Below are 56,694 nucleotides of genomic sequence, written 5' to 3'. Positions count from 1 at the left end.
AAGGCGTTATGCCCAGCCGGAATTGTCGATCAATTGCTTGATGCGCGGCAGGTCATATTCGGCGTCAAGGCGCGCGGCCTCTGCGGCGGCGATATCGGCGGGTTCGCCGTCCATCGGGTAGGCCGCCGCTTTGCGCCATTCGGCGAGGTAGAGATCGGCATCTTTAGCGCCGATTTTCATCGCACAGCGATCAATCGCCTGTTCAAACCGTTCCGGCAGTTGCACCTTGGAGCCGGAACGCCCCTTGCCAACAATGACCTGCGCCGGAATATCCCGCCAATATACGATCGTTACGTCTGGCATGCTGCGATTCCCCTTAATGCTTGGTTTCTTTTAGCGCCTAGCCCTTGCGCGCAGTGACGTTTTTCGACGTCAAAAGCGCTGTCAGCGACCTGTTGTTGTGGTGCCTGTGACATAGCAGGGGACGGCCTGCGGTGCGATGGGGGGAAAGTGTCATTCTTCTCATGTTCATTATGAGCAGAGGTGGGTTTGAATGCGGGCTTGCGCGGGGGGGGCGGCGGAGGTAGCATTGGGGTAACCATGAATGGAGGGCGCACCATGACGCCCGAGCGTCCCCGGGAGGAGGACGCGATCCCTGAGTCTGATGCGGTCAATGATCCGCTGGCTTTGGTCGAACCGTTTGCCTCCCGCCCGTCCGGGTCTGGGCAGCTTTATGCTGCGTTGGATTTGGGCACAAACAGTTGCCGGATGCTGATTGCCCGACCGCGTGGCAGCCAGTTTCAGGTGGTGGACAGTTTTTCCAAGACTGTCCAGCTTGGCGCAGGGCTTGAAGCCAGCGGCAGGCTTTCGCGTGGGTCTATGACGCGGACCATTCAAGCGCTGCGGATTTGCCAGAAAAAGCTGGAAAAACACCGGGTCAAGCGGATGCGGTTGGTCGCGACCGAGGCGTGCCGACAGGCGAAGAACGCGCGCGATTTCATCCGGCAGGTGCGGCGCGAAACGGGGTTGCAGCTGGAGATCATCAGCACCGAAGAAGAGGCGCGGCTGGCGGTGATTTCCTGCGCGCCGTTGGTCAGTGACAAATCGGATCAGTTGCTGGTGGTGGATATTGGCGGCGGATCGACGGAATTGGTGTGGATCGACATGACAGGGGTAGAGCCTGCCGACCGTCCGCGCGCGATTATGCGGCTGCATGCGGGGTTCAAACCCGTGGGCCTGGGCCAAGCGCGGGTGGTGGACTGGATTTCGGTGCCGCTGGGGGTGGCGACGTTGAAAGACCAGTTTGCGGATGTCGAGGATGACGCCGCGCGCTTTGCCCTGATGAGCTGGTTTTTTGAGGAAAACCTGTCGACCTTTTCGCCCTATAATAATGTGAACGCGCGCGAGGGATTTCAGATTATTGGCACCAGTGGCACGGTCACTACGGTGGCTGCGTCGTTTTTGGGGCTGAAACGCTATGACCGCGCCAAGGTGGACGGGTTGCGCATGTCGTCGGATCAGATAGATACGGTTATCCGCGAATATCTGGCCTTGGGACCAGAAGGGCGGCGGACGGACCCGCGGATCGGGCGTGACAGGCACAGTCTTATCATGTCGGGCGCGGCGATTTTGCAGGCGTTGATGCGGGTTTGGCCAACGGACCGCTTGTCAGTGGCCGATCGGGGCCTGCGCGAAGGATTGCTTTATGCCCAGATGAGCGCGGATGGCGTGCTGACGGATGGGCCATATGAATAACGGTGTGGAAAAATGACCGAGAAAAAGACATCAGGCCGGGGCCAGCGCGAATTGCGCGTTCGGGTGAAATCGGCCAAGGGGCGGAAGTTGAGTTCGACCTTGTGGTTGGAGCGGCAGTTGAACGACCCTTATGTGATCCGGGCCAAGAAAGAGGGCTTTCGCGGGCGTGCGGCCTATAAGATTGCCGAGTTGGATGAGAAATACGGGTTTTTGGTGCCTGGAGCGCGGGTTGTCGACCTTGGCTGTGCGCCCGGTGGTTGGTGTCAGATTGCTGTTGAGCGGGTGAATGCGTTGGGGCAAAATCCCAAAAAGCCGGTTGGCACGGTGCTGGGCGTGGATTTGCAAGCGATTGAGCCGATTTCGGGCGCGCAGATCCATCAGCTGGATTTCCTGTCGGAAGAGGCGGATGCCCTGGTCAAGGGCTGGTTGGGCGGAAATGCCGATGTGGTAATGTCGGATATGGCGGCGGCGTCATCGGGGCATAAGGGCACGGACCACTTGCGGATCATCGCGCTGGTCGAGGCGGCGTTGGAATTTGCCTTTGACGTGTTGGATGAAGGCGGGACGTTCGTGGCCAAGGTTTTGGCTGGCGGGGCCGAGCTGGACATGCTGAACGAGTTGAAGAAGAATTTTAAGAAGGTGGCGAATGTGAAACCCAACGCCAGCCGCGCCGACAGTTCCGAGAAATTTGTCGTGGCGATGGGATTTCGGGGACGCGAGGCGCGTTTGGCCGAAAAGCGTGCGCTGAGAGATGATGAGTGAGTTTAGCGCCAGACTGAAATGACAAAAGGCACCCTAGGGTGCCTTTTTTAATGCCGTATCAGTGGTTTATCAGCCACGCCAGGTGCGGACAGGGCCGCAATCCATATGAACAAAGTTGGAACGGCTGTAGCTGCCCACGCCACCCGAAGCACAGGCGGACGCTGCTTTGGACATCTGGCCAATGGACCGCGATTTCAACCGCAGATCAGCGGCTTGACCGCGCATATGCAGCGAATTTTTGGCCACGCCGCGCGATTTGCCGCGCAACATGGCGTTGGTTTGTGGGCTGCGATAGCCCGACAGCATCATGTAAGGTTCCGACACATCCATAAGACGGTGCGACGCTGCCATGATATCCACGGTCCGCGCATCGATGTTGGTTGACGTACCCGTCCGCCAGTCGCGCATGAAATGGTTGATCTCTTTCAGGGCGTCTTTGATATAATCGCCATCAACCCAATAAATCGTGTCAATGCTTTCGCCAGTACGGCCCGAGTACATGCGGATGCGGCGAATGTCGCCTGCGCCACGAAGAAACCCAAACGCGTTGCTATACGTTGGTGTTGCAATCAAAGCCGTTGCTGCAAATGCACCAAGGAGCCCACGTCGCGAGATCGTCATTGTCGTATCGGTCATTATAAGCGCCTGTCCCGTCGCTGGTATTCTACCACCTTGTGGCGGTCTTTACTGCTACTTTCCCCAAGTGCCCTTGTCTTATGGCACAGGACGAATCGCAACCCAAGTGAAGATTTGCCGCAGGTGACAGGATCAACCTCAATAGGCAAAAATTTGCTTAAAAGGGATCGAGGTCGTTAAAACTGTGGCAAAATAATGCCATGTGGCGGGAATGCGACAGTTTTTCCCCTTGCTACGGGGATGTGAGTGGACAGCCACATCATATTGGTGACTCTGGATGGAATTACGCTGCTGCTTGGGGTTAACATGTTCAAATCATTCCCGCGAAAGCCTTTTTCAGGCAATCGTTTTTGTTTTCAAACCGGGCCATTGGTGTTGTCCGCCGTTCTGTGCGGGGCTGCGATGTCGCCCGCGTTGGCAGAAACCAAGATCTCTTTTTCGATATCGAAAGAGGTAAGCGCCTTTGGTCAGTCGATTGCTGCTGCGGCATCTGACGACGAAGCGATGGCAGGATTTTACCGCGACACCGGCTATGCGCCGATCTGGACGGGCGAGGGACAAGAGGCCCGACGCTCGGCGCTTTTGTCGGCGCTTGCGGGGGCGCGGTCGCATGGTTTGCCAACAAATCGCTATGATCCGACCGCGTTGATTGCGGCGTCAAAAGCGGCGCGAACCGAAGGCGACCGTGGGCGGCTGGATGTGATGATGACCCGCGCGCTGCTGGATTATGCGCATGATGTGCAAACCGGCGCGTTGACCCCGGGCAAGGTTATTCCGCTGATCAAACGCGAGGTGCCGTTGCGCGACCGCCGCGCGAATCTTGATGCCTTTGTGGGGGGGGAGCCGATAGCGTTTTTAAAGACCTTGCCACCCCGCACCCATGCCTATGCCCAGATGATGCGTGCAAAGTTTGAGCTGGAACAGGATGTCGCGGCAGGGGGATGGGGGCCAAAGATTGCGGCGACATCGTTAAAGCCGGGGGCAACGGGGCCAGCGCTTATTCAACTGCGCGACCGTTTAGTGGCGCTGCGTTATTTGCCGCGCTCGGTCACGGCCAGCTATGACGGCACCATCCAAAAGGCGGTTCAGGCGTTTCAGACCGATATGGGGCTGGAAGCGGACGGCGTTGCGGGGGCCAGTACAATCGAGCAGCTGAATATCGGGCCGCAAAAGCGGTTGGAAGCGGTTGTCGTGGCGATGGAACGCGAACGCTGGATGAATATAGAACGCGGGCCGCGCCATATCTGGGTGAACCTGACTGATTTCACGGCCAAGATCGTGGACCATGGCCGTGTCACCTTTAGCACGCGGTCGGTGATTGGCGCCTTGGGTGCCGACCGTCAGACGCCCGAGTTTTCGGACGAAATGGAGTATATGGCGATTAACCCGACGTGGAACATTCCCCGGTCGATCACCACCAAAGAATATTTGCCCATGATGCAGCGCAATCCGAATGCCGCAGGGCATTTGAAGATTATCGACAGCCGGGGCCGGGTTGTGCCGCGCAGTGCGATCAATTTTGCCGCCTACACCGCGCGCACCTTTCCCTTTGCGATGAAGCAGCCGCCATCAGATGCCAACGCCTTGGGGTTGGTAAAGTTTATGTTCCCCAATCCCTACAATATCTATTTGCACGACACCCCGTCCAAATCACTATTCGCGCGTGAGGTTCGGGCGTTCAGCCACGGCTGTATCCGTCTTGGCGACCCCTTTGACTTTGCCTATGCGCTGCTGGCGGCGCAATCGGATGACCCGGTGGGGCTGTTTACATCGCACCTGAACACGGGGCGTGAGACGAATGTAAAACTGGATGTGCCGCTGCCTGTGCATCTGGTGTATTTCACGGCATATCCTGCCGCCACAGGGCGGATCGAGTATCGCCGTGATATATACGACCGTGACGCTGCGATTTTCCGCGCGTTGACCGAGGCTGGGGTGGTGCTGGCGCAGGATCAAGGCTAAATCCTTACAGAACGGGGGCGGTTTGCCCAAGTAAGGAGGCCGGATCATGGGCTATACAATCGCAGAGATATCAGTTGCTCTTGGCGCGCAGGCGGCAGGGGATTTGACTGTGGTGATTGAAGCCGCGTCCGAGCCCGCATCGGCGGGGCCGGCGGATTTGGCGCTGGCGATGGACCCGAAATATGCGGATGGAATTGCCCAAGGGGCGGCGGTCGCAGCACTTTTGTGGCAAGGGGCGGATTGGCAGGCGCTGGGATTGAAAGCGGCAATCTTTGCCCCGCGCGGACGGTTGGCGATGGCGGGGCTGTCGAGGATTCTTGACGCGGGGCCGGTGATTGCGGCTGGTGTGCATGCGATGGCGGTGGTCGACGCGTCGGCGGTGATTGGGGCGGGGGCCGCGGTGGCACCCTTTGTGGTGATTGGTGCAGGTGTGGTGATAGGCCCGAATGCGCGGATTGCGAGCCATGTTTCCATCGCTGAGGGCGCGCGGATTGGGGCGGATGCGTTGATCTGCCAAGGGGCGCGGATTGGGGCGCGCGTGGTGATTGGCGACAGGTTCATCTGCCAACCCGGTGCTGTCATCGGCGCGGATGGGTTTTCCTTTGTGACGCCTGAAAAATCGGGGGTCGAGGAGATCCGCGAAACGCTGGGTCAAAGGGATGGGTTTGCCGCGCAAAGCTGGACCAGAATACATTCACTAGGCGCTGTAACCATCGGGAATGATGTAGAAATTGGTGCGAATGCTTGTATTGATCGGGGCACCATTCGGGATACATCTATCGGCGATGGGACCAAGTTGGATAACCTTGTGCATATCGGGCATAATGTGCAGATCGGCAATGATTGCTTGCTGTGCGGACAGGTCGGGATTGCAGGATCCAGCCGGATTGGCAACCGTGTGGTTTTGGCGGGGCAATGCGGGGTGAATGACAATATTTTCGTGGGCGACGATGTGATCGCAGGCGGCGGCACCAAGATTTTCACCAATGCTCCGGCGGGTCGGGTTTTGCTCGGCTATCCTGCGGTGAAGATGGAGACGCATCTGGAAATGCAAAAATCCTTGCGCAGATTGCCGCGGATGATGAAAAATCTGTCACAAACCCCAGATAAAGGATGATCATGCGGTTGGACGAAAAGGTGGGTCATGACGACATCGGTTGAGGATAAAGTGCTCGCGATTTTGGCCGAGCAGGCGGGGCTGGATGTGGCCGATGTGACATTGGACAGCACGCTGGACAGCCTTGGGGTGGATAGCCTTGGGGTGGTTGAGGCGATTTTCGCGATTGAAGAGACGTTTGATATATCGGTCCCGTTCAACGCCAATGCGCCGCAAGAGGGCGGGTTTGATTTGACATCTGTGGGCAGCATTGCGGCAGCGGTGCAGGGGCTGATTGACAGCCAAGCTGCATGAAGCGGGTTGTTATCACGGGCGCTGGCACGGTCAATGCGCTGGCGCAGGATGTGGCGGGGACGTTGGCCGCGTTTCAAGAGGGGCGCTGTGGGATCACGGCGTTGGATATTCCCGATATTGACCGCCTGTCGATCAAAATTGGAGGGCAAGTTCATGGCTGGGACCCCGAGGCGCATTTCAACCGCCAGCAGATTGTTTTGTTTGATAAATTTACCCAGTTTACGCTTGTTGCCGCGCGGCAGGCGATTGCGCAATCGGGGCTGAATTTTGACGGGCGTTTGGGCAATGAGGCAGGCGTCGTGCTGGGCACGGCGGGCGGCGGCGTGAACACCTGGGATGAGAATTACCGTGCGGTTTATGCGGACGGCAAGAACCGCGTGCATCCGTTTGTGGTGCCAAAGCTGATGAACAATGCGGCCGCTAGCCATGTGTCGATGGAGTTTAACCTGCGGGGGCCAAGCTTTACGGTGGCCACGGCTTGCGCCAGTTCCAACCATGCGATGGGGCAAGCCTTTCACATGATCCGGTCAGGGATGAGCCGCGCAATGGTGACGGGCGGGTCGGAATCGATGCTGTGTTTTGGCGGGATCAAAGCTTGGGAAGGCCTGCGCGTGATGTCCAGGGATGCGTGCCGTCCGTTTAGCCTGACCCGCAACGGCATGGTGCAGGGTGAAGGGGCTGCGGTGTTTGTGTTTGAGGAGTTGGAGCATGCCCGCAAACGCAAAGCCGAGATTTTGGCGGAAGTTGTGGGTTTTGCCATGACGTCGGATGCCGCCGATATTGTGATGCCATCACGGCAAGGGGCGGCGCGGGCGATTGCGGGGGCGTTGAAAGATGCGCGTTTGAACGTATCTGACGTGGGTTATATCAACGCGCATGGCACGGGCACGGCGGCGAATGACAAGACCGAATGCGCGGCGGTGGCCGATGTGTTTGGGCCGCAAGCCGATCATGTGATGATATCGTCGACAAAGGCGATGCACGGGCATTTGATTGGCGGGACGGGCGCGGTGGAGTTGCTGGCCTGCATCATGGCGCTGCGTGACGGGATCATCGCGCCGACCATTGGCTATCAAGAGCCGGACCCCGAATGTGCGCTGGATGTGGTGCCAAATGTCGCACGTGAGGCGCGGGTCGAGGCGGCGATTTCCAACGCTTTTGCCTTTGGCGGGTTGAACGCGGTGTTGGCGCTGCGGCGGATGTAAGGCGGCGGGCGTGATATGGGGCCGGGGGCGTTGCCCCCTTGACCTTGGGGCCAATTCCCCTCAGGCTATTTGGGTCAAAGAGAATTTGGTAGATATGAAAACGCCGCGCTGGGGTAAAGCGCGGCGTTTTGGGTTTTGGAGCCTTGGCATAAAGTGTTTCGTCTCGAACTTGAAACACAGCGTATCGCATAACGCGTTGAAATTTTGATTTCAGGCAGCGGTCTGCAATTCAGGTTTAAGGCAAATCGCTTTAGTTGCCGTTGGCTGCGTTTACAGCGTCATAGCCGGCCGTGAAGCCCTTGAGTGACAAGGTCAATTCGACCCTTTTTTCGGGGGCAATCAGTGGCACGATCGAGAGCTTTGCCTCATTTCCTTTTTTGAAACCGTCAAGTTCGGCCTGGGTAAAGCCGACGCGGGCAACGCAGCCCATTGGTTCGCACCACGAAAAGGGGTATTTGCGGGCTTTGCTACCATCAACGGTCATTGTAAGTTCTGCCGTCAGCAGGGTTTCAAGAGGGACAATGATCGTGGCGCCGGTAACGGCTTGGCCGCCAGCTGGCAAGCCGAACAATGAGATCGTGGCCACTGGGTTTTCATCACCGTCTTTCAGCAGTTGAAAAAGCTCGCAAGGGTCTGCGCCATCTTCGGTTCTGAAGCAGCGTTGTTCCCATTTGTCAAAGGAGGCTGCGGTATATAATGAGCCGACACCATCGGCGGCGGCTGCTTCGGTTCCCATTGATAGAGCGTTTGGTACGGGGGAGTCTGGCGCGGGGGCATCTGCAGCGGGGGCGTCTGTGGCCGCATCTGCCGCCGGTGCCGTGGTTGTATCTTGTGCAAAAGCCGTTGTGCCAAGCAAAAGGCAGAGGGTGGTTGCGAGAAGCTGTGCGGATTTGGTCACGGGCATTTGGTTCGGTCCTTCGTTGTTTGGGCGGGATTTAACATGATCGGCGCGGGAAGTCAGGTCCCAAAAGCACAGTTCCGCTGGACGGAGAGGCGGATTGTCGCGCATGGCCGACAAGATTGAAACAGGGACCAAAAACCGCAATCGGTGGAAAAAGGAGATATGATGTGTCATTGAAAAGAGTTGGGTCTTTTACAAAGGTAAGGGCCGGCGAACCGGCCCTATTTTTGAATTTTTTTGCTCCCTGTCGGACTGGCCGACGTTATGAAAATGGACGCTAAGGCCTAAATCCTTGGGCGTCAACAGGAAATCGTATGCGCAACGGGGCGCGCGTTAGATAAAAAATCCTTTCTTTTCAATGGGGCGGCTGGATTTGAGTGAGGTAGGGTGAAAAATCGGGCTGAGGCGGGGCGAATAGCAAGAACGACTCTGGCACTGAACGGGTAACCTTGTATTTTATCTAGTATGAGCACCGGTTGCAGGGCTTGCAATTATAGGTTGAAAAGGGCGTTTCGGTATGGGTGAAGATCGTATTTTTGTAGGCGGCGGTGGCGAAGGGTACAGCGCGCCGCAAGATTTGTTGCTGGGTTATGGCAACCGGCACGGGTTGATTGCGGGGGCGACGGGGACGGGCAAAACCGTAACCTTGCAGATTTTGGCCGAAGGGTTTTCGGCGGCAGGCGTGCCGGTGTTCATGTCGGACGTCAAAGGCGATTTGTCGGGCATCGCCTTGCCGGGATCTGAAAGCCACAAGCTGCATGCGGCGTTTATGAAGCGGTCGGCGACCATTGGGATGGATTTGAAATACGGGTCTTATCCGGTGACCTTTTGGGATCTTTATGGCAAGCAAGGCCACCCTGTGCGCACGACCGTGGCCGAGATGGGGCCTTTGTTGTTGTCACGCCTGTTAGAGCTGACGGAGCCGCAAGAAGGCGTGATGAACGTGGCGTTCCGCATTGCCGATGACGAAGGCCTGCCGATGTATGATCTGAAAGATCTGCGCGCGATGCTGACGTTTATTGCCGAGAATGCGACGACGATCAGCACGACTTATGGGTTGGTATCGGGCAGTTCGATCGGGGCCATTCAGCGCCGTTTGCTGGTGCTGGAAAATCAAGGCGGTGAGAACCTGTTTGGCGAGCCTGCGTTGGAATTGGCCGATATGATGCGGGTGGACCCTGACGGGCGCGGGCGGATCAATATTTTGGCGGCCGATCAGTTGATGGGCGCGCCGCGGCTTTATTCGACGTTCTTGTTGTGGCTGTTGTCAGAGTTGTTTGAGGAGTTGCCGGAAGTGGGCAACCCAGACAAGCCCAAGCTGGTGTTTTTCTTTGACGAGGCGCATTTGCTGTTTGATGGCGCACCCAAAGCGTTGGTGGATAAGGTGGAGCAGGTTGTGCGCCTGATCCGGTCCAAAGGTGTGGGGATTTATTTCATCACGCAAAAGCCTGCCGACGTGCCGGATGATGTTTTGGCGCAGTTGGGCAACCGCGTGCAGCATGCGCTGCGGGTGTTCACGCCGCGCGACCAAAAGGATTTGCGGCTGGCCGCCCAGACCTACCGTGAAAACCCGCGTTTTTCGACCGAAGACGCGATCAAAGAAGTGGGCACGGGTGAGGCTGTGACCTCATTTTTGGAAGATAAGGGGATCCCGGGGGTAGTGGAGCGGACCTTGGTGCGCCCGCCAAGCAGCCAGTTGGGGCCGATTGATATCGGCACGCGGGCGATGTTAATGGCGGGATCGCCGTTTGCGGGCAAGTACGAGACGCTGCTGGACCGCGATTCGGCCTTTGAGCGTTTGGCCGTGCGGGCCGAAGCAGCGGCGAAAGAGGCGGCAGACGCAGAGGCCGCCGAAGCCAAAGCCAAGCTGGACGCCAAAGAGTTCCAGATCGACGCGCGCGAGTTCAATTCGGCGCGGCGCTATGACGGGGGCAAGGCGGCACCACGGCCTGCGGCGCGCAAAAGCGGCGGGGGGGATTCTGTGGGCGAGGCCTTTGCCAAGTCATTTGCGCGGCAATTGGGCAGCAAGAGCGGGCAGGCGATTATTCGCGGGGTTTTGGGATCGTTGTTCAAAAGCCGGTGAACCGTTGTTTCGGGCCCGCCCTATCGGGCCGAGTCCGAAATCACTCCCATTCAATCGTGCCGGGGGGTTTTGATGTGATGTCGTAAGTTACGCGGTTAATCCCTTGAACTTCATTGATAATCCGCGTTGCGGTTTCACCAAGGAAGTCATGGGTGAAGGGGTAATAATCGGCGGTCATGCCGTCAACGGAAGTGACCGCACGCAAGGCGCAGGCGAAATCATAGGTGCGCCCATCGCCCATCACGCCGACGGTACGGACGGGCAGAATGGCGACGAAGGCTTGCCAAATCTCATCATACAGCCCGTGTTTGCGGATTTGGTCGATATAAACGGCATCGGCCTTTTTCAGGATTTCCAGCTTTTCGCGGGTAATCTCGCCGGGGCAACGGATCGCCAGACCGGGGCCGGGAAAGGGGTGGCGACCGATAAAGCTGGCGGGCAGGCCCAATTCGCGGCCCAAAACGCGGACCTCATCCTTGAACAATTCGCGCAGGGGTTCGACCAGTTTCAACCCCATCTTTTCGGGCAAGCCGCCGACATTGTGGTGGGATTTGATCGTGACGGACGGGCCGCCGGAGAAGGAGACGGATTCGATCACATCGGGGTAAAGCGTGCCTTGGGCCAGAAATTCCGCGCCCTCAATGCCGTTGGCGTATTTCTGGAATACGTCGATGAACAGACCGCCGATGATTTTGCGCTTGGTTTCGGGGTCGGACACGCCTTCGAGCTTGCCCAAGAACAGCTCGGATTCGTCGGCGTGGATCAGGTTCAGGTTATAATTGTCGCGGAACATGGCGACGACTTCGGCAGCCTCGTTCTGACGCAAGAGCCCGTGATCGACGAAAACGCAGGTGAGCTGATCGCCGATTGCCTCGTGCAGCAGCATCGCGGTGACGGAGCTGTCAACGCCGCCCGAAAGGCCGCAGATGACGCGCTTGTCGCCGACTTGGGCGCGGATAGCGGCGATGGCCTGGTCGCGGTAGGCCTCCATCGTCCAGTCGCCGGTAAAGCCTGCGAGGCGGACAAAGTTTTCATAGAGCTTTGCGCCGTTCGGGGTGTGGTGCACCTCGGGGTGAAACTGCACGGCGTAGAAATTGCGCGACACATCGGCGGTGATGGCGAAGGGGGCGTTGGGCGAGGTGCCGTAGACCGCAAAACCGGGGGCAAGGCGCGACACATGATCGCCGTGCGACATCCAGACCTGTTCGCGGTCGGTTTCGAACCAGCCGTTTAGGATGGAGAGTTTTTCGGCTGTGGGCGTCACAAAGGCGCGGCCAAATTCGGCGGTGCCGTGGCCGCGTTCTACATGACCGCCCAAGCAATGCATCATGACCTGTTGGCCGTAGCAGATGCCAAGGACCGGGACGCCGAGGGTGAACACGGTGGTTGGTGGCATTGGCGCGCCATCGGCAAAAACCGAGGCAGGCCCACCCGACAGGATCACAGCTTTTGGCGCGAAATCGGCCAAGAAAGCATCGGTCACCTTATTGAAGGGGTGGATTTCGCAATAGACGTTCAGTTCGCGCAGGCGGCGCGCGATAAGCTGCGTGACCTGAGAGCCGAAGTCGATGATGAGGAGGCGTTCATGATGTGTCATGTGCGGGGAATAAGCAAGGATCGGTCGATAAGCAAGGGGGTTTGGTGGGGTCTTTGTGCGCCAGTGCGGGGCTTTTGGGCCAATGGCGGTGTGAGTATTTTTGCAAAGATGAAAACGCGGTTGGCGCGCGACGCTTGGGTGCGGGTGATGAATGTCGGTTTTGAGTGGGATGTGACGGAAATGGGGAGTGGAGGTAGGGCGTTTGGCGGCATAAGAGGCGGCAAATGGGCCGCGGTGTTGCGGGCAAGCATGGAGATGTTGCGATGAATGAAGTTGCAGGGCGCAGAGCGCGGGGCGGTGGCGGGTCGGCGCGGCGGGCAGAGCGGACGGCTGTTAGCTTTGACGTAGCGAAGTACATTCAGCGCAACATTCCGAATTTCGAGATTTTGAACGAGGAAGCGCTGCAAATCATCGAGTACAATGCGGAAACCGTGTTGGAAGAGATTGGCGTGAATTTCGTCGACAATCCGGCGGCGTTGGACCGTTGGCGCGCGGCGGGGGCCGATGTGCGGGGCGAGCGGGTGCATATTCCGCGCGGATTGGCGCGCAAGCTGTGTTCCACCGCGCCCAGCATGTTTACCCAGCATGCCCGCAATTCGGACCGCAATGTCGAGATTGGCGGGCGCAATCTGGTATTGGCGCCGGTTTATGGCCCTCCCTTTGTGCGCGACCGTGAAGGCGGGCGGCGTTATGCCACGATGGTGGATTTCGAGAAATTCGTGAAGCTGGGCTATATGTCGAAATGGTTGCACCATTCGGGCGGCACGGTCTGCGAGCCGACCGATATTCCGGTGAACAAGCGGCATTTGGACATGTTGCGCGCGCATATGGTGTTGTCGGACAAGCCCTATATGGGGTCGGTGACGGAGCCGGAGCGTGCGGCAGATTCGGTCGAGATGTCGAAGCTGTTGTTCGGGGCCGATTTTGTCGATCAAAACGTGGTGATGACCAGCCTGATCAACATCAACAGCCCGCTGACGTTCGATTCGACCATGATGGGCGCGTTGGAAGTTTATGCGCAGGCAGGGCAGGCGGCGATTATTTCGCCCTTTATCGTAGGCGGCGCGATGGCACCTGTGACGGTGGCAGGCACCTTGACACAAGTTTTGGCCGAGGTTTTGGCCGGTGTTGCCTATAGCCAGCTGGTGCGCGCCGGTGCGCCGGTAATTTTTGGGGCGTTTGTGACCTCGATCGACATGAACTCGGGGGCGCCGACGTTCGGGACGCCGGAGGCTGCGCATATCACCTATGGTGCGGGGCAATTGGCGCGGCGGTTGAACCTGCCGTATCGGTCGGGTGGGTCGTTCTGCGGCTCAAAACTGCCGGATGCGCAGGCGGCCTATGAAACCGCGAACAGCCTGAATATGGCGCTGCTGTCTGGCGTGAACTTTATGCTGCATTCTTGTGGTTGGTTGGAAGGTGGCCTTGTGTCGTCTTTCGAGAAGTTCGTGATGGATGCGGACCAGTTGGGCACGCTGCATCACTTGGCGCAAGGTGTGATGATGGACGACAACGGGCAGGCGATGGATGCGCTGCGCGAGGTTGGACCAGGCGGGCATTTCCTGGGCTGCGAGCATACGCAAAAGAACTTTAAATCGGCGTTCTGGCGGTCGGAACTGTTTGATTATAAACCGTTTGAGACGTGGTACGAGGAAGGTGCACGCGACACCGAAACGCTGGCGGCCAACCGTGTGGCCAAGATGATTGGCGATTATCAGGCACCTGCGCTGGATGAAGGTATCCGTGATGCGATTGATGACTATGTCGCGCGGAAAAAGGCGTCTATGCCGGATGCGTTTATCTAAGCCTGTTATGAGTGACATAGAAAAAGGCCCTTCCCGTGCGGAGGGGCCTTTTTGCGTTTTGGAGCGGCTGCGACCTGTTCAGGCGCTGGTCGGGCCACGCAGGAGGCGCGCCTCGGCCAGCATCCGATAAGCAGGTCGACATGGCGGTTCAGCGAATAGCCCGCGTCGCCTGCGCGGCGGATTTCTTCGGTGCGTTCTTCGGCATCGAACAGTTTTTTCAACGCGGATTCGGGGCTGGGGGGCGTTGCTGTGTCGATCAGGCGGCGCAAATCGCGGTCACGGCGATAGTCGGTCAGGCCGTGGCGGGCCGCACGGATCAGCAGGCGTGGGCGGCGAAGATTGGCGAGTAGGGTGCTGATATCTGACATTTTGTTCTCCGATAAATGACTGACGGGATGTTGCATTGATACAACCTAGCGTTGCGTCACTTTCGGATTCAGCGCGCGCTGCTTTCGTATTTGTTTATGATTTGGAAACAATTATCGGTGAAAGCGAAGATATTAACGGACATGTAACCAATGCTATCCAGAGTTGAAAATGTCCAAGTTTGGACCAAAAGCTCGGTAGGGGCGGCACAGGACATCGATATGCGATCAAACCTGAGTTCGGATTTCTCGCTGCCTGCATGGCTGCCGGATGCGGTACGCCTGTATCTTGATCATACGGAACAAGGGGTTTCCTTGCGGCAATTGGCAAAGCGTGAAGGCTGCCATGCGTCAACCGTTATGCGTCAGGTGCGCCGCTATGAAAGCCGCCGCGATGATCCTTTGGTGGATGAGGCGCTGTCAGCGCTTGGGCGGGTGCAGGAAACGATGCCATGCAACCCAAGCCGGAAGGATGCCCAGACCATGACCGCCCCAGTAAGATCTGTGAATGTCGCGATTGATGAGGCCACTTTGATGCGCGAAGGGCGCAGGGTTTTGCGGCGTTTGGCCGAGGCGGATACGGTGCTGGCGATTGCCCCTGATATGGAAAAGGCCGCCGTGCTGCGCAGTTTTGCCGATGGGCGGACCTTGCGCTTGGCGGTGATTGATCGAACCGTCGCGCAGGCATTCGCGTTGCAAGACTGGATTAACTGCCCAAAACCGGGGCGGGTTTCGACTTATGTGATCACCGGCGCAGGGCGGGCGGCGCTGAAACGGATGGGCGGGGACGAGGTGGCGGGGCTGGCAGAGGCACCAGCGGGCTTTGCGGGCGCCGAGCGGGCATGGGCCGAGGGCGACGAGGCCGAGGAGCGCCGTGTGCGTTATAACGCGACTGAAAGCCCTGTGCAGGTGTTGGCACGGCGGCGCGACCGTGATGGCAAGCCGTTTTTGTCGACCGAATTGGTGGCGGCGGCGGAGCAATTGCGGATGGATTTTGAACTGGCGCAGATGGGCCCGCGCGTGACCCAGAATTGGGAGCGGTTCTTGACGGGCAGTGACCGCAGTTTTGGGTCCGGCGATGCAAAGGGCGGCGCGCTCGATGCGCGCGACCGGGTGTCGCTGGCGTTGCGAGATTTGGGGCCGGGCTTGGGCGACATGGTGCTGCGCTGCTGTTGTTTTCTGGAGGGGCTGGAGGTTGCCGAAAAGCGGATGGGCTGGTCGGCGCGCTCGGGCAAGATTGTGCTGCGCATCGCCCTGCAACGCCTGCGCCTGCATTATGAAGCGGCTTACGGCAAGCATGGGCCGCTGATTGGTTAGGTTTTACGGGCTTGGGCCATTTTCGTCAGTTTTCTGATCTTTAGAGAACATTAACCAATGTTGGATAGCGATAAGGGGCGGCGATGAACCAAGTCAGGGGTAATCGCGGCGGCAGAGGGATCATATATCCTCACTGTTGAAAAATTGTTTTAAATGTTCTTGTTTTATTCTGTAACTTGTGAGAACAAGGCGAGAACAAATACCGTGATTGCCGCGCGTCTGCGGCTGTGAAATAAAGAGGCAGTGATATGGCGACGGCAAACCTTTTGGATCTGAACGGGAAACGCGAGATGGATAAGGCAAAGGCGCTGGAAAGCGCATTGGCACAGATTGAACGGCAATTCGGCAAAGGCTCGATCATGAAGCTGGGGTCCGAAAACGCCGTTATGGATGTGGAGGCGACATCGACGGGGTCGCTTGGCCTTGACATTGCGCTGGGAATCGGCGGCTTGCCGCAAGGCCGGATTATCGAGATTTACGGGCCGGAAAGTTCGGGCAAGACTACGTTGACGCTGCATGTGGTGGCCGAAATGCAGAAAAAAGGCGGGGTTTGCGCCTTTGTGGATGCCGAACACGCACTGGACCCGCAATATGCCAAAAAGCTGGGCGTGAATTTGGATGAGCTGTTGATTAGCCAGCCTGATACCGGCGAGCAGGCGTTGGAGATTGTCGACACGCTGGTCCGGTCTGGCGCTGTCAGCATTATCGTGGTCGATTCGGTTGCGGCTTTGGTGCCAAAGTCTGAAATCGAAGGCGATATGGGCGATATGCAGATGGGCAGCCAGGCCCGTTTGATGAGCCAGGCGATGCGCAAATTGACCGCGTCCATCGGGCGCAGCAACTGCATGGTGGTGTTCATCAACCAGATCCGCATGAAAATCGGCGTGATGTTCGGCAGCCCTGAAACCACCACGGGCGGCAATGCGCTAAAGTTCTATGCGTCGGTGCGTTTGGACATTCGCCGCATTGGTGCGATCAAGGATCGGGATGAAGTTGTCGGCAACTCGACCCGCGTGAAGGTTGTAAAAAACAAAGTGGCGCCACCCTTCAAGCAGGTGGAATTCGATATCATGTACGGCGAAGGCATTTCCAAAACCGGCGAATTGGTCGATTTGGGGGTGAAAACCGGCGTCGTTGAAAAGTCGGGTTCTTGGTATTCCTACGGCGATGAACGGATCGGGCAGGGGCGTGAAAATGCCAAAACTTTCCTGAAATCCAACCCCGGTATCGCGCAAGAGATTGAGGACAAGATCCGGTCTTCGCACGGCTTGGATTTCCACATGGAAGACGGCGTGGCCAGCAGCGACGCCTTGCTGGACGACTGATCCTATCGCTGAAAACGAACGAAGGCCGGGGGCATCAAACCCCCGGCCTTTTGCATGTCGGATCACAGCGTTATGGACAGTCTTGCCGCGCCCCGTTAAACGAAAGACGAAAACGCTATTCCTGTGATTAGGGGCCGCCTTATGCCATCGCTCAACGATATCCGCTCGACCTTTCTTGACTACTTCGACCGCAATGGCCACCGCGTCGTCGACAGCAGCCCTTTGGTGCCGCGCAACGACCCGACATTGATGTTCGCCAACTCGGGAATGGTGCAGTTCAAGAACTGTTTTACAGGGGTCGAGCAGCGCGATTATGTGCGCGCGACATCGGCGCAAAAATGCGTGCGGGCGGGCGGCAAGCACAATGATCTGGACAACGTGGGTTATACCGCGCGGCACCACACGTTCTTTGAAATGCTGGGCAATTTTAGCTTTGGCGACTATTTCAAATCGGATGCGATCCCCTTTGCGTGGGAGCTGTTGACCCGCGATTTCGACATTCCCAAGGACAAGCTGTTGGTCACGGTATACCACAATGATGACGAGGCGGCGAACCTGTGGAAAAAGGTTGCGGGACTGCCCGATGACCGGATCATCCGCATCGCCACCGACGACAACTTTTGGCGCATGGGGCCGACGGGGCCTTGCGGGCCATGCACGGAAATTTTCTTTGACCATGGCGATAAAATCTGGGGCGGCCCTCCTGGGTCTGCCGATCAGGATGGCGACCGGTTTATCGAAATCTGGAACCTCGTCTTTATGCAAAATGAACAGCATGCCGATGGTTCGATGACGCCTTTGCCCAAGCAAAGCATCGATACGGGCATGGGGCTGGAACGGATTGGCGCGTTGTTGCAAGGCAAGCACGACAACTACGACACCGACCTGATGCGCAGCTTGATTGAGGCGTCGGCCCATGCGACCAGTTCCGATCCCGATGGTCCCGGCAAGACGCACCACCGCGTGATCGCGGACCATCTCCGCTCGACATCCTTTCTGATTGCCGATGGGGTTATGCCGTCGAACGAAGGGCGGGGGTATGTGTTGCGCCGCATCATGCGCCGCGCGATGCGCCACGCCCACCAGTTGGGTGCGCAAGATCCGGTGATGCACCGCTTGGTTCCTGCTTTGGTGCGCCAGATGGGGGCGGCTTATCCAGAACTGACCCGCGCAAAAGCGATGATCGAGGAAACCTTGCGTCTGGAAGAAACCCGTTTCCGCCAGACGCTGGACCGCGGTTTGAAGCTGCTGGATGACGAACTGTCCAAGATTCCCGAAGGCGCGAACCTGCCGGGTGCGGCGGCGTTCAAGCTCTATGACACCTACGGTTTCCCGCTGGATCTGACCCAAGACGCGCTGCGCGAAAAGGGCCGCGCGGTTGATACAGGTGGGTTTGAGGCGGCGATGGCCGAGCAAAAGGCTAAGGCGCGGGCAAGCTGGTCTGGGTCGGGCGAAACCAAGGATGCCGCGATCTGGTTCGATCTGGCCGAGGCGCATGGGGCCACGGAATTTTTGGGCTATGATACCGAAACCGCCGAAGGGCAGGTGCTGGCGCTGGTCGCGTCGGGTGCGGAGACCGCAAAGGCGGCCAAGGGCGACACGGTGCAAATCATCTTGAACCAAACGCCGTTTTACGCGGAATCGGGTGGGCAGGTGGGTGACGAAGGCGTGTTGAAAACCGCCACGGGGCACGCACGGATTACGGACACGAAAAAGGGCCAAGGGCTGTTTATCCATATGGCCGAGGTGGTGGAGGGTGAGATTTCCAAGGGCCAAGGAGCGACTCTGACGGTCGATCATACCCGTCGCGCTGCAATTCGCGCCAACCATTCCGCTACCCATTTGCTGCACGAGGCGCTGCGCCGCGCGCTTGGCGATCATGTTTCGCAGCGTGGTTCCTTGAATGCACCGGACCGTTTGCGGTTTGATTTCAGCCATGGGCAGGGGCTGTCTACGATGGAATTGGCGCAGGTTGAGGCCGAAGTGAACACCTACATCCGCCAAAACAGCGCGGTTGATACGCGTATTATGACGCCGGATGATGCCCGCGCCTTGGGGGCGCAGGCCTTGTTTGGTGAAAAATACGGCGACGAGGTGCGCGTCGTATCTATGGGCCTTCAAGATGGTTCCGGTAAAGGTGCGGACGGGCGGACCTATTCGTTGGAGCTGTGCGGCGGCACCCATGTGGGCCGTTTGGGCGAGATTGGGCTGTTTGTTTTGCTGGGCGATTCCGCTTCTTCGGCAGGCGTGCGGCGGATCGAGGCGCTGACGGGTGAGGGCGCGCTGGCCTATTTGAAAGAGCAGTTGGGTAATCTGGCCGATGTGGCGGCGGTGTTGAAAGTGACGCCTGCCGAGCTTGCAGGTCGAGCGAAATCTTTGCTGGACGAGCGTCGCAAGCTGGAAAATGAAGTGGCCCAATTGCGCCGCGAGCTGGCGATGGGCGGGTCTGCGGCGGGGCCGGAGATCAATGAGATCAACGGGGTCAAACTGATCGCGCAGGTTTTGACCGGCGTGTCGGGCAAGGATTTGCCGGGCCTGATTGATGAGATGAAGGCGCGGATCGGGTCCGGCGCTGTGCTTTTGATTGCCGATACGGGCGCGAAACCTGCTGTGGCGGCGGGGGTTACGGCTGATATGCTGGGCAAGGTGTCTGCCGTGGATCTGGTCAAGGTGGCGGCGACTGCTTTGGGTGGCAAAGGTGGCGGGGGGCGCCCTGATATGGCGCAAGCGGGTGGTGTTGATATTGCCGGGGCCGAGGCGGCAATTGCCGCTGTTGAAGCCCTTTTGGGAGGAAACTGATATGCCGACAGCCCTTTGGATTGCCCATGTTGAGGTGACGGATGCGGAGGCCTATGGCAAATATGCCGCCCTTGCGGGGCCTGCAATTACCGCGCATGGGGGCGTTTTTCTGGCCCGTGGCGGGCGCTATGTTCAGCTGGAAGGCAAGGACAGGGCCCGCAATGTTGTGGCTCGTTTTCCGAGCCTTGAGGCGGGGGTGGCATGCTATCATTCACCCGAATATCAGGCGGCCCTTGCCCATGCGAAGGGGGCGAGCATTCGCGATTTGATGGTGTTGGAGGAGGCCGAATAGGCCTTTGCCCTGATGTGTTCGCGCGCGGACATTTGTGTAAACACTTGATCTAAAATGATATCTCGTTTTTTGTTAACCTGAAATTAACCCGCGTTTGCGGGTTTTTTCCTGCAAAAAACCCTACTGCACAAACGCTTTCTTTACGCTATGATGCCAGCATAGGGCGGCAAAGACCGCCATTTTGCAGGCAGGAGCAAACCATGTGCCGTTGGGCCGCCTATATTGGCAAACCGATTTTTCTGGAAGAGGTGGTCAGCCGCCCCAAGCATTCGCTTATCCATCAAAGCCATTGCGCGACCGAATGCAAATCGGCGATCAACGCCGACGGGTTTGGGCTGGCGTGGTATGACGGGCGGGCGGAGCCGGGGCAATACCGCGATGTTTCCCCCGCGTGGTCGGACTGCAATTTGAAAAGCATTGTGCAGCAGGTGCGGTCGGGGCTGTTTCTAAGCCATGTGCGCGCGTCGACCGGTACGGCAACCAGCCGCAATAACTGCCACCCGTTTACCTATCAGCAATGGTCGTTCATGCATAACGGGCAGGTCGGCGGGTTTGAGCATTTCCGCCGCTGCGGCGACATGATGATACCGGATGACTATTATGGCGCGCGGCGCGGGGCGACGGATAGCGAGGCGTTGTTTTTGGTGGCGCTGTCGGAAGGGATGAATGATGACCCCTGCGGCGCGTTGGAACGGGCGACGGCACGGTTTGAAGCGTTGAGCCGCACACGGGGCGCAGCACCGCATATCCGCATGACGGCGGCGTTTTCGGACGGCAAAAAGCTCTATGCCGTGCGCTATGCCACCGATGACAAAGCGCCGACGCTGTATCACCGCTGGTCGGAAACGCATCAGGGGCGCGCGGTGGTGTCTGAACCGCTGGAAACAGATGAGGCGGATTGGGAATTGGTGCCTGCAGGGATGTTTTGTACCTTTGAAGGCGACCGGGTGGAGATGAAACCCTTTGCGCCGCTTGGGGTGGCGGTGGCAGCGTAGGCTGCGCAGCATAAAGGGCCAAGCGGCCTGAATGAAGACAACAGAATAGGATTCAGATTGTGAGTGACAGCTGGCTAGTTGAATTTTGGTCAAGAGTTTTTGGTATTCTGGGGAAACTGTCTGTCTTTAGCGTGCTGCGTGCCGTCTTTGGGGCGAAGGTCAGCTATGGTTTTGTCGAGGCGTATGTGCTGTTTCATACCGCTTTGGCCCTGCTGACGCTTGTGGTTGCCAGCATCAATATTGCAGAGCCAGTTACACTTTTGCTGAAAGGACTGGTAATCTATGGCGGATTTCGGGTTTTAGAAACCGTGATCTATCAAATCAATGTGTTACTTTTTGATCAGTACCGCGCCTTTAAGAGCGGCATTCCCTATAAGGTTCGCAGCTTTCGGCGGCTGGTTATCTTGCTGCTGCATAATTATTTTGAAATGCTGTGCTGGTTCGGCGTTACTTACACGTTTTTCTACCGTTCGGGTGATGTCGTGTTGCCATCCAGCGATTTGGGTTTCTTTGCGATATTTCGCGAAAGCCTGCTGATGATGATTTCTTTTACACCGGAAACCAGCCAAGCGAAAAGTGCCTTGGGTATGGTGGTGCTGACGGTCCACAGCTTTGTTGGGATATTCATGACGGTGATGGTTTTGGCGCGGTTTCTGGCATTACTGCCGCCGCCTGAGAGTCACGACGAGATGGATAAGCGTTAAGCCGCGCGAGATTTGGTACAGCCCGACGCCGGACATTAAAAAAGCCCGCTCAACCGAGCGGGCTTTAATCTTTTACGCCGAACGCGAATGGCGTTTGCGCTCATGCGGGTCGAGGTAGCGTTTGCGCATGCGGATGTTTTTGGGCGTGACTTCGACCAATTCATCATCGGCGATATAGGCGATGGATTCTTCCAGCGACATACGGACCGGGGTTGTCAGGCGCACGGCTTCATCGGTGCCCGATGCGCGGACGTTGGTCAGCTGTTTGCCCTTGAGCGGGTTGATCTCCAGATCGTTGTCGCGGGAGTGTTCGCCAAGGATCATGCCTTGGTAAACGGCTTCCTGCGCGCCGATAAAGAATTTGCCGCGATCTTCGAGCTTCCACAAAGCGTAGGAGACGGACACACCATTTTCCATGCTGATCAGAACGCCTTGGCGGCGACCCTGGATCGGGCCTTTGTGTTCGGTCCAGCCGTGGAACAAGCGGTTCAAAACGCCCGTGCCGCGGGTGTCGGTCAGGAACTGGCCGTGATAGCCGATCAGACCGCGCGATGGCACGTGGGCCACGATGCGGGTTTTGCCGACGCCCGCAGGCTTCATTTCAACCAGATCGCCTTTGCGCTCGCCGGTCAGCTTTTCGATAACGGCGCCGGAATATTCATCATCAACGTCGATGGTGACTTCTTCCACAGGCTCCATCCGCTGGCCGTTTTCTTCTTTGAAGATAACGCGGGGGCGCGAGATGGAAAGTTCAAACCCTTCGCGGCGCATGTTTTCAATCAACACGCCCATCTGGAGTTCACCACGGCCCGACACTTCGAACGCTTCACCGCCGGGGGTGTCGGCGATTTTGATCGCGACGTTGGTTTCGGCTTCGTCCATCAAACGCTTGCGGATGATGCGCGACTGCACCTTGGTGCCATCTTTGCCAGCCAGCGGGCTGTCGTTGATGCCGAAGGTGACAGTGATGGTTGGCGGGTCGATAGGCTGCGCCTCGATCGCCTCATCCACCGACAGGTCGCACAAGGTATCGGCCACGGTCGCCTTGGTCATGCCTGCGATGGTGACGATATCGCCTGCAACGGCCTCTTCAATCGGTTGTTGGCCAAGGCCGCGGAACGCAAGGATTTTGGTGACGCGGAACTGTTCGATTTTGTCACCGTTGCGCGACAAAGCCTTGATCTGCTCGCCGACTTTCAGCGTGCCGGATTCGACACGGCCTGTCAGGATGCGGCCGATAAAAGCGTCAGCCGACAAGGTGGTGGCCAGCATTTTGAACGGTTCGGCAGCTTTGGCAACCTGCGTTGGGGCAGGCACGTGCTTTACGATCAGTTCGAACAGGGCGTTCAGGTCTTTGCGCGGGCCATCAAGTTCGGTATCGGCCCAGCCAGCGCGGCCCGAGGCATAGAGGTGCGGGAAGTCGAGTTGTTTATCATCGGCGCCGAGGTTGGCGAAGAGGTCGAAACATTCGTCCAGCGCGCGGTCGGGTTCGGCATCATGCTTATCGACCTTGTTCAGCACCACGATGGGGCGAAGGCCGAGGGCCAGCGCCTTGGAGGTCACGAATTTGGTTTGGGGCATCGGGCCTTCGGCGGCGTCGACCAGCAGGACAACACCGTCAACCATGTTCAGGATGCGTTCGACTTCACCGCCGAAATCGGCGTGGCCGGGGGTGTCGACGATGTTGATGCGCATGCCGCCCCATTCGACGGAGGTCGCCTTGGCGAGAATCGTGATGCCGCGTTCGCGTTCGATGTCATTGCTGTCCATCGCGCGTTCGGTTGTGGCCTGATTGTCGCGGTAGGTGCCGGATTGTTTCAGCAGCTCGTCGACGAGGGTGGTTTTGCCATGGTCGACGTGTGCGATAATGGCGATGTTGCGAAGCTCCATCGGAGAGATCTCTTTTTCAAATCATTAGGGTTGGCGCGGCGATACAGGAGGCGCGCGGGAAATACTAGAGGAACCTTGCGAAACTCCTGCATTTAGTGGGGATGAGTGGGTTTGCGGCTTTGCTTGGGGGACGAGGGCCTATAGGATTTGTGGGAATTGATACGTGGGGTACCCTATGGCCGAAGCGGTGAAAACCGACCCGAATGTGGCGGAAGAATTGGCGGCCACGCGCGAGACGTTGGACCAAATGCTGCGCGTGATGACGGCGCAACTGCATTTGCAGCGGGTGGCATTGTTGGAAGACGGGCATATTTTGCGGTTCAACGCGCCGAATATGCAGCGCATTGCCATGAGCCTGCCGGATGCTGTGGATGATTTCGTGCAAGGGGTGATTGTGCAAACCCGCGGGTTTTATGAGGCCAAGATTTTGGCGAAGGTTGCCGAGATGGGGGTCGTGGGGCCTAAGTCGGTTGTGTGTGATGTGGGCGCCAATATCGGCAACCATACGGTGTATTTTGCCAGCATTATGGGCGCGGCCAAAGTGATTGCGTTCGAGCCCCAAGCACATTGCCATGCGACGTTGCAGGCCAACATCGCGCTGAATGGGTTGGAAAAGCGCGTGGTGACGCATCATTCTTTGGTGGGGGCCGAGGCGGGGCAGGGCCAAATGGTGCAGTTCAACACCCGCAATCTGGGTGGCACCTCGTTTGAGGTGGCAGCGCATGGGGGTGTGCCTATGACCACGTTGGATATGGTGTTGACCAAGGCCGATGTCGCCAAGCTGGACCTGATCAAGATTGATGTGGAAGGGATGCAAATTCCGGTTCTGCAAGGTGCTGTCGGGATTTTGGAACAGCGCAAGCCCGCGCTTTGGGTCGAGTTGTTGCAACGCGATGATGCGTTCGAGGAAACGGCGGCGTTTTTGGCAGGTTTTGGCTATGTGGCCGAGAAACTGGCGCGGAACGACTTTTTGTTCCGGGCGGCGTGAGCGCGCATAAGCTCGACGGGTGATCTTGCCGAAGCATCGTCTTTGAGTATTTTTGCAAAGATGAAATCGCGCGCATTGAAATGGGCCCCGACCGGATGGTGGGGCCCTACGTCGTTAGCCCTTTAGGGCCTTGTTCAGGTAGTCATCGACCTTTTCCAAATAGCCCATCGTGGTAAGCCATTTTTGATCGGGGCCGACGAGCAAGGCCAGATCTTTGGTCATATGGCCATCTTCGACCGCATCGACCGTGACCTTTTCCAAGGTGGCGGCGAATTTGGCGAGGGCATCGTTATCATCCAGCTTGGCGCGGTGCTTTAGACCACCTGTCCATGCGAAAATCGACGCGATGGAGTTGGTCGAGGTTTCCTTGCCTGCCTGATGCTGGCGGTAGTGGCGGGTGACGGTGCCGTGCGCCGCCTCGGCCTCGACCGTTTTGCCATCGGGGGTCATCAACACGCTTGTCATCAGGCCCAGCGAGCCGAAACCTTGGGCGACAGTATCGGACTGCACATCGCCGTCATAGTTTTTGCAGGCCCAGACATAGCCGCCCGACCATTTCATGGCGCTGGCGACCATATCGTCGATCAGGCGGTGTTCGTAGTGGATGCCGGCCTTTTTGAATTCGGCTTCAAATTCCTCCTCATAGACCTTTTGGAACAGGTCCTTGAAGCGGCCATCATAGGCCTTGAGGATGGTGTTTTTGGTTGACAGATACACGGGCCAGCCCTTGAGCAACCCGTAATTCAGCGACGAGCGGGCAAAGTCGATGATCGAGCTGTCGATGTTGTACATGCCCATGAAAACGCCCGAAGATTCAGCGGAATAGACGTCTTTTTCAATCACGGTGCCATCGTCGCCGACGAATTTCATCGTCAGCTTGCCAGCCCCCGGAAAGCGGAAATCGGTGGCGCGGTATTGGTCGCCAAAGGCGTGGCGGCCCACGACGATGGGCCTTGTCCAGCCCGGCACAAGGCGCGGCACGTTTTGGCAGATGATCGGTTCGCGAAAAATCACGCCGCCAAGGATGTTGCGGATCGTGCCATTCGGGCTGCGCCACATTTGTTTTAGGCCGAATTCTTCGACCCGTTGTTCATCGGGGGTGATGGTCGCGCATTTCACGCCGACGCCGTATTTCTGGATGGCATGGGCTGCGTCAATGGTGATCTGGTCATCGGTGCGGTCACGCTCCTCGATCCCCAAGTCGTAGTATTTCAGATCGACATCGAGATAGGGCAAGATCAGTTTTTGCTTGATGAAATCCCAGATGATCCGGGTCATTTCATCGCCGTCGAGTTCGACAATGGGATTTGCGACTTTGATCTTGGTCATGGGTCACGCCTTTTTATGGGGATTCGGGTTGCGGCGTTTATAGCGGAAGGGGTGGGGTTTGACTAGGGCGGTATGCAATTGTATACCGTGTGGATGTCGAGCATTTTAGGAATGCGTTTGGGGGGCGCGGGCTATTCGAAAAAGGGAAGGGCGCTGGTGCGAACGTAAGGCCAAAGCCGCGGCGCGCCATTAGCGATTTTCGCACCGACGCGGGTTTCCAGCTGGGCGAAGGTCACGTTATAGGTGGCCCAAGAGCCGCCGCCACATTGGATGTTTTGCATGACGGGCTGGACGCGGTCGAGGGATTTGGCGAATTGTGCGGACGGGGTGAGGTTGGCCTCAAACTCTTGCCACAATGCATGAAGAGTGTTGCCTAATCCTTTGAGAAGTAATCCGAAAATGCGTTCGGCTGCTTTTGCTTCGGCAGCTTGGATACCCGCTGAGGCATGGGCCTTGCCATCCGCCGAATGGATCGGCACATCGCCCACGTCGATTTCGACCAGATCATGCAGCAAGAGCATTTGGATGACGCGGGCAATATCGACCTGCGTATGGGCCTGATCGGCTAGGATGAGGGCGTAAAGGGCTATGTGCCAGGAATGTTCGGCCGAATTTTCAAAGCGGGAGGCATCGCACAGCGTGGTCGCGCGGGTGACGGATTTCAGCGCATCCGCTTGGGCCAGAAAGGTCAGGCCTTGGGTAAAGGCAGTGGGTTCCAAGGGCTTGCCCGCCAGCAAGGCTGTCGCGGCACCGTGGGCTGCGGGCCAGCGGCTGTGCAAGTCGGCGGCACGGCCTGTGGCAAGGTTTTGGCGCACGATGTCGACATGATCGGGCCGTGGGGAGGCCGACATCAGCACCTGAAAAAGCGGTTGCGCGTGGTCGACGGCCTTGGCGTAACGTGCCGTGGCGGTTTTGCCGGACTCAAATTCCAGCCAAAGCTGGTGCATGATTTGGCCGGCGTCAGGCGGCAGCAAGCCAAAAAGCCGCTTCGCGGCTTTTGTCTCTGCCTCGGCTTGGCCCACGTTGGGCAAATGGATCGGGTGGTCGCCTGCGTCGATTTCGACCAAATCGTGCAGCAGCAGCATGTGGATGGCGCGGTTTATGTTGGCATCCGGGCTGGCATGGTCAGCAAACACCAGCGCCCAAAGCGCCACGTGCCAGCTGTGTTCGGCGCTGTTTTCAGACCGTGATCCGTCCAGCAAAGCGTTGGCGCGGATCACGGATTTCAGGCGGTCCGATTCGTTCAGGAAGGCAAATTGCTGGTCTAACCGGCTCAATGCCCGCCTGCCGAATAATCTTTGGGGGCTTCGGGGGCGGCGGTGCCGGATTTGGCCGCGGCCAGCGCTTTGTCCAAAAACACGCGCGCGCGCCGTTCGGCCAAACGCACGCGGATCGCGGTCATATACGCCTCGAGCAAGGTGGGCGAGGAGGATTCGATCACCCGCCCGACCTTTTCGTAAAAGCGGTCGTCGTCGATATGCTCCATCGCCTCTAGCGTCGATTTTGCCAGCGCATCGCCCAGATCTTCGACAACGCTCATGGCTTACCTCGTTTGTTCGGTGATGCGGCGGCGCACGTAACCTGTGACCGTGTCGATCATCGGGTTCATATGGGTCTCTTCGTCTTTGAAGAAGTGATCCGCCCCTTCGATCTGGGTATGGGTGACGGTGATACCCTTTTGCTCGTGCAGCTTGTTCACAAGGCTGACGGTATCTTTGGGCGGGGCCACCTTATCGGCGGTGCCGTTGATCACCAGACCCGAGGAGGGGCAGGGTGCGAGGAAGGAAAAGTCGTACATATTGGCGGGGGGCGAGACGGAGATAAAGCCGGTGATTTCAGGGCGGCGCATCAAAAGCTGCATCCCGATCCATGCGCCGAAGGAAAAGCCTGCGACCCAACAATGTTTCGAGTTCTGGTTCATCGATTGCAGGTAATCAAGGGCGGATGCCGCGTCGGAGAGCTCGCCAATGCCTTGGTCGTACTCGCCTTGGGACCGGCCTACGCCACGGAAGTTGAAGCGTAGTACCGTAAAGCCCATTTTGTAAAAGGCATAGTGCAGGTTATACACGACCTTGTTGTTCATCGTGCCGCCGAATTGCGGATGCGGGTGCAATACAATGGCGATGGGGGCGTCGCGTTCCTTTTGGGGATGGTAACGGCCTTCGAGGCGGCCTTCGGGGCCGGCAAAAATCACTTCGGGCATCGTATGGCCTTGTCACTTTCCTGTGGCGGCTTTGATGGACAAAGCGGGGCCACATATTTAGAACGGTTCAAAACAGGCCCAATGCGGGTCTGCGGTTGCTGTTGAGTTAAGCGCCCCTTGGGTGCAGGTCAATGGTTTGGTAGGGGTCTGGGCCGAAATCTCGGGGGTTCGCGGCGCAAATTGGGGGGTGAGGCATGAAACTTTCGACAAAAGGCCGCTATGCGGTGGTTGCGCTGTGCGATTTGGCCTTGGCGGCGGGCAAGGCTGCGCAAGGTGAGGAAGGGTTGGTGTCGCTGTCCGAGATTTCAAAGCGGCAGGATATTTCCTTGCCTTACCTTGAGCAGCTGTTCGTGAAGCTGCGCCGCGCGGGGTTGGTGGAGGCGATGCGCGGGCCGGGGGGCGGTTATCGTTTGTCGCGCAGTCCGTCCGACATTCGGATGAGCGAGATCATGGAAGCGGTGGATGAGAATGTGAGTGCGATGCATTCGGGGGCTGGGGCATCAGGCGCGATTTCCGGCAGTCGAGCGCAATCGCTGAGCAATCGGTTGTGGGAGGGGTTGTCGGCGCATGTCTATGTGTTTTTGCACCAGACACGGCTTTCGGATGTGATCCGCAATGAGATGCATCCCTGTCCGGCAGTGCCTGCACTGTTTGCGGTGGTGGATGAGGACTAGGGGTATGGGGGCGCTGCCCCCCTTTTTGCCTTACGGCAAGGTTGCATTGCGTGGCAATGCAACTGTCCCTCCGGAGTATTTTTTCAAAGATGAAATGGAAATTATGTGAGCGCGCGGGTTTATCTGGATTGGAATGCGACAACGCCGCTGCGGGCCGAGGCGCGTTTGGCGATGATGGCCGCGATGGATGTGGTGGGGAACCCGTCGTCTGTGCATGCCGAGGGCCGCGCGGCCAAAGCCTTGGTAGAGCGGGCGCGGGGGCAGGTGGCGGCGGCCCTTGGGGCCGAGGGCGCGGATATTGTCTTTGTCGGGTCGGCCACGGAAGGGGCGGCGTTGGTTTGCAGCGGACGCGGGTTGCACTGCGCCGATGTGGAGCATGATGCGGTGACGAGTTGGTGCGCGGTGGACCTGAGTGTGGATGGATCGGGCCGTGTTGTGGTGCCGGATCCGGCGCTGTCGGCGCTGCAAATGGCCAATTCGGAAACGGGGATTTTGCAGGATTTGCCTGCCGGACTGGCGGTGAGTGATTTGACCCAAGCCTTTGGCAAGGTGCCGCTTGCGTTTAACTGGTTGGGATGTGACGCGGGGTTGGTATCGGCGCACAAGCTGGGTGGGCCAAAAGGCGTTGGGGCGGTTGCCTTGCGGCAGGGCATTGATATTCCTTCGCAAATTAAAGGTGGAGGCCAGGAAATGGGCCGCCGTGCGGGCACCGAAAACATTATCGGCATCGCCGGTTTCGGGGCTGCGGCTGAGGCTGCGGCGCGGGATTTGGCCAATGGCGTTTGGGACGAAATCGCCCAGTTTAGAAATATTCTAGAAAAGGCATTGTCTGCCCAGACAAAAGATACTATTTTTGTCGGGAAAGAGATTTCACGCTTGCCCAACACCTTGTGCCTGATCGCACCGGGCTGGAAAGGCGAGACGCAGGTGATGCAGATGGATTTGGCGGGCTTTGCGGTTTCAGCGGGGTCGGCCTGTTCATCGGGCAAGGTGCGGGCCAGCCGCGTTTTGCGCAGTATGGGCTTTGATGAGAACGCGGCGGCATCTGCCATTCGCATTTCCATCGGGCCGGGTGTGACCGAGACGATGGTTCTGCGCTTTGCAGAGCATTGGACTGGACTTTATGACAAGCACCGCGCGAGGCGGGGCTGAGGAATGCACCGGACGACGACCGGAAAGGAGCAACAGATGACAGTGATGCCAGAGATTGAGATCGAGGTGCGCGAAGGCGTAGACCGCGAGACGATTGAAACCGTCAACGCTATGGCCGGCAAGTATAAATACGGCTGGGAAACCGAGATCGAGATGGAGTTTGCGCCGAAAGGTGTGAACGAGGATATCGTGCGTCTGATTTCGGCCAAGAATGAAGAGCCAGAATGGATGCTGGAATGGCGTTTGACCGCGTATCAGCGTTGGGTTGAGATGGAAGAACCCGATTGGGCGATGTTGGATTATCCCAAGATCGATTATCAGGATATCTATTACTATGCCTCGCCGAAAAGCATGGAGGTGAAGCCAAAGTCGCTGGATGAGGTGGACCCGAAGCTGCTGGCAACCTATGCCAAGTTGGGGATTCCCTTGCAGGAACAGATGCTTCTGGCCGGTGTTGAAGGTGCCGACGAGCCGCGCCGCGTGGCAGTGGACGCGGTGTTTGATAGCGTGTCATTGGGCACCACTTTTCAGGCCGAATTGATGAAGGCCGGTGTGATCTTTTGTTCCATTTCCGAGGCGCTGCGCGAACATCCCGAATTGGTGCGCAAATATATCGGGTCGGTTGTGCCGCAATCGGACAACTATTTTGCCACTCTGAATTCGGCGGTGTTTTCGGACGGGTCGTTTGTGTATATTCCGCCAGGCACGCGCTGTCCGATGGAATTGAGCACCTATTTCCGGATCAATGCTGAAAATACGGGGCAGTTTGAACGCACGCTGATCATCTGTGACAAGGGCGCCTATGTATCCTATCTGGAAGGTTGCACCGCGCCGAAACGTGATACAAATCAGCTACATGCGGCCGTGGTTGAGATTGTGATCATGGAAGATGCCGAGGTGAAATATTCCACGGTGCAGAACTGGTATCCCGGTGATGAGAACGGTGTTGGCGGGATTTACAATTTCGTGACCAAGCGCGCCGATTGCCGTGGCGACCGTGCTAAGGTGATGTGGACGCAGGTGGAAACGGGGTCGGCGATTACATGGAAATACCCGTCCTGCATTTTGCGCGGCGACGATTCCCAAGGCGAGTTTTATTCCATCGCGATTGCGAACAACGCGCAGCAGGCCGATACGGGAACCAAGATGATCCATCTGGGCAAGCGCACGAAGTCGCGCATTGTGTCCAAGGGCATTTCGGCTGGGCGGGCGCAAAATACTTACCGTGGTTTGGTAAGTATGCACCCTAAGGCCAAGGAATCACGTAATTATACCCAATGTGACAGTTTGCTGATCGGGGATAAATGTGGGGCGCATACGGTGCCCTACATTGAGGTCAAGAACAATTCCAGCCGCGTGGAACATGAGGCGACGACCAGCAAGGTGGATGATGACCAGCTGTTCTATTGCCGATCGCGCGGGATGGATGAAGAAGAGGCCGTGGCGCTGGTGGTGAACGGGTTTGTGAAGGATGTTTTGCAAACCCTGCCGATGGAATTTGCGATGGAAGCGCAGGCGCTTGTCGCAATTTCGCTTGAGGGGTCGGTAGGCTAAAACCTGACCAGATGTGCACGGCGGGGCGGCAGTAGTGCCACGCGCCGCATACCAAAGATACATGAGGAAATTATGCTAGAAATCAACAACCTGCACGTCAAACTTGAAGAAGAAGATAAGGTGATCCTGAAAGGGGTGAACCTGAAGATTGGCGCGGGCGAAGTGCATGCGATCATGGGGCCGAACGGGTCGGGGAAATCGACGCTGTCTTATGTGCTGTCGGGCAAGGGCGGGTATGAGGTGACGGACGGGTCGGCGATCTTGGAAGGTGCCGAATTGCTCGACATGGAACCCGAAGACCGCGCGGCGGCGGGGTTGTTCTTGGCATTCCAATACCCCGTTGAAATTCCGGGCGTGGGCAACATGACCTTTTTGCGCACAGCCGTGAACGCACAGCGCAAGGCGCGCGGCGAAGATGAGCTGTCTGCGGCAGATTTCCTGAAAATCGTGCGGGCCAAGGCCAAGGCCTTGAAAATTGATGCCGAGATGATGAAGCGCCCTGTCAACGTGGGTTTCTCGGGCGGCGAGAAAAAGCGCAACGAGATCCTGCAAATGGCGATGCTGGAACCCAAGATGTGCATCTTGGACGAAACCGACTCTGGCCTTGATGTTGATGCGATGAAGCTGGTGTCAGAAGGCGTGAACGCGCTGCGCGATGCGGGGCGGTCTTTCCTTGTTATCACGCATTATCAACGGCTTTTGGACCATATCAAACCGGATTTCGTGCATATCATGGCCGATGGTCGGATCATCAAAACCGGCGGGCCGGAATTGGCGCTGGAGGTTGAGAACAACGGCTATGCGGATATTCTGGCCGAGGTGGTGTGATGGCCCAGTTGCAAGCAAAACAAGATGCGCTGACCGCGCGATTGGCGGGCCTTACCGCGCCCAAGGGCGGGTTTTCGCATGACGCGCGGCAAGCGGCCTTTGCACGGCTGGCGCAGATGGGCCTGCCCGGGCGGCGCGATGAATATTGGCGCTATACCGACCCTGCGATGCTGAACGCTGTGGCCCCGCTGGAGGCGGACACGCTGCGGGTTGAGGTGCCGATTTTTGAGGGCAAGGACAAGCTGCGGTTGGTGTTTGAGGATGGCGTGTTTGATGCGGCGGCATCCGATGATATGGCCATGGCAGGGATTGAGATTTCGCTGCTGTCGCAAGCCGATGCGCAGGATTTGCACTGGGCCAAGGCGCTGTATGGCACGCTTGAGGCAGCGGGCCAAACGCCCGTTGCGCGGCCCTTTGCCAGCCTGAATACGGCCGTGGCACATGAGGGTTTGTTGATCCGTGTCACGGGCAAGGCACCGCGCCCGATACATATATCTTATCGTCAGAAATCAAGCACTTCTGATGCGATCTTGCATCATTGCATTAAGGTTGAGGCTGGGGCAGACCTGACGGTTCTGGAGACCGGGATTTCGGGTGCGCGCAGCAATGTGGTGATGGAGGCCGATATCGCGGCGGGGGGCAAGTTGCACCATATCCGCCCGCAAGGCCGGTCGCATGGCAAACAATTGGTCACGCATATCTTTGCCCGTCTGGCGGCAGAATCGCTTTTCAAAAGCTTTACCCTGTCGATGAATGGCCGCATGACCCGCAACGAGGCAGTGATCGAATTTACCGGTGACGATGCGCAGGCCCATGTGGCGGGCGCGGCTGTGGGTGACGGTGCGTTCCACCATGATGACACTGTGTTCATTACCCATGACGCCTTGCGCTGCGAAAGCCGCCAAGTGTTTAAGAAGGTTCTGAAAAATGGCGCGGTTGGTGTGTTCCAAGGCAAGATTCTGGTCAAGGCTGGTGCGCAGAAAACCGATGGCTATCAGATCAGTCAAGCCTTGATGCTGGATGATGACAGCCAGTTTTTGGCCAAGCCCGAGCTGGAGATTTACGCCGACGATGTGGTGTGCAGCCACGGGTCCACCAGCGGCGCGATTGATGAGGCCGCGCTGTTTTACCTGCGGTCGCGCGGTGTGCCGATGCGAACGGCCCAAAGCCTGCTGGTTTTGGCCTTTCTGGCCGAGGCGATTGCCGAGATTGAGGACCAAGACCTTGCCGAAGACATCCGCGCCCGCATGGAAGATTGGCTGTCGCGGCATCAGGGGAAATAGGTCGATATGCCCGTGACCACCGATATCGTTCGGTCTTGGCGCGCCCCGCGTGCGGTGATGCGGTCGCATCTGGCGCGCGGGCGGTCCGAGCCTTGGGCCTTTTCGTTGCTCGTGGCGTTCATGGCCGTGGCCTTTGTCGCGCAATGGCCGGGGGCAAGCCGAGAGGCGTTTTTCAGCCCTGAAAAACCGCTGGCGGCGCAGATGTTTGCGATTGGGATGGGGATGCTTGCGTTCATTCCGGTGTGGTATTCGCTGGCCGCGATTGGCCATTGGATTGCCAAGCTGTTGGGCGGGCAGGGCGACCATTACGGCGCGCGGCTTGCGCTGTTTTGGGCGCTGGTTGCGGTTAGCCCGTTGATGTTGCTGCAAGGCTTGGTCAAGGGCATGATCGGCCCTGGCCCAGCCCTTGTGGCGGTGACAGGTGTGACAGGCGTGGCCTTTGCCGTGTTTTGGATTTTGAACTTAATCGAGGCGGAACAGTAGATTATGGATTTTACCCCCGCCTTTTTGATGCGAATGGTTGTTGAAACCTTGCGGGCCCCGCGCCGCGGCGCTGCGATGATTTTGGACTTTGGCTTTGCGCCAATGGTCGGTTGGATGGCGCTGTTGCTGATGGCCGTGGCGTCTACCGTGCTGACGCATATCAGCTTTGCGATGATGCCGCCCGAGGCGCGCGAGATCTGGGGCGCGGCGATGGGCAGTCCGATCCGTACTGCCATGCTGCAGTGGGTTGTGCTGCTGATTTCGGTGCATGCGATTCATAAGGTCGGGCGCAAAATGGGGGGCACGGGCAGCCTCAACGGTGCGGTTGTGCTGGTCGCGTGGTTGCAGTTTATCCTGCTCTGTGTCCAGATTGCGCAGCTGGTGACGCAAGCGCTTGTGCCGCCCGTGTCGGATATGCTGGGCATTTTGGGGCTGGTGCTGTTTTTGTGGCTGATGACCAATTTTGTCGCTGAATTGCACGGGTTTACCAACCTTGCGCTTACGTTTTTCGGAATTTTTCTGACGGTTATTGTGGCGGCTATCGTCTTGGCCGTTATCTTTGCGCAGCTTTTTGGCGCCCCAGCGACAGGACCATGAGCCATGTTTGACGTGCAAAAAATTCGCGCCGATTTTCCGATTTTGTCGCGGCAGGTGAACGGCAAGCCGCTGGTATATTTGGATAACGGTGCATCGGCGCAAAAGCCGCAAGTGGTGATTGACGCGATGACGACGGGATATGCCCATGAATATGCCAATGTTCACCGTGGGTTACATTACCTTTCCAACCTTGCGACCGATAAGTATGAGGCGGTGCGCGGCAAGGTTGCGCGTTTTTTGAATGCACCGAGTGAGGATGAGATTGTCTTTACCACCGGCACGACCGAAGGGATCAACCTGATTTCTTACGCTTGGGCCGCGCCGCGGTTTCAGGCAGGGGACGAGGTGGTGCTGAGCATCATGGAACACCACGCCAACATCGTGCCGTGGCATTTCTTGCGCGAACGGCTGGGCGTGGTGCTGAAATGGGTCGATTGTGATGCGAATGGCGATCTGGACGCCCAAGCGGTGATTGATGCGATTGGCCCGCGTACCAAGCTGGTGGCGATTACCCAGATGTCGAATGTGACAGGCACGGTGGTCGATGTGGCCGCGATTTGCCACGCCGCCCGTGCGCGCGGTGTGGCCACGCTGGTCGATGGGTCACAGGCGGCGGTGCATATGCCGGTCGATGTGACGGCGATGGGCTGCGATTTCTATGCGATTACGGGGCATAAACTCTATGGCCCCAGCGGGTCGGGCGCGATTTTCATTCACCGTGACCGCATGGCGGAAATGCGCCCGTTCCTTGGGGGCGGGGACATGATTCGCGACGTCACGCGCGATCTGGTGACCTATAACGACCCGCCGATGAAGTTTGAGGCGGGCACGCCTGGCATTGTGCAGCAAATCGGGATGGGCGTGGCGCTCGACTATATGATGGGCATCGGCATGGCCAATATTGCGGTACATGAGACTGCTTTACGCGACTATACCCGCGATCGTTTGGCGGGGCTTAACTGGTTGAACGTGCAGGGCAATTCCGCGACCAAGGCGGCCATTTTCAGCTTTACCCTGCAAGGGGCGGCGCATGCACATGACATTTCCACCATTTTGGACAAGCGCGGCATTGCAGTGCGGGCCGGCACGCACTGCGCCATGCCCTTGATGGAGCATATGGGCGTTGGCGCCACGTGCCGCGCGTCATTTGCGATGTACAACACTGTGGATGAGTCCGACAAACTGATCGACGCATTGGAGTTTTGCCACGAGTTGTTTGGCTAACGCCTTTGCTTGGCTTTTGCGCAAATAACCCGTTGCAACCCCGCGCGGCTTGTCTTACCTAGGCGCTATCGGCACCCGTAGCTCAGCTGGATAGAGCGCTGCCCTCCGAAGGCAGAGGTCACTGGTTCGAATCCAGTCGGGTGCACCATTTTACCTTATCGCTGCAAGATCATCTGCTCTTCCGCGATTTCAATGCGGAACAGGCCCAGATAATCCATGCCCAAAAGCGACCCGCCCATTTCGCCATCATTGACATAGGCGCGCAGCTTGTCATCGCGGTAGTCGCCCAAAACGACGTTTTCCAAGGTGATCCGCGAGGTGCGCACGATGCCATTGGCCGTTTGCGCGGTGCCCAGATAGGCCAGATTGGCGGGGTCGATCCCTATCAACCGTGCATCCTCTTGCGACAAGACCACGCCGGATGCACCGGTATCGACCATGAATTCAATGGGTTGCCCGTCAATGTCCAGCTTTAGGTAATAGTGCCCATCGGGCGCGCGGGGCAACACAACCTCACCCCCCAGCGCAACCGATTGCTGCGGCATCATCTTGCCGCCCATATCCTGCCACAGCCCGTAACCGGCCATCAGCCCTACGATGATCAGCCCCCAAGACATCAGCCCGCGCATCATCTGGCCCATACGCCCGCGAAACTCGACCAACAAGTAGCTGCCAACGGCAGCGACCAAGATGCCCAGATAGATGACTCGTGCTGTGGTATCGCCGTCCATGCGTGTCCTCCGCTTGCAACAGATATGGGGCAGGGGGATTAGCCGATCAAGCCTGTCCCGCGAATGCCGTCAATCACGAACTGCACCGACAGCGCCGCCAGCAACATCCCCAAAAGGCGGGTAATCACCACGGTGCCGGTGCGGCCCAAAGCGCGTTCCAACGGGCCCGCAATCAGGAACAAAAGAAACGCAAGGAAGACGACGAAAATCATCACGGCATGCACGGTTGCGATCCCTTGCCAACCACCACCGGATTCGCCCACCAACAAAATCATCGTCGCAATCGCCCCCGGCCCCGCGATCAGCGGAATGGCGATGGGAAACACAGATGGGTCATGGTCATGCACCGTCGCTTGCCCCTCACGCCGCTGGGTGCGCCGTTCGAACAACATATCAAGCGCCGTCAAGAACAGCAAAATTCCGCCCGCAATCCGAAAGGCCGACATGGAAATCCCGATAAACCCCAGCACCGCCTCACCCAACAGGCCAAACAGCGTCAGGATCACAATGGCAATCACACAGGCCCGCAGCCCAATCACCCGCCGCCGCTCTGCCGTCATGCCAGGTGTCAGGGCGATAAACATCGGGATCAGCCCTGGCGGGTCAATTACCACAAAAAGCGTAGCAAAAGCTGTGATCAAAAACGCAGAATCCACAAAAAATCCCCTCGGTTCAGGCCCCCACACTAGCGCCTGATTTCATCTTTGTTCAAATACTCATCTTGAAGCCGATGGGAAAATACCGCCCTCAGGCTGCATTTTCCAGCTTTTCCTGCGCCTTCAGCCACATCGCCTCGGCACGGTCCAAACCTTCCATGACCTCGGCATATTTCTTTTGCCAGGTCTCCATCTCGCCCAAACGCTCTGGTTCATAAAGTGCGGGATCCGCCAGTTTCTTGGCCAGCTTGTCGCGCATATCGTTCAGTTTGGTCAAACGCTCTTCGCATTTGCGCACGTCCGACCGCAGCGCCATCACCTCGTCGCGGCTGGCTTTCTTTGGTTTTTCCACAACCTTTACAGGCTTGGCCGTCTCATCACCTGCCAGCAATTGCTTGCGATACGCTTCCAGATCCTCGCCGTAGGGCATCACAGCCCCACCTTTTACCAGCCATAAACGGTCGGCGACCAGCCCCAACAGGTGCATATCGTGGCTTACCAGCACAACCGCGCCGGAATAGGTGGTCAGCGCCTCAACCAGCGCCTCGCGGCTTTCCATATCAAGGTGGTTGGTCGGTTCGTCCAAAATCAACAAATGCGGCGCGTCCAAGGTGGCGAGAAGCAACGACAGTCGCGCCTTTTGCCCGCCCGAAAGCCGCCCGACAACTGTTTCCGCCTGATCGGCCAACAGGCCAAAGCCCGCAAGGCGCGCGCGCAAACGCGGTTGCCCCTCGGCCGGGCGCATGCGCTGCAAATGCTGCAACGGGGTTTCATCAATGAACAATTCATCGACCTGATGCTGGGCAAAATACCCGATCCGCAGCTTGCTGCTTTGCGTCATCTTGCCGGACATTGGTTTAAGTTTGCCCGCCAACAGCTTGGAAAGCGTAGACTTTCCTTCACCATTGCGCCCCAGCAGCGCGATCCGGTCGTCTTGGTCAATCCGCAAGGACAGGTTGCGCAGCACGGGCGGACCGTCATAGCCAACCGACACCCCGTCCATATTGATAATGGGCGGCGACAGCTCTTCTGGTTCCGGGAAGGTGAACACCTGCTTGCGCGCCTCTTCGGGCGGCGTGATGGTTTCCATCTTTTCCAGCATTTTTACCCGGCTTTGCGCCTGCACGGCTTTCGATGCTTTGGCTTTGAAGCGGTCCACGAACGACTGCAAATGCGCGCGCCGCAATTCTTGCTTTTTCGCCTCGGCCTGCAACACGGCGCGGCGCTCCGCCATCTGGCGGGCAAATTGGTCGTAAGGGCCGTTCCAATAGGTCAGCTTTTTCTCATCCAGATGCAAAATCCCCTGCACGGCGCGGTTCAACAACCCGCGGTCGTGGGAAATGATGATCACGGTATGCGGATATTTGGCCAAATAGCTTTCCAGCCACAACGCCCCTTCCAAATCCAGATAGTTGGTCGGTTCATCCAGCAACAGAAAATCGGGCTGCGCAAACAGCACGCCTGCCAGTGCCACACGCATCCGCCACCCGCCTGAAAAGTCGGAACAGGGCCGCAACTGCGCCTCGGCATCAAATCCCAAACCTTTCAGGATGGACGCCGCGCGCCCTTCGGCGGACCAAGCGTCAATATCCGAAAGTCGCGCCTGCACCTCGGCGATCCGGTGCGGGTCGGTGGCGGTTTCCGCCTCGGTCAGCAGCGACTCGCGCTCGGTATCGGCCTGCAACACGGTTTGCAGCAAGGTGGTCGAAGACGATGGCACCTCTTGCGCCACACCGCCAATGCGCGAACGGGACGGCATCGAAATATCGCCCCCCTCCAGCGCCAATTGGCCGCGGATCAGGCGAAACAGCGTGGTTTTACCCGCGCCATTGCGGCCAACAAGGCCAACCTTGTGGCCTGTGGGAATGGTAGCAGAAGCGCCCACAAGCAGCGGGCGGCCTTCAACGGAATAGGTGATGTCTGATATACGAAGCATGGGCCACGCCTTGCCTGATCACGCGCGCGCCGTCAACAGGGCCCGCGCGTCCGGATGGGCTTTTCAAGCCGCACGCCCCATGTTAGCAGGCGCCCAGAAACATCACGGGATACGTCCCGCACATCAAAGTGAGAAAACCATGGCCACAGAACGCACCCTGTCGATGATCAAACCCGATGCAACCAACCGCAACCTGACTGGCAAAATCAACGCCAAGTTCGAAGAGGCTGGTCTGCGTATCGTAGCACAAAAGCGTATTCACTTGTCGCAGGCTCAGGCTGGCGCGTTTTACGCTGAGCACGCAGCTCGCCCGTTCTATGGTGAACTGGTTGAATTCATGTCCTCGGCACCGATCATCGTTCAGGTTCTCGAAGGCGAAGGCGCGATCCTGAAAAACCGCGAAGTGATGGGCGCGACCAACCCCGCTAACGCTGACGAAGGCACGATCCGCAAGGAATTTGCTTTGTCGGTTGGCGAAAACTCGGTTCACGGTTCCGACAGCCCAGAAGCTGCGGCACGTGAAATCTCCTTCTACTTCTCCGGTCTTGAACTGGTTGGCTAATCCATTAGGGGCAGCCCCAAACTGCCCCTAACCGCCGCCCCAGCTTTTTCTGTTTAAAAATATCCTGCGGGGGTCCGGGGGTGCAAAACCCCCGGCCTCTGCCACTATGGCAATCGCCCGAAGTAGAACCCAATGGCCCGCGCCCCCCTCCTGCAACTCTCCGGTATCATGCTCACCTTTGGCGGCGATCCGGTGTTTGATAACCTTGATCTGGTGGTCCACCCCGGTGACCGCGTGGCGCTCGTGGGCCGCAACGGGTCTGGCAAATCCACTTTGATGAAGGTCATGGCAGGCCTCACGCTGCCCGATGCTGGCACCCGCGTTGTGCCACCGGGCGTCACTGTGGGCTATATGGAACAAGACCCCGATCTGTCCGGCTTTGAAACCTTGGGCGATTACGCCGCCGCCAACTTGCCCGAGGGCGAGGAATACAAGGTCGCGATGGTTGCCGAAGGCCTGAAATTCAACCCCGAAACCCTCGTCACCTCTGCCTCGGGGGGCGAACGCCGCCGCGCGTCATTGGCCCGCCTGATGGCCGAGGCGCCGGAGTTGATGCTGCTGGACGAACCCACCAACCACCTTGATATCCAAGCGATCCAATGGCTGGAAGAAGAGCTCAAATCCACCCGTACCGCCTTTGTCCTCATCTCGCACGACCGCGCCTTCCTCAAGGCGCTGACCCGCGCGACCCTCTGGATCGACCGAGGTCAGGTCCGGCGCCGCGAATCCGGCTTTGACGGGTTTGAAGAATGGCGCGAAACCGTCTGGGCCGAGGAAGACGACCAGCGCCACAAACTCGACCGTAAAATCAAGGCCGAGGCGCGTTGGGCGGTTGAGGGCATTTCGGCGCGGCGCAAACGCAACCAAGGCCGCGTCCGCGCGCTGGCCGATTTGCGCGCCGAACGCGCAGGCCAAATCCGCCGCCAAGGCACCGCGGCTATGGCGCTCGAATCCGGCACTACATCGGGCAAACGGGTGGTCGAGGCGAAAGGCATCTTCAAAGCCTTTGGCGACACCAACATCGTCCAAAACCTTGATCTGCGTGTGCTGCGCGGCGACCGTATCGCCTTTGTCGGCCCCAACGGTATCGGCAAAACCACTTTGCTCAAAATGCTCACCGGTGAAATCCAACCCGATTCTGGCACCATCACCCTTGGCACCAACCTCGATATCGCGGTGTTCGACCAAACCCGCGCACAACTGGACCCGAACGCCTCGCTTTGGGACAACCTGACAAACGACCCTACAATGGCCGTATCCGGCAGCTCCGACCAAATCATGGTGCGCGGCATTCCCAAGCATGTCGTCGGCTACCTCAAGGACTTCCTGTTCAACGAGGCCCAAGCTCGCGCGCCCGTCCGTTCGCTGTCCGGCGGCGAAAAAGCGCGGCTGCTTTTGGCCCGCATCATGGCCAAACCGTCAAACCTTCTCATCCTCGACGAACCGACCAACGACCTTGATGTCGAAACTCTTGACCTGCTGCAAGACATCCTCGGCGATTATGATGGCACGGTCCTTTTGGTCAGCCACGACCGCGATTTCATCGACCGCGTCGCTACCTCGACCGTGGCGCTCGAAGGGCAGGGCAGGGTGGGCGTGTTCCCCGGTGGCTGGACCGATTATATGTCGCAGCGTGATATTGAATGGGCACCAGAGGCCACGTTCAGGGCAAAAACCACCAGCACTCCCGCGCCAAAGGTTGAGGCAAAGCGTGTCGACACGCTGTCCTTCACCGAACGCAAGCGTCTGGAAAACCTGCCTGATCTGATCACCACGATGGAATCAGAAATCAGCAAGCTGGGCGAGTTGTTAGAGGCCGACGATCTGTTCAGCAAAGAACCCGTGAAATTCCGTAAAGCGTCCGAAATGATGGCCGACCGCCAAACGCAATTGGCCGCACTCGAGGCAGAATGGATGGCGCTCGAGGAAAAAGCCGCCCTGTAACCGCTTTTGGCAAGCTTTCGGCAGAGCGCCGCTGACGCCAATACCCCCGGTAGGCGGTTTTGAGCAGTATTTTGCCGTTGCGGTCACAGGACTGTGAGATGGGCTAAAAACTAGGGAACCAAAGCGCTATATTTAAGTTGTGTTACAAGATGGTACGCAACGTAGGGCTCACATGGCCCGTCGGCGCTTGTCATCAGGCTACATGACCGTTCGGCATGCGCCGACATTAGATAGAAAGGCCAGACTTATGAAGTTTATCTCATCCCTCGTTGTTGCAACCACCCTTAGCGCCCCCGCCTTTGCTGGCGGTATGGCGGAGCCTATGGCCGAGCCAATGATTGCCCCTGTAATGATGGCGCCGGTCAGCGCCGATTGGACGGGCTTTTATGTCGGTGGCCAACTCGGCTATGGCGACGTGTCTTCGAATGTTGCGGGTGTCGACGGCAATGGTGCTATCGGCGGCGTCCATATGGGCTACCGCTATGACTTCGGCCAATTCGTTGCCGGCGCCGAACTTGCCTACAATGGTTCAAATATCGACCTTGGTGTCCCCGCTGGCAAACTTGACAGCGTCACCCAACTCAAGCTGATGGGCGGCTATGACCTCGGCTCGACCCTTGTCTACGGTACCGTGGGCGCAGCCCGTGCAAAGAGTTCGGTGTTGGGCTCTGATAATGGCTACCTCGTCGGCTTCGGCATGGATTACGCCATCAATGACAAGTGGACCGTGGGTGCCGAATTTGCCCATCACCGCTTTAACGACTTTACTGCACCCGGGATAGATTTGCGTGCCAACACGGCGCAAATCCGCGTCGGCTACCGCTTCTAAAAGAAATGAATGGGTGGGGGCCACACGTCCCCGCCCATTTCATCTTGGCTCAAATGCCAGAAGGGCTTAGCAGTAAAAACTGCCCTCAGCGCATCCGTAGCGCCCCGTCCAACCGGATCACCTCACCGTTCAAATACCCGCATTCCACGATAAACGCGGCGAGTGCGGCAAATTCTGCAGGGTCGCCCAAGCGCTTGGGAAAGGTCACATCGGCGGCCAGCCCCGCTTGTACCTCTTCGCCCAACCCTTCCAGCATCGGTGTCAAAAACACCCCCGGCGCAATCGCGCAGACCCGCACGCCAATCGCCGCCAAATCTCGCGCGGCGGGCAGGGTCATCCCCGCAATCCCGGCCTTGGACGCGGCATAGGCCGCTTGCCCCTTTTGCCCGTCATAGGCCGCAATAGAGGCGGTGTTGATCACCACCCCCCGCTCGCCCTCCACCGGGTCATTCCCCGCCATCTCGGCCGCCGCCAACCGCATGCAATTGAAACTGCCGACCAGATTGATATCAATGGTGCGCTGAAACAGCGCCAAATCATGCGGCCCGTCGCGCCCCACGATGCGCGCCCCCGTGGCAATGCCTGCGCAATTGACCAAAACCGAAATCCGCCCCATCGCCGCCCGCGCGGCCAGAACGCCTGCTTGAACGGAGGCTTCATTCGTCACATCAACCGCCACAAACTGCGCACCGATTTCAACCGCTAAGGCCTCGCCCCGTGTCACGTCGCGGTCAAACAAAACCACCTTGGCACCTTGCGCCCGAAAGTCGCGCGCCACAGCGGCCCCAAGCCCCGAGGCACCCCCTGTTACCACAACTGCACTGTCTTTGATCTGCATTGCTGCCTCCTAACTGAACATGCGTTCAGTTAAACCATGCTGGTCCCCGCTGTCGAGCGTTTACCACTTACCCGAGGCCCCACCGCCCCCCGAACTGCCACCGCCAAAGCCGCTGCTACTGCTGCTGCTTGCCCGCGCCGCCCGCGCGTCGGCCTTGGACGGTAAAATCCGCACCGTTGGCTCATCATTGCCACAGCTGCCGCAGCGCCGGTGGTCCACGGCCTCGCCTGGCGTGGTTTCCCCGGGTTCCAGTGTCACCTCGTGCACCATCCGCAAGGACCGCGCACCGCAATTTTGGCACCGCTTCCAACGCAGGACCATTGCCCCGAATTGGCGCCGGAACACTGCCCAAACCACGCCAAGCCCCATCAAAACCGCCATGACACCCTCCATGACCGCGGGCACGGGCGATTCTTCTGGAAAGCCGCTGTCTTCGGTCACCACCGCTTTGGCGGCAAAGGGGCGGGCCAGTTGGTCTATCGCCAGCATCGCGCCGTCTTCTAAACCTTTGGCGTAATTTTCATTGCGAAACGCAGGCAGCATGGCGGTGTCAACCACCCGCTGTGCCCGCCCGTCCCACATCACATCATAGGCACGGCCCAGCGCGATCCGCATTTCACGGTCCTCTTTGGCGACCAGAATCAAGATCCCGTCATTGCGGGTGGCGTCGCCAATGCCCCAAGCGTTGAACCAGGCGGTCGCAAAATCGGCAAAGCGCCCCGTGCCGCCATAATCGGCCTGCGACCCGATCACCGCCAGCACGATATGCACACCCGTTTCATTGCGCGCGGCTTGCAACGCCTGCGCCACGCGCGCCTCGGCCTCGGGGGGTAACAGATCGGCATAGTCGCTGACGGTATCCGACAGGGGGGCCGGAAAGCTTTGCGCCAGCGCGGCCACGGGCAAGAAAAGCATCAAGCACAAAATTCTCAACATCGCCAAATCCCCTTATCCAGTGGCGCAAAACATGCACCGCGCAGGTCCATCGCACAAGGGACTTGGCGAAGGCGGGTTGTGCGTGCTATGCAAATCCCATGGAAAACACAGGCCTCATTTGCATTTGCTGCATTACCTGCTGACATAGCGTCACGCGGGCCTCGTTTTCTTTTCGTTTCCAATCAAAGACGAAGTTGATATGCCCGCGCGGGAAAGCTGAGATTGCTGCTGCACGAAGGGTATTACGATGACGACGATCAAACTGCACAATTCCAAATCGCGGGCGAAAGAGGCTTTCACCCCGATTGACGCCCAAAACGTGCGGATTTACCTGTGCGGCCCCACCGTTTATGACCGTGCCCATATTGGCAATGCACGCAATGTCATCATGTTTGACGTGCTGTTTCGCTTGCTGCGCCATGAGTACAGCACCGATCACGTCACCTATGTGCGCAATTTTACGGATGTGGATGACAAGATCAACGCAGAAGGCCTGCGCCGCCAAAAGGCGGGCGAGGCGGGAAGTCTTGAGGATTTGATCCACCAGCGGACCGAGGAGACGATTGCCTGGTATCACGCCGATATGGACGCGCTAGGAAACCTGCGCCCCGACTATGAACCCCGCGCGACCGAATATATCACCCAGATGATCGCGATGATCGAGGATCTGATCGCCAAGGGCCACGCCTATGAGGCCCAAGGCCATGTGCTGTTTGATGTGCGGTCATTCCCCGATTATGGCAAGCTGTCGGGCCGGTCGGTCGATGATATGATCGCCGGTGCACGGGTGGAGGTGGCACCATACAAGCGCGACCCGATGGATTTCGTTTTGTGGAAACCGTCAGATGACGTGACCCCCGGTTGGGACAGCCCTTGGGGACGTGGGCGGCCGGGTTGGCATATCGAATGCTCGGCCATGTCACAGGCGTTGTTGGGGCCATCATTTGACATTCACGGCGGCGGCACCGATTTGACCTTTCCGCATCATGAAAATGAGCTGGCCCAAAGCTGCTGCGCCAACCCGACCGAGGGGTTTGCGAACGTCTGGCTGCACAATGAGATGTTGCAGGTTGAGGGCAAGAAAATGTCCAAGTCTTTAGGCAACTTCTTTACCGTCCGCGATTTGCTGGATCAGGGTATCCCGGGCGAGGTGATCCGCTTTGTGTTCTTGCAAACCCACTATCGCAAGACGATGGATTGGACGGCCGAGAAAGCCGAGCAGGCACAAGCCACCTTGCGCAAGTGGCGCGGGTTTACGGCAGGCATTGAGCCCGCCGCAAACCCGTTGGGCACAGTGGTTGACGCCTTGTCGGATGACCTGAACACCGCGGGGGCCTTGGCGGCGTTGCATGAGGCGGCTGGGCAGGGGGACTATGCTGGGTTGCTTGCGTCAGCGCGGTTAATGGGATTGCTGGAGGACGGAATGGGCGATTGGGCCGATGGCGTTGATCTGAGCGGTTTGGCCGCGCGGTTGGCCGAGGTTTGGGCTGCGGCCAAGCTGTCGAAGGATTTTTCTGGCGTTGATAAGCTGAAGGCGGCGCTTGTGGGCGCCGGGGTTGAGGTGCGGATGGGCAAAGACGGGGTGGATTTGGCACCGGGTGCGGGCTTTGATGCAGCCAAGTTGGAGGGCATTCAATGATGGGCTGTGGCGCCGCCATTGGGGGCTGTCTGCCCCCAAAGTTGCTTTGCACGGCAAAGCAACACCCCCGAGGATATTTTGACCGAACAGAAAGTGGACGGAGGGGGATGCTGTGAAAGAACGACTCTCCCTTTTCGACACCACCTTGCGTGATGGTCAGCAAACCCAAGGCGTGCAGTTTTCCACGGCTGAGAAGGTGCAGATCGCCCATGCGCTAGATGCTTTGGGGATGGATTACATCGAAGGCGGCTGGCCGGGCGCGAACCCGACGGATTCCGAGTTTTTTGCCGACCGCGCGCACACCCGCGCCACGATGACCGCTTTTGGGATGACCAAGCGGGTAGGGCGGTCAGCCGAGAATGACGATGTTCTGGCTGCCGTGTTGGATGCCGATACCCCCGCCGTGTGTTTGGTCGGCAAAACGCATGAGTTTCATGTGACCACCGCCCTTGGTGTAAGCCTTGAGGAAAACCGCGAGGCGATTGCCGCGTCTTTCAAGCATATCGTAGGCAAGGGGCGTGAGGCGCTGTTTGATGCCGAACATTTCTTTGACGGCTACCGCGCCAATCCTGATTATGCGTTGTCGTGTCTGCGCGCGGCTTATGATGCGGGCGCGCGCTGGATCGTTTTGTGCGACACCAACGGCGGCACTTTGCCTGCCGATGTGGGGCGGATCACGGCCGAGGTGATTGCCTCGGGCATTCCAGGCGATCACATTGGGATTCATTGCCATGATGATACGGGCAATGCTGTGGCCTGTTCGCTGGCCGCTGTTGATGCGGGGGCGCGGCAAATTCAGGGCACGTTGAACGGGCTTGGTGAACGCTGCGGCAATGCCAATCTGATCACCCTGATCCCGACCTTGGCTCTGAAAGAACCCTATGCCAGCCGGTTTGAAACCGGTGTCACGCCCGACGCTTTGGCAGGGATTTTGCGGACCAGCCGGATGCTGGACGATATTTTGAACCGCGTGCCGAACCGCGCCAGCCCGTATGTGGGCGCGTCCGCGTTCGCGCATAAGGCTGGGCTGCATGCCAGCGCCATTTTGAAAGACCCCACGACATATGAGCATATTCCGCCTGAAACGGTGGGCAATGCGCGGGTGATCCCGATGTCAAACCAAGCGGGGCAATCGAACCTGCGGGCGCGTTTGGCGGCGGCGGGGATTGTGGTTGATGCACGCGACCCGCGCCTTGCGGGCATTCTGGATGATATCAAGCTGCGCGAGGATCAGGGCTATGCCTATGACGGGGCGCAGGCGAGTTTTGAGCTGTTGGCGCGCCGTGCGTTGGGCTTGTGCCCGCAGTTCTTTGAGGTCAAACGCTACCGCGTGACGGTGGAACGCCGCAAGAACAAGCGCGACCAAATGATCACCTTGTCCGAGGCGGTGGTGGTGGTGAAAATCGGCGACCAAAAGATGCTGTCAGTGTCGGAGTCGATGGATGAAAGTGGCACCGACCGTGGCCCCGTCAACGCGCTGTGGAAGGCGCTGGCCAAGGATCTGGGGCCATTTCAGGATTGCATCGACGACATGCATCTGGTCGATTTCAAGGTCCGCATCACCCAAGGCGGCACCGAGGCCGTGACACGGGTTATCATCGACAGCGAGGATGCACAGGGCCGTCGTTGGTCTACCGTTGGGGTCAGCGCGAACATCGTTGATGCCAGTTTCGAGGCACTTTTGGAGGCCGTGACATGGAAACTTATCCGCGACGCCGCAGCATGAGGGCAGCAGGTCTGGTCCTGCTTTTGGCAGGCTGTCAAACAGCACCCGCTCCTGTGATCCCACTTCAGGGGGCCTATATCCGCATGTTGCATGGCCATGATGGGTTGAATTACGCACATGTCACCATTTTCCCTGATGATCGCGTTGCCATCGGCAACGGCACTACAACGGGCATGTCCCCTAATGCGGAATGGCTGCCCGCCAAACCCGGCCTGTTCCTGCGTGCTCAAGCCATCACCGACCGTTTTTTTGCCGCCCAGCGTCCTCAAACTGCGCCCGCAGATTGCATGCACGATGTGGTGGAAAAGGTCCAAGTTGCCACTGCTACGGGCCTAAGCCTTGAAGCATGGGACTGCTGGGGTGAGGGGCTAGCCCCTTTGACCGCCGCTTTGAACAAGCTTGTTTCGGAATGACCCTGCAATCCTTGCAGCGCGGCGACCCCACCCGTTTCGCAGCCTTGCTGGCAGCGCCCCCTGCGGCCCGCGCGCCCCTTGCCACGCTTTACGCCTTTAACCTTGAAATCGCCCGCGCGCCTTGGGTGACCAAGGAACCGATGATCGCCGAAATGCGCCTGCAATGGTGGCGTGACGCGCTCGAGGATGCCGCTCGCGGCACCGTGCGCGCGCATGAGGTGATGGCGCCGCTGGCTGATCTGATGGCTGCCCATGACCTACCGCTGGAGACGTTGGACCGCATGGTGGAGGCGCGGCGTTGGGATATTTATTCCGATGCCTTTGCCGATCAAACCGCCTTTGACGATTACCTGATGGATACGGGTGGCGGGCTGATGTGGCTGTCGGCCAAGGCGCTGGGGGCAGGGGCCGCGTCCGAACCCGCCTTGCGCGATTTTGGCTGGGCCGCAGCGCTTGCGGCCTATTTGCAAGCGGTGTCTGCGCTGGTGGAACGTGGCCGTATCCCGCTGCTGGATGGGCGCGATGACGGTATCACAGCCCTTGCCACGCGCGGCCTTGCCCGCCTTGCCGCCGCGCGCAAAGGCCCGATTGACCCCGCCGCGCGCCCCGCCATGCTGGCAGGGTGGCAGGCGCAGGCCTTGCTGACCATGGCCGCGCGGGACCCTGCCCGCGTGGGCGACGGCACCTTGCAGCTGTCTGAATTTTCCCGCCGTGGCCGGCTCTTGTGGCAGGCTTTCACCCATCGCATTTAGCGCCACCTTTCCCAGCGTCGCGAAATAGGCTAGCCTTGCCGCAAAGGGCGAATGCCCATGGTGCGCAGGAGGAGCAGTGACAATGCAGGTAAGCAAACGAACAACCCTAATTGGCCTTGGGGCCCTGTTTTTGTCGGGCTGTGTCGGTGGCGGCGGCCGCATGGGCGCGGTTTCGGCCCGCACCACCACCCAATACACCCCCGCACCCAACGCAGGGTTTGACGCTTGGGTCGCAGGGTTTCGCGCCCGCACCAAAGGCATCAACGACAGCACCATGAACGCGGCCTTTCGCAACGTGGGCTTTATCCCCGAGGTGATTGAACGCGACCGCAACCAAACCGAATTCAAACGCAGCTTGCAAGATTACCTTGCTATCGCCGCCTCTGATGAACGCGTCTCCAAAGGGCGCGCTGCCTACGGGCGCCAACGCGCCACACTCGACGCGATCGAACGCCGCTATGGGGTTGAAGGCAATGTGGTGGCCGCTGTCTGGGGGCTGGAAAGTTTCTTTGGCGAACGGCGCGGCGATATTCCTGTGATCTCGGCTGTGGCCACCTTGGCCTATGAAGGTCGGCGCGGGGCGTTTTTTGAAAAACAACTGATTGCCGCCTTGAAAATCCTGCAAAATGGCGATGTGACCGCCGACCGGATGACAGGGTCTTGGGCCGGTGCGATGGGCCATACGCAGTTTATCCCGACCTCTTACCAACTCTTTGCCGTTGATTTCACCGGCGATGGCAAGCGTGACATCTGGTCTGATGACCCATCGGATTCGCTGGCCTCCACCGCCGCTTACCTTGCCAAATCCGGCTGGACCAAAGGCCAACCGTGGGGCGTAGAAGTGCGCCTTCCGTCAGGGTTCAACGCAGGGCTTGCAGGCCGCAAATCCAGCCGCAGCCCTGCCGATTGGGCGGCAATGGGCGTGCGCGATATGGATGGCAACACCGTGCCAAACCACGGGGCGGCGTCGATCATCATCCCCGAAGGTACGGGCGGCCCCGCCTTTATGACCTTCCGCAACTTTACCGCCATCACGCGCTATAATAATTCCGAAAGCTATGTGATCGGGGTGGGCCACCTGTCCGACCGCATCCTTGGCCGCCCCGCGATCCGTGGCAACTTTCCACCCGATGCGGCTGGTATGCGCATCGCAGACCGCCAAGAAATGCAGCGCCTTCTGACCACCAAGGGCTTTGATACCGAAGGGTCGGACGGCGTGATCGGCCCCAAAACCCGCGCGGCCATTTCCAGCTATCAGGCAAGCCGGGGGATGAGCGTTACAGGCGAACCCAGCCTCGATTTGCTCGCAATCCTCCGGTAGGTTTTGATCCCCTTGGGCAGGCCGGGTTGCAACATTTGCGACAGGCCTGCCCAGAAAGTCACCCCAAATTGGGCCGTTTCAACACCCGCCCCAGCAGCGCACAGACAAGGCTGGCAATCACAAGCGCCATTCCCAGCGTGATGAAGCCAAATTTCAGCACTGCAAAGGCGGAATAGGGCAGGGCGAGCCAGTCGGCAAAGGTGGCAGGATTGGCCAGCATCACAAAGGACCACAGGTTTTCAATCGCATCGCAGAGCGCGCCCAAAAGAAATGACGCAGCCGCAAATAGCCCCAGCTTTTGCCCGATGCTTGACCCTTGGCTAAGCCGCGCGATCAAGGTACAGACAAACAGCCCGATGCCGACAAATCCAAGGATAAAGCCAAAATCAATCAGCTGGGTGGTGACATAGACATCCAGCGTTCCGGCTTGCACCATCGTGGCATAGAACCCTTTGATCTTTTCACCGCTAAAGCTGGTTTGCCCCGTCATATAGTCGACCGGATGCATTGAGGCCGCATAACTGGCGTCCAACTTGCCCTTTGCCCATTGAAACCAGACAAACGACCCGATGGCCAAGGTAATATGTGCCAATATCGGCAGGTTCAGCAGTCTTTTCAGTGGGTTTATTGACATAACTCATTCCTTAATTGCATTCCTTGGAATGTATATATATTCTGGGGAATGAAAATCAAGGATCTTTTTTGATGCCACAGCTTAACGGCCAGACGATTGCCAACCTGTCAATATGGCTGTCCATTGTCAGCAAGCTGTTTAATGCGCGGATGGGCGTGCTGCTGGCCCCGCATGGCCTGACCCAGGGGCAGTTCAGCATTTTGCATCATATAACGCGCCAACGTATCAGCGGCGGCCATAGCATTTCACAGATCGCAGCAGCGGTGGAGGTAGAGCAACCGGCAGTTACGAAAACCATCGCCAAGTTCCAAAACATGGGGCTGGTACACCTTAGCGCCCATCCCAGTGACAAAAGGTCGAAAGTCGTGCGCGCAACGCCGGAAGCGGACAGGTTGCTGGGCCAAATATACCAAGGCATCGGGCCTGACCTTGCCACTGTGTTCAACAGTTTGAATGGCACCGATATTGACGGTTTTGCGGCACAATTGGAAGTGCTTGGCAAATGGCTTGATCACAATCGGCTATAGTCGGCCCGTCGCGCATAAAAACGCCCGCCACAAAACGGGGCAGGCGTTTCAATTGTTTTGGGGTCCGTCTCAGGCTTTGGAGTCAAGCATACCTGTCTTGAACAGCAAACCAGCCGCCACGGTGCCAAGAATCGGCGCCACGATAAACAGCCATAGCTGACCAATCGCTGTACCGCCCGCAAACAAGGCTGGGCCGATGGACCGTGCAGGGTTAACCGAAACACCCGTGACATTGATACCGACCAAGTGGATCACCACCAGCGCCAGACCAATCGCAAGGCCCGCCATTGCAGCCGGTGTGCCTTTGCCTGTGGAGCCAAGGATCACAACCATGAACAAAAAGCTGGCAACCAGTTCAAACACAAAGGCCGAAACCATGTTGTATTCGCCCAAGTATCCTGTGCCCCAGCCGTTCTGGCCCAAACCGTTGGTTGCCACCGAATAGTCGGCTTTGCCCGACATGATCAGCAGCAAAACCAGTGCCGCCGCAATCGCGCCTGCAACCTGTGCGATAATGTATTTGATAGCCTCGGCCATCGTCATGCGGCCCGCGGCCACCGCGCCCAGAGATACGGCTGGGTTGATGTGACAGCCCGAAACCGGACCAATGGCATAGGCCATCCCGATCAGTGCCAAACCAAAGGCAAAGCTGATCCCCGTCAGGCCGATGTCGCCACCGGCGATCACGGCCGATCCACAGCCAAACAGCACCAAGGTAAAGGTGCCAATAAATTCCGCGACTTGTTTGTTCATTTTAAAACCTACTCGTTAAGATGTAGGTCAGATGTGCAAAAAAATATGGGCCGGAAAAAGGGGAAAAACCTTTGCCTTGCGTCAGATCGTCGCGCAGGGCTGGTGTGTGGGCGTCGCGGTGCAAACTGCGGGGCGTCCGCGTTAAAATCAGGTTAACAAAAATAGGAATACTGTTTATTATCAGATGGTTGCAAAGATGTCCGCGCGCGAACATCTTTGCCTTTGCCCCTCATTGCATCTGGCTTTCTTTGGGCTGCATCGCCAACCAAATCAGCGCCCCGCCTGCCAAAACAAGGAAAGGCAGCATGGCGATATTCACCGCCGCCCAGCCTTCCTCAACCGACCCGCCCGAGCAATTCATCAAGCCACCCGAAGACAGCGAGGCCATCGTGACGCCCCCGAAAACCAGCAGGTCATTCAAGCCCTGCATCCGCCCCCGTTCATGCGGGGCATGGGCCCCCGCCAGCATTGTCGTGGCCCCGATGAACCCGAAATTCCAGCCGATCCCAAGCAAAATAAGGGCGGCAAAGAAGTTCTCCAACTCAAACCCCGTCAAGGCCACAGCCCCCGCAGCGGCCAGAATAACCAGCCCCAAAGCGATGATCTTTTCCACGCCGAAACGGGCAATCAAATGACCTGTGAAAAACGACGGCACATACATCGCCAAAACATGGGCCGTGACCACATCCGCCGCATTCGACGTTTCAAACCCGCAGCCCACCACAGCCAGCGGCGATGAGGTCATTACAAGGTTCATCAAGGCATAGGAAACCGTCGCGCAAATTACGGCCACCGCGATGCGGGGGGTGCGGATCATTTCCCAGCGTGTCCGCCCCAACGCATCGCCGATTTTCGGCTTGGGTGGCTTGGGGATGTTCAGGCCCAAGAACAGAAACGACCCCAGGATGTTCAGCACGATCACGGCCAGATAGGTGCCCATAAACGGCACCACAAAAGCCTGTGCCGTGACCTTGACCAGCTGCGGCCCGATGATGGCTGACAGCAGCCCCCCCGCCATCACCCATGAAATCGCCTTTGGCCGAAACGCTTCGGACGCGGTATCGGCGGCGGCGAAACGGTAGAACCCTTGGGCCGACATATAGGTGCCCGAAAAGATCGCACCCAGCAAGAAAATCGGGAAAGACGCGGAATACAGACCATACGCGCCGATTGCCGCCCCCAGCGCGCCTGCCGCCGTTCCGATCAAGAACCCAACGCGGCGGCCATATTTCTGCATGATCGACGACAAGGGCGTGGCCGACAGCATCGATCCCACCACCATGATTGAGATTGACAGCGTGGCCCAGCAAGCATTTGACGCCAAGGTTTGCCCCGCGAGCCCTGCGATGGTGAATATCATCGGCATCTGCGCGCCCAAAATGGCTTGGGCGGCAACAAGCACCCACACATTGCGGCGGGACTCGGGCGAGGCGGGGAGGGTGTCTGTTTGGGTCATATCTTTGAGTATTCCCGCAGGGGCTATTCGGGCAAGTGTGAAATTGTCACGGCTACAATGACCAGTGCGTTATTTGGGGGTTTTAACGCCCCTCGTGCCCCGTTAGCCTGCGTCAAAAGGGGAGCCAGATGGTCGGGCGGATTATCACAGGGGATGCATGTGTGGCCGAAGGGGCCGCGTGGTTGGCGCAGGCCGATCCGCGTTTTGGCATGGCCTTGGCCCAGACCGGCCCTTTGCCGCTGCGCCTGCGCCCCGGTGGGTTTGCAGCCCTGTTCGATGCGATTATCGGGCAACAAGTCAGCACCCAATCGGCCCGCGCCATCTGGGCAAGGCTGGAAAGCGCTGGCCTGACCGAAGAGGGCGCGGTTTTGGCCGCAACCGAAGAGGATTTGCGCGCCTGCGGCTTGTCGCGCCAGAAAATCCGCTATGCCCATGCGCTTGCGGCGGCGCAGATCGACTATGCCGCCTTGCCAGCCATGCCCGATGCGCAGGTCATTGCCATGCTGACCGCCGTTTCGGGCATTGGTACTTGGACCGCCGAGATTTACGCCATGTTCAGCCTTGGCCGTGCCGATGTGTTTGCCCATGGCGACCTTGCCTTGCAAGAGGCCGCGCGGCGGTTGTTTGCGTTGCCAGAGCGGCCAAAAGAAAAGGAAATGCGCCGGATTGCCGAGGCTTGGGCGCCGTGGCGGTCGGTTGCTGCACGGATTTTATGGGCGTATTACAGGGTTTCGACCGCGAAAGAAGGGATCAGATGACACGTAAACTTACCTCCGCCCGCAAGGGTGTTGCCAAAGGGGCTGCCCGCAGCATGGTTGTCTTTGTGCATGGTTACGGTGCCGATGGCGCGGATTTGCTGGGGCTTGCCGACCCTTTGGCCCCGCATTTACCGAACACGGTGTTTTATTCCCCAGATGCGCCCGAACCTTGCAATGGCGCGCCGATGGGGCGGCAATGGTTCCCTATCCCGTGGCTGGACGGATCGTCCGAACAGGCCGCGCGTGAGGGGCTTTTGGCCGCCGCCGACGATCTGAACGGTTTTTTGGATGAAAAACTGGCCGAAGAGGGGCTGACCCCCGACGCACTGGCGCTGGTCGGCTTTTCCCAAGGGGCGATGATGAGTCTGCATATAGCCCCGCGCCGTAGCCCTGCGATTGCGGGTGTGGTGGCGATTTCGGGGCGGTTGCTGGCCCCCGAACTGCTGCACGAGGCGGTTGCAAAGCCGCCCGTTCTGCTGGTGCACGGCGACCAGGATGCGGTGGTTCCGTTTGAGGATATGGGGCTTGCCGGCAATGCGCTGGTCGCGGCAGGGTTTGAAACCTATGGCCATGTGATGAAAGGCGGGGGGCATGGGATTGCGCCGGACGGTTTGTCTGTGGCGCTGTCCTTTTTGGCGGACCGTTTGCCAAAATAGGCCTGTGCCCTAAAGCTGCCGCTTTAAATGCCCAAGATTTTGGCAAGCCCATAAATCTGCAAACCAAGTGTAGATGAGGGGGCTTGTCAGATTGCAACCGCGATATATAGTATTCCTTAAGGGGCGGGGCCTCTCGCCCCACGACGCCCCTATTCGGGACGGACGCAGGGGATTGATCACAGACGATGGATGGCGATTTCAGAACAAACTTTGTGCGCGAACCGCAGGCCTTGCGGCAGTTTCCGGCGCTGGTGCTGAATGCGGATTATCGCCCGCTGTCCTATTACCCGCTGTCGCTATGGTCTTGGCAAGATGCGATAAAGGCGGCCTATTTGGACCGCGTGACCATTGTTGCCGAATACGACCAGAGTGTTCGAAGCCAGAGGGATGAGATACGGATCCCGTCGGTTGTCGTGCTGAAAGACTTTATCCAACCCCAAAAGCGCGTGGCCTTCACGCGCTTTAATCTTTTCTTGCGGGACGAATTTTGTTGCCAATATTGCAGCGCCAAAGGGGATTTGACCTTTGATCATGTCGTGCCGCGCGCGCGGGGCGGGGTGACAAGCTGGGAAAACGTCGTGGCCGCGTGCAGCCCGTGCAATTTGCGAAAAGGGTCGCGCAGCCTGCGGGAATGCGGTTTGCAGTTGAACCGTAAACCCCGCCAGCCAAGGCCCGAGGAAATGCTGGCCCACGGCCGCCGCTTTCCGCCGAACTATCTGCACGAAAGCTGGTTGGATTTTCTGTATTGGGATGCCGAGCTGGACGCGTAACGGTTGCTACCTATTTCTGGTGTAGAGGATACCATAATAGGCACCAAAACGGTGGTTCTCATGTCAAAAATGATGCATCGGATTAACCGGGCGTGGTTTATGGGATGAATCTGAGTGACCCCTCGTGAAGCAAGGATCTGGTCAGGGCAGGGAGCCGACCTTTGCTGCTGTTTGCGCAAAGGTCTGATATGCGAACGAGTCACTGGTCCGTATTGAGTGGTGCGCCAGTGTCGGCTTCTGGTGACACTGCCAATATCGAATAAGTTTCTCTTTATACTTTGAAAGTTGGATCTCGAGCTCCGTCGCGGGGTCATCCTGCTTAGCTTCGTTCAACCAAATCAATCAGTCGCAAATAGTGGTGGTCTGCCGTGAGTTCGGGGGCCGTCTCTGCAAGGATAGCAAGTATCTTTGGCAATTCATACGGTGGGCGGGATAAAACGCCTAGCGTCACCGTATTCACCAAATCCAAGGTCGCCTCTGTGAATAGCCCCTAGATTTGTAGACGCCTTGCTTGGTAATTTTGGAAGCAAGGAGAACGATATGTCCGGAGCTAAATTCACAGACGAGTTCAAGCGCGATGCTGTCGCGCAGGTCGAGGATCGCGGCTACCCTGTGCGCGAGGTGGCCGAACGATTGGGCGTCAGCACCAAGTCGATCTACACATGGCAAAAGCTGTTTTCGCGGCCCGCAAAGGTGATCCAAGAGGTCGATGCGCAAGCTGATGAGATCCGGCGGTTGAAGCGTGATCTGCTGCGGGTCACGGAGGAACGGGACATCCTAAAAAAGGCGACCGCATAC

Annotated in this window: 54 protein-coding genes and 1 tRNA gene; 37 read left to right on the top strand and 18 right to left on the bottom strand. The window is 58.3% G+C overall.

The genetic code is table 11. The features are described from left to right. Positions 1-6 precede the first annotated feature (6 nt). The gene (locus tag G560_RS0107965) at positions 7-303 is read right to left on the bottom strand and encodes a virulence factor (RefSeq protein ID WP_022703791.1); all 297 of its coding nucleotides are present in this window, start codon (positions 301-303) and stop codon (positions 7-9) included. Positions 304-558: 255 nt separating this feature from the next. Here G560_RS0107965 and G560_RS0107960 point away from each other — a divergent pair, with 255 nt between their 5' ends. Then, positions 559-1,695, top strand: a complete 1,137-nt coding sequence (locus tag G560_RS0107960; protein ID WP_028913860.1) for a Ppx/GppA phosphatase family protein — start codon at positions 559-561, stop codon at positions 1,693-1,695. A 12-nt stretch (positions 1,696-1,707) separates the two neighbouring features. Further along, positions 1,708-2,457, top strand: coding sequence for an RlmE family RNA methyltransferase (locus G560_RS18795; protein ID WP_022703789.1), 750 nt, complete (start codon positions 1,708-1,710; stop codon positions 2,455-2,457). Positions 2,458-2,526: 69 nt separating this feature from the next. Here G560_RS18795 and mepK read toward each other — a convergent pair whose 3' ends face one another. Then, entirely contained in the window at positions 2,527-3,093 is a 567-nt protein-coding gene (gene mepK / locus G560_RS0107950) for a peptidoglycan L,D-endopeptidase MepK (RefSeq protein ID WP_022703788.1), read from the bottom strand. A 402-nt stretch (positions 3,094-3,495) separates the two neighbouring features. Between mepK and G560_RS0107945 the strand changes: the two genes are divergently transcribed. From G560_RS0107945 to G560_RS0107930, 4 genes are read left to right on the top strand one after another with little or no spacing between them, the layout of a single operon-like run. Continuing rightward, on the top strand, positions 3,496-5,055 hold the full coding sequence (locus G560_RS0107945; RefSeq protein ID WP_051134583.1) for a L,D-transpeptidase family protein: 1,560 nt from the start codon (positions 3,496-3,498) through the stop codon (positions 5,053-5,055). 46 nt (positions 5,056-5,101) lie between these two features. After that, a complete protein-coding gene (gene lpxD, locus G560_RS0107940; protein WP_022703786.1) occupies positions 5,102-6,172 on the top strand; it encodes a UDP-3-O-(3-hydroxymyristoyl)glucosamine N-acyltransferase in 1,071 nt (356 codons plus the stop codon). A 27-nt stretch (positions 6,173-6,199) separates the two neighbouring features. Continuing rightward, on the top strand, positions 6,200-6,466 hold the full coding sequence (locus G560_RS0107935; RefSeq protein WP_022703785.1) for an acyl carrier protein: 267 nt from the start codon (positions 6,200-6,202) through the stop codon (positions 6,464-6,466). Beyond that, on the top strand, positions 6,463-7,671 hold the full coding sequence (locus G560_RS0107930) for a beta-ketoacyl-[acyl-carrier-protein] synthase family protein (protein WP_022703784.1): 1,209 nt from the start codon (positions 6,463-6,465) through the stop codon (positions 7,669-7,671). Before G560_RS0107935 ends, G560_RS0107930 begins: the two co-directional genes overlap by 4 nt. Positions 7,672-7,921: 250 nt before the next feature. Here G560_RS0107930 and G560_RS0107925 read toward each other — a convergent pair whose 3' ends face one another. Next, the gene (locus G560_RS0107925) at positions 7,922-8,575 is read right to left on the bottom strand and encodes an invasion associated locus B family protein (protein ID WP_050525311.1); all 654 of its coding nucleotides are present in this window, start codon (positions 8,573-8,575) and stop codon (positions 7,922-7,924) included. A 514-nt stretch (positions 8,576-9,089) separates the two neighbouring features. Between G560_RS0107925 and G560_RS0107920 the strand changes: the two genes are divergently transcribed. Beyond that, positions 9,090-10,655 (top strand): helicase HerA-like domain-containing protein, encoded by a 1,566-nt coding sequence (locus G560_RS0107920; protein WP_022703782.1) that lies wholly within the window; start codon positions 9,090-9,092, stop codon positions 10,653-10,655. A gap of 40 nt (positions 10,656-10,695) precedes the next feature. Here the strand turns inward: G560_RS0107920 and guaA are convergent, their stop codons facing one another. Next, complete coding sequence (gene guaA, locus G560_RS0107915; RefSeq protein WP_022703781.1) at positions 10,696-12,252, bottom strand: glutamine-hydrolyzing GMP synthase; 1,557 nt, start codon at positions 12,250-12,252, stop codon at positions 10,696-10,698. 263 nt (positions 12,253-12,515) lie between these two features. Here guaA and G560_RS0107905 point away from each other — a divergent pair, with 263 nt between their 5' ends. Next, a complete protein-coding gene (locus G560_RS0107905) occupies positions 12,516-14,057 on the top strand; it encodes a trimethylamine methyltransferase family protein (RefSeq protein ID WP_022703779.1) in 1,542 nt (513 codons plus the stop codon). Between the two features lie 5 nt (positions 14,058-14,062). Here the strand turns inward: G560_RS0107905 and G560_RS18790 are convergent, their stop codons facing one another. Then, positions 14,063-14,425 carry a DUF6477 family protein gene (locus G560_RS18790; protein ID WP_022703778.1) on the bottom strand — a complete coding sequence of 121 codons (363 nt, stop codon included), beginning with the start codon at positions 14,423-14,425 and terminating at the stop codon, positions 14,063-14,065. Between the two features lie 219 nt (positions 14,426-14,644). Between G560_RS18790 and G560_RS0107895 the strand changes: the two genes are divergently transcribed. The 6 genes from G560_RS0107895 (at position 14,645) to G560_RS20275 (ending at position 21,854) form a co-directional block, all read left to right on the top strand. Then, positions 14,645-15,739, top strand: a complete 1,095-nt coding sequence (locus tag G560_RS0107895) for a DUF6456 domain-containing protein (protein WP_022703777.1) — start codon at positions 14,645-14,647, stop codon at positions 15,737-15,739. 248 nt (positions 15,740-15,987) lie between these two features. Continuing rightward, a complete protein-coding gene (gene recA / locus G560_RS0107890) occupies positions 15,988-17,064 on the top strand; it encodes a recombinase RecA (protein WP_022703776.1) in 1,077 nt (358 codons plus the stop codon). A 141-nt stretch (positions 17,065-17,205) separates the two neighbouring features. Beyond that, on the top strand, positions 17,206-19,863 hold the full coding sequence (gene alaS / locus G560_RS0107885; protein WP_022703775.1) for an alanine--tRNA ligase: 2,658 nt from the start codon (positions 17,206-17,208) through the stop codon (positions 19,861-19,863). A gap of 1 nt (position 19,864) precedes the next feature. Continuing rightward, positions 19,865-20,155: a DUF1330 domain-containing protein gene (locus tag G560_RS0107880; protein WP_022703774.1), complete on the top strand. Its 291-nt coding sequence runs from the start codon at positions 19,865-19,867 to the stop codon at positions 20,153-20,155. A gap of 200 nt (positions 20,156-20,355) precedes the next feature. Continuing rightward, on the top strand, positions 20,356-21,150 hold the full coding sequence (locus tag G560_RS0107875) for a class II glutamine amidotransferase (protein ID WP_022703773.1): 795 nt from the start codon (positions 20,356-20,358) through the stop codon (positions 21,148-21,150). 59 nt (positions 21,151-21,209) lie between these two features. Continuing rightward, positions 21,210-21,854, top strand: coding sequence for a hypothetical protein (locus G560_RS20275; protein ID WP_022703772.1), 645 nt, complete (start codon positions 21,210-21,212; stop codon positions 21,852-21,854). Positions 21,855-21,926: 72 nt separating this feature from the next. On the opposite strand, the gene typA is transcribed toward G560_RS20275, so the two are convergent. Next, positions 21,927-23,744, bottom strand: coding sequence for a translational GTPase TypA (typA, locus tag G560_RS0107865; RefSeq protein ID WP_022703771.1), 1,818 nt, complete (start codon positions 23,742-23,744; stop codon positions 21,927-21,929). A gap of 175 nt (positions 23,745-23,919) precedes the next feature. On the opposite strand from typA, the gene G560_RS0107860 reads away from it, so the two are divergent. Continuing rightward, positions 23,920-24,732, top strand: a complete 813-nt coding sequence (locus tag G560_RS0107860) for an FkbM family methyltransferase (protein ID WP_022703770.1) — start codon at positions 23,920-23,922, stop codon at positions 24,730-24,732. A gap of 114 nt (positions 24,733-24,846) precedes the next feature. Here the strand turns inward: G560_RS0107860 and G560_RS0107855 are convergent, their stop codons facing one another. The 4 genes from G560_RS0107855 to G560_RS0107840 form a co-directional block, all read right to left on the bottom strand. Then, on the bottom strand, positions 24,847-26,061 hold the full coding sequence (locus G560_RS0107855; protein WP_022703769.1) for an NADP-dependent isocitrate dehydrogenase: 1,215 nt from the start codon (positions 26,059-26,061) through the stop codon (positions 24,847-24,849). A gap of 131 nt (positions 26,062-26,192) precedes the next feature. Beyond that, on the bottom strand, positions 26,193-27,338 hold the full coding sequence (locus tag G560_RS0107850) for an HD domain-containing protein (RefSeq protein WP_022703768.1): 1,146 nt from the start codon (positions 27,336-27,338) through the stop codon (positions 26,193-26,195). After that, entirely contained in the window at positions 27,335-27,601 is a 267-nt protein-coding gene (locus G560_RS0107845; protein ID WP_022703767.1) for a hypothetical protein, read from the bottom strand. The genes G560_RS0107850 and G560_RS0107845 overlap by 4 nt, the downstream gene beginning before the upstream one ends. A gap of 3 nt (positions 27,602-27,604) precedes the next feature. Then, positions 27,605-28,264: an alpha/beta hydrolase gene (locus tag G560_RS0107840; RefSeq protein ID WP_022703766.1), complete on the bottom strand. Its 660-nt coding sequence runs from the start codon at positions 28,262-28,264 to the stop codon at positions 27,605-27,607. Positions 28,265-28,458: 194 nt separating this feature from the next. Here G560_RS0107840 and iscR point away from each other — a divergent pair, with 194 nt between their 5' ends. The 9 genes from iscR (at position 28,459) to G560_RS0107790 (ending at position 36,207) form a co-directional block, all read left to right on the top strand. Further along, positions 28,459-28,938, top strand: coding sequence for a Fe-S cluster assembly transcriptional regulator IscR (gene iscR, locus G560_RS0107835; RefSeq protein WP_022703765.1), 480 nt, complete (start codon positions 28,459-28,461; stop codon positions 28,936-28,938). 105 nt (positions 28,939-29,043) lie between these two features. Beyond that, complete coding sequence (locus G560_RS0107825; protein WP_022703763.1) at positions 29,044-30,090, top strand: cysteine desulfurase family protein; 1,047 nt, start codon at positions 29,044-29,046, stop codon at positions 30,088-30,090. Between the two features lie 45 nt (positions 30,091-30,135). Further along, positions 30,136-31,644, top strand: coding sequence for a Fe-S cluster assembly protein SufB (sufB, locus tag G560_RS0107820; RefSeq protein WP_033419313.1), 1,509 nt, complete (start codon positions 30,136-30,138; stop codon positions 31,642-31,644). Positions 31,645-31,716: 72 nt separating this feature from the next. After that, the gene (gene sufC / locus G560_RS0107815; RefSeq protein WP_022703761.1) at positions 31,717-32,472 is read left to right on the top strand and encodes a Fe-S cluster assembly ATPase SufC; all 756 of its coding nucleotides are present in this window, start codon (positions 31,717-31,719) and stop codon (positions 32,470-32,472) included. After that, positions 32,472-33,755 carry a SufB/SufD family protein gene (locus G560_RS0107810; protein WP_022703760.1) on the top strand — a complete coding sequence of 428 codons (1,284 nt, stop codon included), beginning with the start codon at positions 32,472-32,474 and terminating at the stop codon, positions 33,753-33,755. The genes sufC and G560_RS0107810 overlap by 1 nt, the downstream gene beginning before the upstream one ends. A gap of 6 nt (positions 33,756-33,761) precedes the next feature. Further along, positions 33,762-34,238, top strand: coding sequence for a YIP1 family protein (locus G560_RS0107805; protein WP_022703759.1), 477 nt, complete (start codon positions 33,762-33,764; stop codon positions 34,236-34,238). A gap of 3 nt (positions 34,239-34,241) precedes the next feature. Then, positions 34,242-34,835 (top strand): Yip1 family protein, encoded by a 594-nt coding sequence (locus G560_RS18780; protein ID WP_022703758.1) that lies wholly within the window; start codon positions 34,242-34,244, stop codon positions 34,833-34,835. Between the two features lie 3 nt (positions 34,836-34,838). Continuing rightward, on the top strand, positions 34,839-36,059 hold the full coding sequence (locus G560_RS0107795) for a cysteine desulfurase (RefSeq protein WP_022703757.1): 1,221 nt from the start codon (positions 34,839-34,841) through the stop codon (positions 36,057-36,059). Positions 36,060-36,130: 71 nt separating this feature from the next. Beyond that, positions 36,131-36,207: transfer RNA gene (locus G560_RS0107790), tRNA-Arg, on the top strand. Positions 36,208-36,214: 7 nt separating this feature from the next. Here the strand turns inward: G560_RS0107790 and G560_RS0107785 are convergent. The 3 genes from G560_RS0107785 to G560_RS0107775 form a co-directional block, all read right to left on the bottom strand. After that, the gene (locus tag G560_RS0107785; protein WP_022703756.1) at positions 36,215-36,790 is read right to left on the bottom strand and encodes a retropepsin-like aspartic protease family protein; all 576 of its coding nucleotides are present in this window, start codon (positions 36,788-36,790) and stop codon (positions 36,215-36,217) included. Between the two features lie 38 nt (positions 36,791-36,828). Next, positions 36,829-37,446, bottom strand: coding sequence for a MarC family protein (locus G560_RS0107780; protein WP_028913857.1), 618 nt, complete (start codon positions 37,444-37,446; stop codon positions 36,829-36,831). A gap of 91 nt (positions 37,447-37,537) precedes the next feature. Next, positions 37,538-39,382 (bottom strand): ABC-F family ATP-binding cassette domain-containing protein, encoded by a 1,845-nt coding sequence (locus G560_RS0107775; protein WP_022703754.1) that lies wholly within the window; start codon positions 39,380-39,382, stop codon positions 37,538-37,540. Positions 39,383-39,521: 139 nt separating this feature from the next. Between G560_RS0107775 and ndk the strand changes: the two genes are divergently transcribed. The 3 genes from ndk (at position 39,522) to G560_RS0107760 (ending at position 42,717) form a co-directional block, all read left to right on the top strand. Beyond that, positions 39,522-39,944: a nucleoside-diphosphate kinase gene (gene ndk / locus G560_RS0107770; protein ID WP_022703753.1), complete on the top strand. Its 423-nt coding sequence runs from the start codon at positions 39,522-39,524 to the stop codon at positions 39,942-39,944. A 132-nt stretch (positions 39,945-40,076) separates the two neighbouring features. Beyond that, a complete protein-coding gene (locus tag G560_RS0107765) occupies positions 40,077-41,888 on the top strand; it encodes an ABC-F family ATP-binding cassette domain-containing protein (protein WP_022703752.1) in 1,812 nt (603 codons plus the stop codon). Positions 41,889-42,135: 247 nt separating this feature from the next. After that, a complete protein-coding gene (locus tag G560_RS0107760; RefSeq protein WP_022703751.1) occupies positions 42,136-42,717 on the top strand; it encodes an outer membrane protein in 582 nt (193 codons plus the stop codon). 85 nt (positions 42,718-42,802) lie between these two features. Here the strand turns inward: G560_RS0107760 and G560_RS0107755 are convergent, their stop codons facing one another. Continuing rightward, on the bottom strand, positions 42,803-43,555 hold the full coding sequence (locus tag G560_RS0107755; RefSeq protein WP_022703750.1) for an SDR family NAD(P)-dependent oxidoreductase: 753 nt from the start codon (positions 43,553-43,555) through the stop codon (positions 42,803-42,805). 60 nt (positions 43,556-43,615) lie between these two features. After that, complete coding sequence (locus tag G560_RS0107750; protein ID WP_022703749.1) at positions 43,616-44,491, bottom strand: TPM domain-containing protein; 876 nt, start codon at positions 44,489-44,491, stop codon at positions 43,616-43,618. 247 nt (positions 44,492-44,738) lie between these two features. Between G560_RS0107750 and cysS the strand changes: the two genes are divergently transcribed. The 5 genes from cysS to G560_RS0107725 all read left to right on the top strand — a co-directional run bounded on the left by cysS (position 44,739) and on the right by G560_RS0107725 (position 50,342). Next, the gene (gene cysS, locus G560_RS0107745; protein WP_022703748.1) at positions 44,739-46,130 is read left to right on the top strand and encodes a cysteine--tRNA ligase; all 1,392 of its coding nucleotides are present in this window, start codon (positions 44,739-44,741) and stop codon (positions 46,128-46,130) included. Between the two features lie 112 nt (positions 46,131-46,242). Next, positions 46,243-47,856 (top strand): citramalate synthase, encoded by a 1,614-nt coding sequence (gene cimA / locus G560_RS0107740; protein WP_022703747.1) that lies wholly within the window; start codon positions 46,243-46,245, stop codon positions 47,854-47,856. Positions 47,857-47,909: 53 nt separating this feature from the next. After that, positions 47,910-48,269 (top strand): hypothetical protein, encoded by a 360-nt coding sequence (locus G560_RS0107735; protein WP_155947193.1) that lies wholly within the window; start codon positions 47,910-47,912, stop codon positions 48,267-48,269. Beyond that, positions 48,266-49,021 carry a squalene/phytoene synthase family protein gene (locus G560_RS0107730; protein ID WP_022703745.1) on the top strand — a complete coding sequence of 252 codons (756 nt, stop codon included), beginning with the start codon at positions 48,266-48,268 and terminating at the stop codon, positions 49,019-49,021. The genes G560_RS0107735 and G560_RS0107730 overlap by 4 nt, the downstream gene beginning before the upstream one ends. Positions 49,022-49,103: 82 nt before the next feature. Then, entirely contained in the window at positions 49,104-50,342 is a 1,239-nt protein-coding gene (locus tag G560_RS0107725) for a lytic murein transglycosylase (RefSeq protein WP_028913856.1), read from the top strand. Between the two features lie 58 nt (positions 50,343-50,400). Here G560_RS0107725 and G560_RS0107720 read toward each other — a convergent pair whose 3' ends face one another. Further along, a complete protein-coding gene (locus G560_RS0107720; RefSeq protein ID WP_022703743.1) occupies positions 50,401-50,976 on the bottom strand; it encodes a hypothetical protein in 576 nt (191 codons plus the stop codon). Positions 50,977-51,047: 71 nt separating this feature from the next. Here G560_RS0107720 and G560_RS0107715 point away from each other — a divergent pair, with 71 nt between their 5' ends. Continuing rightward, positions 51,048-51,503: a MarR family winged helix-turn-helix transcriptional regulator gene (locus tag G560_RS0107715; RefSeq protein WP_022703742.1), complete on the top strand. Its 456-nt coding sequence runs from the start codon at positions 51,048-51,050 to the stop codon at positions 51,501-51,503. A gap of 69 nt (positions 51,504-51,572) precedes the next feature. Here the strand turns inward: G560_RS0107715 and aqpZ are convergent, their stop codons facing one another. Together aqpZ and G560_RS0107700 are read right to left on the bottom strand one after the other, a co-directional pair. Further along, positions 51,573-52,256, bottom strand: a complete 684-nt coding sequence (gene aqpZ, locus G560_RS0107710) for an aquaporin Z (RefSeq protein WP_022703741.1) — start codon at positions 52,254-52,256, stop codon at positions 51,573-51,575. Between the two features lie 229 nt (positions 52,257-52,485). Next, a complete protein-coding gene (locus G560_RS0107700) occupies positions 52,486-53,712 on the bottom strand; it encodes an MFS transporter (RefSeq protein ID WP_022703739.1) in 1,227 nt (408 codons plus the stop codon). A gap of 128 nt (positions 53,713-53,840) precedes the next feature. Here G560_RS0107700 and G560_RS0107695 point away from each other — a divergent pair, with 128 nt between their 5' ends. The 4 genes from G560_RS0107695 to G560_RS0107680 form a co-directional block, all read left to right on the top strand. Beyond that, positions 53,841-54,470: a DNA-3-methyladenine glycosylase family protein gene (locus G560_RS0107695; RefSeq protein ID WP_022703738.1), complete on the top strand. Its 630-nt coding sequence runs from the start codon at positions 53,841-53,843 to the stop codon at positions 54,468-54,470. Continuing rightward, positions 54,467-55,126: an alpha/beta hydrolase gene (locus G560_RS0107690; protein ID WP_022703737.1), complete on the top strand. Its 660-nt coding sequence runs from the start codon at positions 54,467-54,469 to the stop codon at positions 55,124-55,126. Before G560_RS0107695 ends, G560_RS0107690 begins: the two co-directional genes overlap by 4 nt. Positions 55,127-55,311: 185 nt before the next feature. After that, the gene (locus G560_RS0107685; RefSeq protein WP_022703736.1) at positions 55,312-55,896 is read left to right on the top strand and encodes an HNH endonuclease; all 585 of its coding nucleotides are present in this window, start codon (positions 55,312-55,314) and stop codon (positions 55,894-55,896) included. Between the two features lie 540 nt (positions 55,897-56,436). After that, the coding region (locus tag G560_RS0107680; protein ID WP_022703735.1) for an IS3 family transposase at positions 56,437-56,694 on the top strand (258 nt) is incomplete at its 3' end.

Source organism: Pseudorhodobacter ferrugineus DSM 5888 (assembly GCF_000420745.1).
Classification (GTDB): Bacteria; Pseudomonadota; Alphaproteobacteria; order Rhodobacterales; family Rhodobacteraceae; genus Pseudorhodobacter; species Pseudorhodobacter ferrugineus.
This window is presented reverse-complemented; position numbering and strand designations above follow the sequence as displayed.

Bases quoted from the DNA above. Each gene is read 5' to 3' on its own strand.
- sufB (WP_033419313.1), top strand. From the start codon at position 30,136: ATGCCAGAGATTGAGATCGAGGTGCGCGAAGGCGTAGACCGCGAGACG.
- ndk (WP_022703753.1), top strand. From the start codon at position 39,522: ATGGCCACAGAACGCACCCTGTCGATGATCAAACCCGATGCAACCAAC.
- G560_RS18790 (WP_022703778.1), bottom strand. From the start codon at position 14,425: ATGTCAGATATCAGCACCCTACTCGCCAATCTTCGCCGCCCACGCCTG.
- lpxD (WP_022703786.1), top strand. From the start codon at position 5,102: ATGGGCTATACAATCGCAGAGATATCAGTTGCTCTTGGCGCGCAGGCG.
- G560_RS0107895 (WP_022703777.1), top strand. From the start codon at position 14,645: ATGCGATCAAACCTGAGTTCGGATTTCTCGCTGCCTGCATGGCTGCCG.
- guaA (WP_022703781.1), bottom strand. From the start codon at position 12,252: ATGACACATCATGAACGCCTCCTCATCATCGACTTCGGCTCTCAGGTC.
- G560_RS0107720 (WP_022703743.1), bottom strand. From the start codon at position 50,976: ATGTCAATAAACCCACTGAAAAGACTGCTGAACCTGCCGATATTGGCA.
- aqpZ (WP_022703741.1), bottom strand. From the start codon at position 52,256: ATGAACAAACAAGTCGCGGAATTTATTGGCACCTTTACCTTGGTGCTG.
- G560_RS0107965 (WP_022703791.1), bottom strand. From the start codon at position 303: ATGCCAGACGTAACGATCGTATATTGGCGGGATATTCCGGCGCAGGTC.
- G560_RS18780 (WP_022703758.1), top strand. From the start codon at position 34,242: ATGGATTTTACCCCCGCCTTTTTGATGCGAATGGTTGTTGAAACCTTG.
- G560_RS0107880 (WP_022703774.1), top strand. From the start codon at position 19,865: ATGCCGACAGCCCTTTGGATTGCCCATGTTGAGGTGACGGATGCGGAG.
- cysS (WP_022703748.1), top strand. From the start codon at position 44,739: ATGACGACGATCAAACTGCACAATTCCAAATCGCGGGCGAAAGAGGCT.
- G560_RS0107730 (WP_022703745.1), top strand. From the start codon at position 48,266: ATGACCCTGCAATCCTTGCAGCGCGGCGACCCCACCCGTTTCGCAGCC.
- G560_RS0107765 (WP_022703752.1), top strand. From the start codon at position 40,077: ATGGCCCGCGCCCCCCTCCTGCAACTCTCCGGTATCATGCTCACCTTT.
- G560_RS18795 (WP_022703789.1), top strand. From the start codon at position 1,708: ATGACCGAGAAAAAGACATCAGGCCGGGGCCAGCGCGAATTGCGCGTT.
- G560_RS0107935 (WP_022703785.1), top strand. From the start codon at position 6,200: ATGACGACATCGGTTGAGGATAAAGTGCTCGCGATTTTGGCCGAGCAG.
- G560_RS0107805 (WP_022703759.1), top strand. From the start codon at position 33,762: ATGCCCGTGACCACCGATATCGTTCGGTCTTGGCGCGCCCCGCGTGCG.
- G560_RS0107930 (WP_022703784.1), top strand. From the start codon at position 6,463: ATGAAGCGGGTTGTTATCACGGGCGCTGGCACGGTCAATGCGCTGGCG.
- G560_RS0107795 (WP_022703757.1), top strand. From the start codon at position 34,839: ATGTTTGACGTGCAAAAAATTCGCGCCGATTTTCCGATTTTGTCGCGG.
- G560_RS0107860 (WP_022703770.1), top strand. From the start codon at position 23,920: ATGGCCGAAGCGGTGAAAACCGACCCGAATGTGGCGGAAGAATTGGCG.
- G560_RS0107925 (WP_050525311.1), bottom strand. From the start codon at position 8,575: ATGCCCGTGACCAAATCCGCACAGCTTCTCGCAACCACCCTCTGCCTT.
- mepK (WP_022703788.1), bottom strand. From the start codon at position 3,093: ATGACCGATACGACAATGACGATCTCGCGACGTGGGCTCCTTGGTGCA.
- alaS (WP_022703775.1), top strand. From the start codon at position 17,206: ATGCCATCGCTCAACGATATCCGCTCGACCTTTCTTGACTACTTCGAC.
- recA (WP_022703776.1), top strand. From the start codon at position 15,988: ATGGCGACGGCAAACCTTTTGGATCTGAACGGGAAACGCGAGATGGAT.
- sufC (WP_022703761.1), top strand. From the start codon at position 31,717: ATGCTAGAAATCAACAACCTGCACGTCAAACTTGAAGAAGAAGATAAG.
- G560_RS0107875 (WP_022703773.1), top strand. From the start codon at position 20,356: ATGTGCCGTTGGGCCGCCTATATTGGCAAACCGATTTTTCTGGAAGAG.
- G560_RS0107725 (WP_028913856.1), top strand. From the start codon at position 49,104: ATGCAGGTAAGCAAACGAACAACCCTAATTGGCCTTGGGGCCCTGTTT.
- G560_RS0107945 (WP_051134583.1), top strand. From the start codon at position 3,496: ATGTCGCCCGCGTTGGCAGAAACCAAGATCTCTTTTTCGATATCGAAA.
- G560_RS0107685 (WP_022703736.1), top strand. From the start codon at position 55,312: ATGGATGGCGATTTCAGAACAAACTTTGTGCGCGAACCGCAGGCCTTG.
- G560_RS0107920 (WP_022703782.1), top strand. From the start codon at position 9,090: ATGGGTGAAGATCGTATTTTTGTAGGCGGCGGTGGCGAAGGGTACAGC.
- iscR (WP_022703765.1), top strand. From the start codon at position 28,459: ATGAAACTTTCGACAAAAGGCCGCTATGCGGTGGTTGCGCTGTGCGAT.
- G560_RS0107905 (WP_022703779.1), top strand. From the start codon at position 12,516: ATGAATGAAGTTGCAGGGCGCAGAGCGCGGGGCGGTGGCGGGTCGGCG.
- G560_RS0107775 (WP_022703754.1), bottom strand. From the start codon at position 39,382: ATGCTTCGTATATCAGACATCACCTATTCCGTTGAAGGCCGCCCGCTG.
- G560_RS0107785 (WP_022703756.1), bottom strand. From the start codon at position 36,790: ATGGACGGCGATACCACAGCACGAGTCATCTATCTGGGCATCTTGGTC.
- G560_RS0107750 (WP_022703749.1), bottom strand. From the start codon at position 44,491: ATGTTGAGAATTTTGTGCTTGATGCTTTTCTTGCCCGTGGCCGCGCTG.
- G560_RS0107760 (WP_022703751.1), top strand. From the start codon at position 42,136: ATGAAGTTTATCTCATCCCTCGTTGTTGCAACCACCCTTAGCGCCCCC.
- G560_RS0107715 (WP_022703742.1), top strand. From the start codon at position 51,048: ATGCCACAGCTTAACGGCCAGACGATTGCCAACCTGTCAATATGGCTG.
- typA (WP_022703771.1), bottom strand. From the start codon at position 23,744: ATGGAGCTTCGCAACATCGCCATTATCGCACACGTCGACCATGGCAAA.
- G560_RS0107855 (WP_022703769.1), bottom strand. From the start codon at position 26,061: ATGACCAAGATCAAAGTCGCAAATCCCATTGTCGAACTCGACGGCGAT.
- G560_RS0107695 (WP_022703738.1), top strand. From the start codon at position 53,841: ATGGTCGGGCGGATTATCACAGGGGATGCATGTGTGGCCGAAGGGGCC.
- G560_RS0107960 (WP_028913860.1), top strand. From the start codon at position 559: ATGACGCCCGAGCGTCCCCGGGAGGAGGACGCGATCCCTGAGTCTGAT.
- G560_RS0107810 (WP_022703760.1), top strand. From the start codon at position 32,472: ATGGCCCAGTTGCAAGCAAAACAAGATGCGCTGACCGCGCGATTGGCG.
- G560_RS0107755 (WP_022703750.1), bottom strand. From the start codon at position 43,555: ATGCAGATCAAAGACAGTGCAGTTGTGGTAACAGGGGGTGCCTCGGGG.
- G560_RS0107690 (WP_022703737.1), top strand. From the start codon at position 54,467: ATGACACGTAAACTTACCTCCGCCCGCAAGGGTGTTGCCAAAGGGGCT.
- G560_RS0107845 (WP_022703767.1), bottom strand. From the start codon at position 27,601: ATGAGCGTTGTCGAAGATCTGGGCGATGCGCTGGCAAAATCGACGCTA.
- G560_RS0107700 (WP_022703739.1), bottom strand. From the start codon at position 53,712: ATGACCCAAACAGACACCCTCCCCGCCTCGCCCGAGTCCCGCCGCAAT.
- G560_RS0107840 (WP_022703766.1), bottom strand. From the start codon at position 28,264: ATGCCCGAAGTGATTTTTGCCGGCCCCGAAGGCCGCCTCGAAGGCCGT.